The sequence below is a fragment of the Chryseobacterium sp. FG46 genome, assembly GCF_057809135.1.
This window is the reverse complement of sequence record NZ_JBMDJJ010000029.1, coordinates 1-48,818: the sequence shown is the minus strand read 5'-3', so window position 1 is coordinate 48,818 and position 48,818 is coordinate 1. Positions and strand designations below refer to the sequence as shown.

The window sequence follows — 48,818 nt, the reverse complement described above, 5'->3', positions numbered from 1 at the left end:
TTTGCGAACAAAATATAAAACGTTATCCAACAAACCTTGCGAACCTTAGCGTTAATTATGATTGACTATTGACTTAACAATCTTTCAAATCTTTTTTACAAAAAAATATATTGCGTCAAGTTTTGTCGCATTACGGATATAGCTTTGTCATATCAAAATTACAGAGCTATGGAATTGCCATTTTACTTAAACTTTAACGACTTTGAAAGTAACTATTATGATAACCTTGAAAAATGGTTTGAAGAATATCATAATACCAGTGAAACAGATTATCTGGAAGCGCTTGCTGAGCTTTACAGGCCCTATGTGTATTACAACTTTGCAGATGACATGCTAAAGCCGGATGCCTCCATTGAAGTGAAAGACTGCTTTTTCCCCTATCATGAAAAAATCGGGATCTCTTTCTGTATTGATAGTGAAAACGGAATTTCCCCATCCAAAGGAATGAATCAGGTATTTGAATTTAAAAATATTTCCATGATGGAGTATGCCCAGCATATTCTGGATAAGATCAATAAATTTTGTTCAAAAAATGCCAAGGCTCTGGATGGGCACAAAAATATTCAGGATTATATTAATAATTATAACATTATTACTTCAATGGAAGGTGTAGGGTATTGTATCAGCTACAACCGCCATCAGAAAGCCATTCCTTTTTTGAAGGCATATCTTCCATACTATGGTCAGACCGTGAATATGGCGGTATACAGAGACTTTCTTTTTTCTGTTGTTCAGATTGCAGAATTTATAGACCAGAAACTGAAAACAGTACATGCTTTTAAACAGACTATTTATGCACGCTCAAGAGCGGAAGCGAAATTCAACGTACAGTTGAGCCGTCAGTTTCTGACTTTGTGCAACTAAAATTTTACACCAAACATTCATACTTAATTATATTGCGGAAAACGTATGTTTTTCAACCCAAAATCCCGGTCAGTAATGAACGGGATTTTGTATTACAACTTTATGAATACTTGCTTAAGTGTAGTTACTTGTCTTTTCTATAAGGAATATTCCATATCAGGTCGGCCGCCAGATAATGAACTCCTCCATGATGGATGCTTCTGCTGCCTCTGATCAGATCATCCATATATCCTACATCTACGGTAAAAGGAGAGTTGGGAATCGTAAACATATAATAAGCGGTAACACGCATTTCACGATATCCAAACGAACTCCACTCAGCATCCGGCTCATTGAGATGACTTATAGAAAACAGGGCTTCTGCACTTAAGGCCAGTTTCTGATTATTTTTAGGAGATAAATTATAGGTCAGCTGGCTTTTGATACGTGTTCTGAATTGAAAATCTTCCTCTACTTGATGAAAGTCTGCATCAAAAAACTTCCTGAATTCCTGCCGTATAGTACTTTTAAGTTTCCATTTCCGGGTAAGATCAAAAGTATAGGCATATCTTCCATACATTCTGAATTCCTGTTCCGTATTTTCCTTATCATAAGGAGCTGTACTTTCATACTGTGGCTGACAGCGGTAACTTAATGCATAGCTGTACTGTTGGTGTGGAGCAAAGGAATGATAAACTTCATGATTTAAAACAATAATAGCCTGCTTCGAAAACGGGTTATGATCATCAGGACTGCTTTTTCTCCCGATTGCGACGTAGCTTAAAGCCTTTTTTTTACCTAGAGAATCAAGTTGCTGTTTCACTCCGAAGGCTCCCCAGAACGCGTTGTTGGCATCTCCCAATCCAGGTGGGCTGATCTGTGCTTTTACAAATGTTCCGATACATCCCAATAAAAATAATGCTGCAAAAAATTTCTTCCTGCTCAATAGTATGGATAGCTGTTTTACTGTTAATGTTAAATGACTGCGAAACCATGAGACGGATGAGAATGCTGTTGATACGCAGAGAGAATATTTTGTGATAGCAAAATTAGAGGCTTTGTTCATAGAATGTTTATTCAAAATCTTGTAATACTGTTTAAAAACAAGACAAAGTAAAGCCCTGATTTGGGATAGAATTAGGAATAAAATTTTCTATAGGAAAAAATGAAGGGTTGCAATAATATATTAATTGTGGATAAAGTGTGAATAACTTATTAGTAATTTGTGGAAAAGTACTTTTATAGTTGTGGGGTTGTTTTTGTAATTATTTGATTTTCTATGGTATAGGTACGAAAAATAAATTGCCACAATATAAATACTGTGGCAAAATGGTTTATGGACTTGGTTTATTTACCTGTTAATTCTGTCTTACTCCACACATGGCATCCCATGTTGTCCAGAAGTGAGCATTGATAGCTCCGATAGGAGGATTTGTACTGTCTGCAACAATTCCTACCATAGAAGCACAGTTGGCATTACAGCCAATTTCATTGTGACTTCCGGCCTGAGGTGGTATCTGGCGCCATGTACCGGTAGAACCGCTTAATAATTCTACTTTAATTTCAAAGATACCCGAAAGATTGGGAGTCTGAATCTGTTTGGTAGGATTTTCACTTGAGATGAAATCACTCCAGTCTCCCTGTGAAAAAGTTACACGCCATGTAGAAATCATTTTAGAAGTATCGTTTTGTGGGGAAAGATACACCCAGAATTGCGCTCCGTTTCCTAGAACCAACTGGCCTGAAGAATTTGCATTTACACTTGTTGATGTCATATTGATTTGTTTTTTAGGTGATTAGATTGTATTTCAAAGTAACGAAGAACAAATAATATACTGTAGCGTATAAATGACCAATTATGAAACTGGGTATAAATACTTATAGAATTGAATGTAGAATAAACCGGGAATCTTAATCACAAAAAAAGCCTGTGCTAATCATTAGCACAGGCTTTACTTTTTTGCAGAGAGGAAGGGATTCGAACCCTCGATACAGTTACCCGTATACTACCTTTCCAGGGTAGTAAATGGATTGTATAATCAATTGATTGATAATATTTTGTATGTTTCTATTTGAAATATCGTGTAAATAGTTTGTAAAAACAATGTCTGTTGTAAATTGCTGAAAAAAAATATTGATAAAAATTTATTTGTTGCATTGTTTTACACACGAATTATCGTAACTTTACTGTGCTACAAAACATGTGAGGCTAACTGTTTTTATACTATATTAATAAAATATGCATAAGCCTAATACCTACTATCAAATGCTACGATCTAAGAAGTGGCAATATATCCGGAAATTAGTTTTACAAAGAGATAGTTATACTTGTCAAAATTGCGATTCAAGCGAAAATTTAAATGTACATCATTTACATTATATTCATGGCGTAAAACCAATAAATCAAGGGATTGATACAATGATAACTCTATGCGATAATTGTCATGAGCTAGAACACTCTAAAAAGCCCATATCTCTATTTTTCATTAACAAGAGTGAAGCTATTCAAATATATGGTAATATTTACTTCAGTAAGGATATTGATAAAACACACAATTGTTCAAAAACGAATCCTAGCTTTAATTCTAAAAATAAAAAAAGATTGTCTAAATTAATGTCCAAGGTTAGTAAGCAGGACAAAGCATTACAACAACGATATGACAACTTAAAAAATTAAGTGGTATCAAAGTGGTTAATTTTTGCTAGTAAAATGCAATGAAATACTTTGCTGATCGGTGCTGTGCTAATGCTATCAACTTAAATGTATTCTCATTAAAAATGCCCCGGTTGGGGCTTTATTTTTACCAATTATCGTTTTCTGTTTCATTTGGAGTAGTTATGAGACTGGAGCAAATTCCAAATAAAGTATTTTTGTACTCATCCAGGAACTCTCTTAATTTCATCCAATTTTTATCCATTGTTTTCTTAAACATTTTTTTATCATTATATGGATAGGAATCAGTATTTAGGATTATCCCAAAACTTGTGTTTCCGTAGTGCTTAAAGTCTGTTAAATCAACTTTAGATTTTCCATCTTTAAATAAAAATGTTATATTAAAGTCAATATCTCCGGCGACATTACTAAAAGATTCACCTTTGTGATATGGTTTGGTAAATTTTACTTTAATTATTCCTTGTGATTTGTCAGATAAAATTACATCTCTTTCATACTTGAAATTAGAGCCAAATATGGCTGAAAGTTTATTGCTAACCCTATTAAATAGAATATCTTTAGAAATAGTAGAATCTACCTTTATAATTTTTGAATAGCTTAATTGCTCTTGGCTAAATACCAATGAGTTTACTAATAAAAAGAAAACTGTAAATAATTTGTTCATGATTCAATTTTTTACAAATATAAAAATTAAAAAATATTTACATTTTACGGAAACCCGTAATGTAGTATCAAGAATAATGATTTTATTTGAAAATATTTATAACACTATGATTGGTGTGTTAAATAAAATATTATATTAGCATTTCATGAAAAAGTGATATAGTTTAGTAGTTGTCGTTTTATAATTGTTATTTTTGCAAAGAATTAAAATACAGTTATCTATGAAAACGAAACTAATTATTTTGACTGCAGTTGCTGCAGTAATTCTTTATTCATGTTCAAATGACCGAGACGAAGAAGTGAAAAATGATGCGATTGAAAAGGTCAAAAAGAGTAACCAAGAAAAAATTAAGTTAAACAAATCTGGAGCTGAAAGCCGTGAAGGCGATCCGCAATCAATAAGTGATACTATTATCATTAAAGGCGGGAATATTTTATTAAATGAAGGCCCAGATACAAATCTAGATCCGATAGATGGAGGAGATCCAAAAGACGTTCCGCCAAGGAAGTAAAATTAGAAAATCAAAGTTAACTTATATAGGGTCGATACTACTTATAGTGTCGGCCTTTCTACCAAGTTTAGACGTTTTGTCAAAATGGCTTATTCCAGGAATGGCAGAGGCTAGAGATTCTCGTGGAGTATTAATGACTGTAAATGTATGGTTAGCCACGCTATATATTGCTCCGGTTGTAATTATAGTTGCTAATTACTTTAAACCAAATCCTTGGTTAAATTTCTTTCCGTTATTAATGTTTTTTTATGCTGGCGCTGTCTATTTCTCACCAGTTATTGGTTATGAAGTAAATTATTTAGCACAAAATAGTTGGCTGTTTTTCGTTATATCTTTTTTAGGTGCATTAAGCTTTATGTATATGTTGAAGTATGTTAGGAGAATAACACTGCTTGAAGAAGAAGAAACCTTACTAAACGGTGAGGTACAAGAAGAATTTAATAGGCTTACGGCTGAATTAAATGATCTTAAAAACAAACTAAACCAAGAAACAAAATAATATGAAGGATCATGAGTATTTGCTTTTAAAGAAGATGCTTGATAAAAACAGGCGACATTATAAAAAGGGAATTATACAATTTCCAGAATACATTGAAAATCATTTGCTAATTATTAATAAATTAAAGTTATCAATTATAAGGATGGAAAAGGTTGATGTTGATTACCTTATTGCAATAGATTTAGATGAAAGTTTGGAAAAATTTAGAAAAGGAATTTTAATTGTAAAATACAACTTAAATTAAAAAAAGGATTACGCTTTGTTATCCTTTTTTTTTGTTTTCATACTTTCTGTCATAAAGTCAAATACAGGTTTTAAATACTCTTCAACAAAATCAATTATTTTTTCAGTATTCCTAGTGTTTTCCTCTCTTACCTTTTTTAGTTCGATTTTTAAATCAGTAATTTCCTGATGAAGTAAATTTAACTGGTCTCCAATTGGAAGATCTTTAAAATAATCAGAAGTTTTATTTGTTAACTTTTCTTCATTTACCCCCAATATCATTTCTCCCTCACCATACAAAAGCCACATTTTATTTAAATCAGGAAAAGCAGGTGCTATATTATTATCGAAAGTAGATGGTTTAATACTTTGTCTCATATTGCTGATATAGGTTTTTGACAACCCTGACATTTCAAGAAATTGATTTGAGTTCAAGTGTTTACTTTCAATGTATTTCAATAACCTTTCTTTGGTTGAGCTTTGTTCATTATTTGTTGTAATTTTTCTATCAGGCATAGTGTGTTTTAATTGTTGTTAAAGCAAAATTCAAAAAATATAACCTATTAAAAAATAGGGTTTTCACTATTGTTTATTTCAAATAAAATTAATCTAATTGAAAATCAATTAGTTATAGCATTGTTGTAAAAATGTTATAAAAATATTTTGTTTTTATACAACAATGCTGTACATTTGCTATATCAAAATGATATAACAAAATGAAAAGTCAAGCAAATATACTAAAACCTCGAAAAATAAAAGGTGAAGTATTTAGAATGATTCTAGATGATTATACTTTATTAAAGAAAATCGCAGAGGAAACAGGCAACAGGGAATCAACAGTTACAAACTGGGCTTACAGGGAATCAGAAAAAGTTTCAAACTACTTCGCAGTTAATGCAATTAAAAAGCATACAGGCTGGAAGGATAAGCAAATATTTCAATCATGAATACATCATTAATTCCAGAAGGGTATGTATTAGTACCTGTGGCGTGGGCTGAGCGATACTTCAATAAGTCTTTTTGGTCCGAAATTCAAGAACCCACGATAAAGGAGATTTCAGAATACTTGGGAATCAGTGTTGAGAAAATCAAGAAGGACTTAAGAAATATTGATTGTCCGCTTAGAAGATCGCAGAAAGGTAAATCCGGGAGAGGTAACCAGAGTAAGTTTCACAAGTTCTCCGTAGAGGAATACAAAAACTGGATTAGAAAATAAAAGTCGCCTGTGGGGCAGACGACTTAAGCAAAAACGAAATAGCAATTAAAATTACTACATCATGGCAAATTTAACGATTAATTCTGTAACGGACCAAATAAAAGCTCAAAACATGCTTTTGTTTATTGAGTCAGACGAAAGGTTTATTGATGAAGACTTTTCATTATTTGATGATGAAGAAATTAATGTAGATGCAAATATTGAAATGGAGATTGAAAACCATAGATATTATGGTAAATCAGTAAAGAGGCTAAAAGTAAGCTTTATTAATGCTTATGATAACAGAGAATGTGAAGATCTAATTCTAAATGATATTGAGAAAAGGCAAATCGAAAATTACTTGAAAGAAAATTTAATCATAAAAATTCAATAATATGAAAATGGCACTTAACATAATTCTATTTCTGAATACTATCTATGTATTTATTTGTTCAGAAGATCAGAATCCGGTAACATTCGTATTTCCTCTTTTTATCTACGTATTCTTTGGCTTCTTCAGATACTATCACAAAGAATTTGTTCACTACTTAAAAACTCCGATAAACCATGAAAAAGAATCATAAGATACGGAGTTATAAGAAGTGGCTAATTGAGAACCGGAAAGACACCTTACAACGACAAAGAACAATTTACGAACAATCAAAAAATAAACAATAATCATGAACGAATTTAAAGGAACAAAAGGTGAATGGAATATAGACTTCAATCCATATTCATCAATTAGCCCAAATGGACAATTTAACGTAAAAGCTGGAAAAATAGGGACTCCTGTGTGTGTGCTTCCAATGCCTATAGGAGGTAGAAATCCAAAAGATAGAATTAATGCAAATGCATTGTTAATCTCCAAATCCCCAGACATGCTTGAAATGTTAAGTAAGGTTTCTAAAAAATTAGAAGGTAATGGATTTCCAACATTAAAAAATGAAGTTGACAAACTAATCGAAGAAGCCACGGAGATATGAAGCTAACAGAAATACTAAGTCACGATTTCTTGATGAATAACGGCTTTGCAATGAAGATCTCTGATGAGGTTTATTATGAGTCTCAAATATCAAGTTCAGAACCTTCAGTAATAGTATATGTCTACAATAATTCTGCTTCGATATGTATTGGTACAGGTATGGAAAAAGACATTAAGATTGAAAGTGAGACTCAGTTCTCACAGTTTTTAGAAACCATTCAAAACACTTTATCATGAAAAGACTAATCGCAAAAATATTCGGTGAAAAAGTAACATTTCTAAATGTCAACACCCGAAAGTATCACACTCAGTACTGGTATAAAAATAAATTCTACTAACATAAAAACTATAAATCATGGTATCATTAATTGAAAAAATAAGTGCCTTCAAAAACAAATATTTCACAAATAATTTCTACTGGATTACTGCCGAAAACCACGAACAACTACAGCTTATAGGAATTGAATTTGGGTGTATGAATCCAAATGGCGAACCATCAATAATTAAATGGCATGATGGATTCAAAAACCTTGGTTTCAGAACATATGAAAGAAACAAGGGTATCACAAAGTTTCAAAAGGAGGCATTCTTAGTTCATAATGAAGAAGCAACAAATTATAATGAAATGTTGAAAGAATATGAAGCCTTAAACAAGTTCATCAAAGAGTTTAAACAAAAAAATCCTACTACATGGATATTTTAAAAATAAAAGTTAAACAATCAAATCAATAATCATGGAAAATTTAAAATTTAGAATATGGGACGAGGACAATGAAGGTTTCGATTTTATAGACCTTTTTGAAATAGAAAAAACAATAGAAACATTGGATTCAATACGAGACTATTTCCACTCAGATTATCTAAAAACGAACAAAGATTTTATTCAAAAACATACCGGGCTTAATGATAAAAACGGGGTAGGAATATATGAAGGGGATATTGTTAGAATATTATATACAGATTGGTTCAGTAAGCCAGAATCAGATCCTAGAGCTTTACATGACTACCTAAATGATATTGCGAATGTTGCTAAAGTGGTTTTTGAAAATAACTCATGGAATGTTTCAATCTATGGAAAGAAATACAATGAATGGTATTTAAATGATATTAAGCCCGGTAAACATGGATTTATTGAAGTAATCGGAAATATTCATGAAAACCCTGAATTACTAAAATAACCAAAGCAAAAATGAAGATATGGATATTCAAGACTACAGCCGTGGGCGGAATAACACTAATTCCAAACTGGCATTTCAACAAGTAAAGGTGACAATTCCGAAAATGCAGGATAGGGTTTTAAATGAAGTAGACGGAATTAAATCAACATTAGACATAGCTACGATACTGGGAGTTCCGATACACACAATATCCGGACGGTTCTCAGAGCTAAGATCTAAACAAAAAATCTATCAAATTTCATCAAAAAAACACGGACGTACTTCATATGCCGTGTACACTAAAACAATTAATTAAAATGGAAAAACTATCACTCTACCAAAAACTGCATAAAATTCAAAAAGAGCTTATAGGCTTAAAAAAAGATAAGAAATCATTTAACTATGAATATACTTCTGGGGAAAAAGTTATTAACCATTTGAAACCATTAATGAATGATTATTGCCTGCTTTTGAAACAGGAAATACTTTCCATAGAAAACGAGCGCCAAGACTATTCAACCACAGGAAAAAGATGGGAAAAAGTTGATGGAAAAAATAAACAGGTTGAATTTGAAAAGAGTAATTCTGAAATACTTTCTAAAGTTGAAATGAGATTCACCTGGATTGATGTGGAAACCGGAGAAAAGGATGAAAATTTATTTGGAGCTAATGGACAAAACGGATGGGACAAAGGAGTAGGTTCAGCGCTTACTTATGGCGAAAGGTACTTTCTTCTAAAATACTTCCATATTGACACTTCTAAAGATGATGTAGATGCAAAAAGCAATATAACACCTGAACAACAGGATGAAATAGTAAAAGACATTTTAGAAAGTATAAGCAAGAGCCAGACAAAGGATGAATTAATGGAGGTTTGGGAAAGTATTTCTGAGGAACAGCAGATTAGAACCAAAAGTGAATTTTCTAAAAAGCACAATCTACTTTCAAAAAAATAATAATGGATTTTTCAAATTATATATTCAGGTCTCATATGGTGGGAAATATAATCAACGTTCCTAAGCCATTGACACAAGATCAAAACGCAACCTTAGCAAATTATAGAGAAAGAAATTCTGGCATTGGGAGATCGCTTACTGAAAAGCAAAAAGATGTTCTGAAGGACTTGGAATACAAAGAAATGAAAAGCCGAGTATATGAGCTTTCCGACTTTAACAAAGCTGAACTCACAAAAATAGTTTGCTACGAAAAATCAGGAAGATCTAAAATACTTGAGAATGCATACTTGGAAAAAGGCTTGAAAGTAGAAAAGTCAGCCAGAGATTTAATATCCAAAGTTCTAGGTATATTATTGACTTCAGACGATGAGCGAAAGTCTAATAAATGGGTAACTGGCAAACGTGATATATTTTCGAAAAGCGTTATTCCTGACATAAAAGCTACTTATAGCTATGAAACATTCATTAAACATTTATTAGAATCAGCCAGCTCACTATACTTAAGGCAGTTAGATAGCTATATGGATTTGTGGAAAATTTATCAATCACTTCTATGCTTTGTGCTTATTGACACTCCTTCAAATTTAGTAGACAAGGAAATAATAAAAGCTTCTTACTCTAAAGAAATTCTTTCGTTAGATGGCGACATCAAAGAAACAGGCATAGAAGAAGTAAAGAGAATCATTACAAATCATATTTACACTAGATCCGGATTAGAAAAATACTGTAGCGAATCTTCATACGCTTACATTGAATGGTTTGATGATTTTGTAGAAATACCAGATAATGAAAGAATACATATGATTCCTCATTCATTTGATAAGGCACGAATTGAACAACGCAATGAGTGTATAATTCTAGGTAGAGAATTTATGAACACAGTAAAACCAATAAATAATATAATTCAAATAACAGCATAACATGGAACTACAAGGAACAATAAAAAAGATCGGGAACACTGAAACATTTTCATCAGGATTTCAAAAAAGAGAATTCATTCTACTGACTCAGGAACAATACCCACAACCAATCAATATTGAAATTATGGGTGATAAGATTGATATTCTGGACCCATATAAGGAAGGCGATAATGTGAGTGTTGGAATAAATATCAGAGGAAGGGAATGGACTTCTCCATTAGGCGAAACTAAATACTTCAACTCAATAGTTGCTTGGAAAATTCAAAAACTTCCCTGATGAAAGAAAAAGACGGAATGTGGATTGGCCGTGACAGCAACGGTCTATTCAAATGGAACGAAAAGAGACTAATCCGAATCGAAAACGACAAAAAGAAAAACAATGAAAAACCCAAAAACAAACCCAGAAATTGAAGCTATAAAAGCTAGTCTATGTAAAGAATTAGGTTATATACCAGGTGATAAAGTGCCGAATAGTAGAGTATCAAAAGCATTAGGAATGCTAGATGCCACCGCAACATTAATTTATGCTAAAACGCTAAAGCGTCCAGCAAGATTTGCGAGGCCCGGAGAATGCCAGTACACAATGGAGTTGGAAAAAGAACGAAGACCAAAAGTATCAAAACCTGAAGATGTATTGCTATCAACTACGGCAGCGGCTAAATTATTAGAAGTTCACAAAGCAAGCCTTAACACTATGCGAAATGCCGGAAAGGTAGAAGCTGAAAAGATAAAGGGAAGGTATTTCTTCAAACCGGAAGAAGTTGAAAGGCTAAGAATAAAAAGAGCAGTTGATAAGCTTTAAAAAAACTACCATGCATTAGTGATGTTTTAGCATGGGTAAAACCAAATTGAATTAACTTAATTTTTAATTAAATGATATGGCACAATTAGGATTTACATTTTATCCTAAAGATTGGTGGACCAGCGATTCATTCTATACTTTGAATCCCTTTGAAAGATATATTTACTTGGAATTGTTGTTTATGATGTATGACAATTCAGGCTACGTATTAAACGAAAAGATTAAAGTTGAGCGTCGTTTATCCACAACTATTAGGGAAGATGTCTGGTTAAAAATTACCGATTTAATGGTCAAAGAAGGTGACCAATTAACCTGCGACAGTGTTAATAAGAGATTAAAAAAAGCAACAGCAAATAGGGAAAACGGGAAAAAAGGAGGCGCTCCTAAAGGCAATAATAATGCTAAGAAAAATGATACTGAAGATGAAAAACAACCCAAACAACCCAAAAAAACAACCCAAAACAACCCACCTTATAAAGAGAAAGAGAATAATAATATAATTACTACTAACTGTATTAATAATCTTTATAATTATTCTTTTGTGAAAATCGATGATTTCCACGAGCTCTATAAAAAATTTGAATTTGAGAGAAAGTATTTGTTTCTGGCTTACAAGTTTTGGGAAATGTGGAACAAGGAAAACCCAAATCAAAAAACTTTGACAGATGCCAAAATATCAAAATGGTACGAAGCCATTAGGCTGATTGTAGAAGTCGATAAGCAAAAACCAGATAAGCTGATAGGTATTTACTGCTACTTTCAGAAATGCGCAAGTAAAGAATCTGGATTTGATGATTTCTGGTTCAAAACTGTAAAATCGGTTTCAGCATTCAGGAAGAAGGACAAAGACGAAGTTTACTACCTAGATAAAATAATCAGTCACGTAAACAACAAAATAGCAAAAGATCAAGATTTTTCAAGACTCGTACAGGATACAATTAAAAAATTCAACAAATGAAAGCTATTAGACACCTCAAAAATCGATTTGAATATGCCTTGAATGGTTCTGGTTCAATTAAGGTAAACCAGAACGATATTGACGCCTTAAATACGTTGATAAAAGAAGAGAATACAAAATGTAGGAATACCGAACTAGAAGACTCCTTGATTTTATTCTACCTTTTGTCTGTTTACAAGGTCCAAAATATTAAAAACAAAGCTTTTCTTCAAGAGAAAAACGAAGATGAAATTAGATTTCCGTTAGGCATGCCGGAAGCAAGTGTAATACTAAACAATCTATCCAGTAGAATAAACCCTAAAAAGCATATTATTCAGATGATTGCTAATGAACTTTGGATTTATCAGGAATACGAAAGAATACCGAAAGATAGGGATTTGTACATGAAGGAAGTATATTCCGAACAGGAGTGGGAGCAAAAAGATCATATTTCGCATCTTAAGGTAACTAAGCAGGAAATGATCCCTATCAAAAAAGAACATAGAATCACTTTTGAGCAGGTAGAAGAGTTGGTAAATAAAGCCATTGCTCATGCAAAAGATAATTTTCCAATGTTTAAAAAGCTTGATCAAGGATTCGCTAAATTACTGAAAATTGAACCGTTAAGCAGTAGGTTATGATAGAGGAATTAAAGCCAATAGGACAGGTTGAAAAACCAGCAGAAATTATCAATTTGAATGATTACTTGGTGAGTCCTGATGAAGATATTCCAGAACCAACGCCGATATTGTCAGTTAAAGAGTTCGGGCGGAAAATACCAATATTCACTGAAGATAATGTTTCAATGATTTTCGGACCTGCAAAATCTAGGAAGTCAGCATTAATAAGATCTATTTGTCAAACTGTTTTATCCGGAGAAAACGATAAGATGTTTTCAGATTATTATAGCAAAAATATAGCTGTTTTTGACACCGAACAATCAAGATTCCATTGTCTAAGATCAACTAGAATAATATGGAATATGACACAACAAGCGATTAATTATTTCTGCATTTCAACATTAAATAAAGATCAGAAAAAGAAAATAGTTGAAGATTTTTTAATACAGAATCCAGATTGCGGATTGGTAATACTAGATAACATTGTTCACTTCGTTGGAGATTTTAACAGTGCGCAGGAAAGTTCAGAAGTTACCGAATGGGTGTTAAATATGAAAAGCAAGTATAAAACCCATATTCTAGTTGTCCTTCATGAGAACGCATCATCAGGATTTATTAAGCCAAGGGGGCATTTAGGAACAAACTTGATGAACCTTTGCGAAACAGCGATTAGAATACAGAAAGATCCAAATGATAAATTTCAAAGCATTGTTTCTGCAGCATTGACAAGAGGTAGGAGTTTTGAAGATTTTGCATTAACAATGGATGATCAAATGATTCCTTACCTAAGCGATTTAACTCCATATGAAAAAGAAAATTTTAAATTATGAGTGATCTTGAACAGTTCAAAAAGAACTACCCGCAACGAATTGAAAATTTATCCAAGTCAAAAACAGAATGGATTAAAGACTTTGTTGACTCCCAAAAGCCAAAGAAGCCTGTTAAGACTGTGGGTGAAATGTACAAGGAGTTGAAAAGAAAATCACTTCTTTAAAACTCCTCGCCATTCGCCATTCTCATTGTAAGAATGTTCAGCGTACTGATCTGAAGCGATAAGCTCAAAAACAGAACATTCGAGAGCGTCAGCTATTTTTTGAACTCGATCAGATTTGAAATTCCCTTTAATACTTAAATCTAAAGCCTGTCTTGAAATGCCTAACATGTCCGCAAGCTCTTGTAGGGTTATACCCTTCTTTTTACAAATTTCTTTAACTCTTAATTCCATACTGCAAATGTAATGTAAAATAAATCTTTTACAAATATAATAAAATGTAAATAAAAAACTTTACAAAATATTTTGTAATGTAAAAGAAAAGCTTTACATTTGTAACAGCAAAAACGATAACAATTAAAATTACAACGCTATGATGGAAGATTTGTTTAAATCAGTTAATCCGTATAAGAATATATTATGGGATTATGATAAAATTAAGAAAGCGTATCAGGATTTTTATTTTGGAAATATAGAAAATATCGTCGAAGGTCTAGAAGAAAGTATAATTAAGTACAGCAATATTTGCCCTAAAAATTTATATGCAAAAGAAGAACAGCAAAATAGATTGAATATTCTAAAAAGCCTATTAATTTATTTTAAGAATGAATAGTTTTGATAATTCACATGGTTAGTTTTCCCCGGCTTTCGGGTCGGGGTTTTATTTCAAACAAAAATTATAAACAAATGAAAAATTCAAAATACATTAGAATCCCAATCACTGAAAAGCATGTAGGCAAGAGTCTTACATGTGTTAATAAAAGCGGAATTATTTCAATTGGCACAATACATCAAAGTCGTTTAGATTATTCATTTACATGCATTTCAGCAATCCACGGAGAAAAAGAATATTCTTACGATGTAAAGCATTTTTTGCAGGAAGTCCCCGACTATGAGGAGGAGATGAAGGAGATGCTGGAAGAATTAACAACGCATCATTTTAATTTCATGGGGTGCGACGAAATAAACGATTTGAAATCAAGAGCTGAAGATTTACTTACCAAAATAAAACAACAATCATGAGAGAAATTAAATTCAGAGCTTTAAATGTAAAAGGTGAGTGGCATTATGGTTTATTATGTCATGATAAAACAAAAGACACCGATTACGAATGGTTCATTTCTAATTCATCCGGAAAACCATATGCTTTTGGAGCAATTGAAAAAACTATTGGCCAGTACACCGGACTCAAAGACAAAAACTTCGCAGACATATATGAGGGTGATATTGATAAGTCAGGAAATGTTATAAAATGGAATTCAGAGAAAGCCATGTTTGCACTATACAGTAAAGAAAACCGTCTTATGTCTTGGCCGTTGTTTGGGAAAGAAATTGAAGTCATCGGCAACATTCACTCCAATCCGGAGCTTTTAAAATAAACGGTTCTCCTTCCGTATTCTAAAGGGGAAAACAACAACAATTTAAAGTAAAGTCAAAGTTCGCAAAACATAGCGAACGCGCCAGACTTATGTCAAATTTAAAAAATATAACAATGGAAAACACACTAGAAAATAAATCAAAGTTCTTTGCTCAGTATTATGGACAAGAAGTAGCAAACATTCAACATCCTTTTGATGAAGATTACATGGGCGCAGTTGAAGGGCTGTTTATTGACGGGATTAATTATTTAGAACTCAAACCTCTTTCATCAATTACAGAGGAAGATGCAGAAGGCGTTGCTAAAATTATTTCTGAAACCATTCATAATTCAACTACAAAAAAATTGGTAACATATTATGCCGATGATATAAAAAGAGATCCAGAAGTTTTATCGTTAGCATCTTTTGATACAGTTGACTATCTGCGTTCAAAAGGCTACGCATTACCATGGATGGGGTTATCAGTTGAAAAGCTTGTAGAATACGGTTGGATTAAATTTAAAGAAAACTAGCCATGGAAAAGCACCAAGAGAAACAAGAGATCTTTGATCAGTATGCAAGAAGCCAAAGGTATTTAGATTGGGATCAATTACATAGAGTGTATTCTGTTCAACAAGACGAGTTGCTAGATCATATTTTCGCTGCCTGCGATCTCATACAGGAGGAACAGCAGAAGAGAATAGCGGAGAATGCAAGAATGCGCTATCCATATAAAAATGATTGGATTGACAAAACATCAATAATTAACCCCGAAAACAAAATACAATGAAAATAATTAATCTGTGTGCCGGAGTTGGAGGTAATGCAAAAAAGTGGGAAGGACACGAAGTAACGGCTGTTGAAAATGACGCAAAAATAGCAGCGGTATATCAAAAGGTAAATCCTAGTCATAAGGTTATAGTTGCTGATGCTTACGAATATCTTAAAGAACATTATGAAGAATTTGACTTTGTTTGGATTTCTCCACCATGCCAGAAGCACTCAAGAATGATGAAGGCAACCAGGCACAAGGTTGCTGATTATCCCGACTTCAAACTATACGAAGTGATTGTTTTCCTTACTCACTTTTTTAAAGGTAAATGGGTGGTTGAAAATGTTGTTCCATACTATAAACCTCTTATAGAGCCAACTAAGCGAATTGGAAGGCATCTTTTCTGGTCTAATTTCGAGATCACAGCAGACGAAATAAAGCAACCTAAAGGGTTTATTACAAAGGCAAATCTCCAAGGTAAAAAAGAAATGATGGACTGGCTAGGAATTCATTTTGATGAAGTCGTTTACTACAAAAAAAATCATTGTCCGGTTCAAATTCTTAGAAATTGTGTGCATCCTGATTTAGGAAAACAAATACTCGATTGCGCGATATGAAAGCACTAGAAGAACTAACAGCGGATATTAGGGAGAAGATTTCGAGGTTGATGGAGTTAACTGAAGGGCAAAGATTACTAACCTTGATTAGTGATGAATCAAATGATATTTATGAAGGCGCATATGAGAGGATAGGAATTGGAGCGGAACTTTTAGAAAATGGAAATATAGAAATTGGAGGTTATCAATATGAGATAGGAAAAGACTTTGAAATTGTAGGCAAAGAACCCATGATTAACGATGTACTGGAATGGTTACAGGTAAAAAGTAAAACAGACTTTGAGCCAGCAGATAAAAGATATTTAACCCACTTTTTAGCCTTTAAATTATCTGAATGGGATTTATCAAAACCCTATTTAAAAGACCAATCCCCTGAACTAATAAACTTCCTTCACTCACTTATAAAAACAAAACAATGAATAAAGACGAACTTTTAAAAATTTACTCGGCTTATCTGCAGTACAACCTGCAATTTAAAGATTATGGAACTCTAAAAGGCATAAGAGACTGGCTTGGATGGAGCTTGGTTTTTGATGACAAAACGGGATCAGTACATGTGCCAATAGGAACGGTTAGGCCCTACCTCTACGATCTCTGCTATCTAACAAAGCCAATAGAGCATGAGGGGGAAATGTTTATACCAACAGAAAGATTGATGAATTATGCTTCAAATTTCGGCGTACACAGAGGCATTTTTGAGCATATGTTAAGTAGCATATTAGATGGTAAGACTTACATAACGGAATTGCCTTACTACTTAATCATAAAACTCTTAGAATGGCACTTCAATATTTTTTCACTTCCGGAATCCGAATACATCAACAAAGCAACTTTAACCAATAAATAATAAAGCAATGGAAAAAATTAAATGCTACACAATGTCAATGGGAGAAGATAGTAAACTCATTGATCCGGATATTCAAAATATCATAGATACAATTCAGGTAGAATTAGAAGAAAATTGCACCGAATCAGATCCTTTAAGCTTTGACTTTGGCGTGGTCTATATGACTCAGAATGAAATTGATGATTTGCCGGAATTTGATGGATTTTAAAAAAAATGTAAATGAGCCAGACCAATACAAAGGAATTATCCGAGATAATAGTAAAAGCAATCAATGATGAACCATTTTTAAATAAAGAAACTTTAATACCAAAGATACAGGCAATAATTAAAGGTTTTAGATTGACTTTAGATATAACGAATTATAAAAAAGCTCCAAAAGATAATGCATACATCAATCTAGTTAAATCCAACCGAATAAAAGAAATGGAAACTAATTTTTGGAAACATAGGCTTCAAAATACGATTGGAAAACAAAATATGCAGCCATACTATGATGAGCTAGATTTAAAGAGATCAGAATATGGAGAATAATAAAATTTAACCCAGTGCCATCTTAGGGTGGCACTTAAAACAAGAATTATGAAACAGATATTATATGTTATTATTGCTTCAGATAATAAATACTGGGCTGGATTATCAAAGGGTGTCGAATGGTGGTCTACTTATTTCACTGAAGCAAAAGTTTTTACCAACCATGAATTAGCTCAAAAAGAGCTTAAGAACAAAGGTATTCGAGCAAAAGTTTATAAGATAATAATTAATCCAATACTAATAGAATTATGATTGAATCAAAAGAACTTAGAATAGGGAATTATCTCAGAATAGAAAAAGACGTGTTAATAGTTAGTGAAATTCATGAAAAAGGATTTTACGCATGGAATGAAGTTAAGGGAAATTTAAAAGGAAACGTATGGGAAATAAAGCCCATAGAGCTAACAGAAGAGTGGCTTTTGAAGTTTGGGTTTGAGAAAAAAGCTGAGCATAATTTAAAATTAGACGTATTAACAAGGAGCATAATTCATGCTTATACTCATGGGAAAGTAGAAATAGAACTAGGAAATAGGAGTGGTTATTCTTTCGGCTATCCAGAAGTACAATTCGTTCACCAGCTTCAAAACCTTTATTTCGCCCTTACTGGGGAAGAACTAACAATAAAAGAACAGCCATGATTCCAAACAAATTATACTTTGGTACTGCATTAAAAGCTTTAGAAAACGATCAAAACTTTCTTGTTTGGTTTTTTCCATGGAATGGGATGATCCGGAATAATGATGGTGAAGAAGTTGGTGTAATTTCCACTAAGATAATGGATAGATTAATTGGTGATGACAGAATTGAATCCATAGGAAGAGGCTCTGAATTGCTAGATCACGAAAAATACTACAAATTAAAAAAATAAGCCATGAAGCAGTTACAATTAGAATTAAACAAAAGACTCCTTATTGTGGAGCTCCCAGAAGATAAAATATTTTCAGCCGAAAAACAGATAAAAGCCTTTATTGACAGTCAAAAGTATATTAATGATCAATTGGGTCTTAAAATAGACTTAAGTATTCTCTGCAAAGGCGATGAGCTTACTGAGGATATTGCGAAGGGATTTACACATAGTATGAATTTTGGAACAGATGAAAATCCTGATATTGGTTATCACCATTCCATTAAATATAATTATTGTTGTGGATCTGCTTTGGAATCATTCATTTCTACCATAGAATCAAAAGGCTACCATTGGGGAGAGAATCCGGTGAAATTCAAAGACAATGAAATGAATTGGGAAAAACGTCGTAAAAACCGGATAGATTGGGAAACAGCCGAGTCCAGGACCTTCAGACCTGAGAAATGTAGAATATTTGAAATACTGTAAAGATGATAAACGATAATGGCGTAATTACAGATTATGTTGTTACTTATTCTTACGATGATGGCAAATGTATGTATGAGATCAGGAAGGGAGAACATGAGAATAAATCTTATTATTCAAGTTCAATGTGTATAAGCGGATTTGGAATAATTACAGGAGCTTCAAGCGCGCTGCTTGCCAGTTCCTCAACATCATTTTGCATTTGAGTTTCAGAAATTTTAGCATTTACATATACTATAAGAATATCATCAACACCTTCATTGTTTTCTTCAATATTATAATATTTTGAGCTATGATCAGCAAATCTAACCAACTTATTGCCCTGACGATGGTAAAAAGACTTGCCTAACAAATTAGAAGAGTTACCAAAAGTGTAATTGTAAATGTCGTGAATGAAAGTCATAACTGTTTGTTTTGTTATACACAATGTAATAATAATATTACATATATGCAATACTTAAGTAATAATAATATTACAATTTCTTTCAATTCTAAATAAGTTAGATTAGTCGAAAAAAAATATTAGAAATTTCTATAAAAAAAGTTAGAAAATACTTTTTTTACTACACGAATCTTTGTAACTTTACTGTAAAGCAAGTGATTATGAGTGTAGTATATAGTAAGCAGTATCAAAATAGAAATAAGTATAAGGCGGTAAAGCAAAAGGTTGATGGATATACTTTCGATTCTAAAAGAGAGGCTTCTTACTATATGGAATTACAATGGAGATTGAAGGCTGGGGATATAAAAGAAATCATAAAACAAAAATCATTAGAGCTTTATTGTAATGAAAAACTTATATGTAAGTATAAGGTTGATTTCTGTGTGATAACGAAAGAAGATGAGGTAGAACTACACGAGGTTAAAGGCTTTGAAACAAGGGATTGGATGTTGAAATGGAAGATGGCTGAGGCACAGCTTGAAGATATTGGAAATAGGCAGTTTGGAGGAGTTGTGCCGAAACTTGTTTTAGTTAAATAAGATATGATTAATTGTTGTTGAATTACCAAGCACAGATGATGAGTGCAGAGGGGGAGGAGAGTTGGTTGATGAAGGAGGGTGCTTGGTGTTTTTTTAAAAGTAAATTTATGTTAACGGGAAAAGCAAAAGAAGATTTAAAAGTTTGGTTTGAAAAGAATTATAATGATAATTTTGAATACTACCATTCCGATAAAATGTATCGAGTTTTAATGACAATTGTTGTTGATTGGTTCCATTCAATTGGAGCAAAAGAAATCGGAGGACATTCTATTTCAGATATGATTTGCACAAGTTTGCAGACAAATGTTCCAATTTTTATGGCTATGAAGCACTCTATTTTAAAAGCAAACGAATATTACAATGATATTCATGAAAATGAAATTAAAAAATGCGATCATGAGTTTATTCCCACTAATTCAAAATGGCAATCGCAAGGACAAAGAAAGTGCATTGATTGTGGGTTTGTGATTGATTAATAAGTATAATATGATGTACGGAGGTTATCAGTAGGGCGGGGGTTCGATGCCTTCCTTTTCCACAAGAAAGAACATCCGGTGTCAGGTCCGGGGAATATTGCTCCTGAAAGTTGATGCATAGGCTTTCGGACTTCCATATTGTTCTTTTAGATTGATTTAATGCAGTAGGAATTTTTCATATTAATATTTTGTGATTTGGTGTCCCGCTGCTGTAATAGGTAGCGGTTTTTTTTGAATTGTTTATGAAGATAGAATTATATAATGAAGATAATCTGGAATTAATGAAAAGACTTCCAGATGAAAGTATAGATGTGATCTGTATAGATCCGCCGTATTTATATTTGAAAAATCAGAAGCTTGATAGGCCGTTTGATGAGCATAAGTTCTTTTCTGAGTGTAGAAGGCTTTTAACAAAAAAAGGATTCATTGTAATGTTTGGCAGGGGCGAAAGCTTTTACCGTTGGAATACAATTCTTTCAGATCTAAAGTTTACATTCAAAGAAGAAATTATTTGGGATAAAAAGTATATATCTTCACCAGTACTTCCGATAAGTAGGTGTCATGAAACAATATCAATATTCACAAAAGGCTTCGGGTCTATTAATGAGGTTAAAATACGATATAACGAATTCAGAACAATTCATGATGTAGATAAAGTAATCAATGATGTTAATAGGCTTAAAAGTGTGTTCAATAACGAAAAGTCATTTTCTTATGTGCTAAACTATTTAAATGAAAATAGGACTGATATAAAAGAGCAAAGAAATGCAAAATATGGTATATCATGCCAAACTAAATCAATTGGAAGTCAAGTTGTGAGTCCTATGAAGTCAATTAAAGAGGGGATGAAAATCAAATCTATAATTTCTTTAAATAGAGATCATTTTACATCAATTCACCCTACGCAAAAGCCAGTAAGTCTTTTAGAGCGTCTTTTAAAATTGGTAATTCCCATGAATAATAAAAAGATTGTTATTGCTGACTTCTTCAGCGGATCTGCATCATGTGGAGAAGCTGTATTTAATCTACAGTCTGAATTTCCGGAAATGGAGTTTGAATTCATTGGCTGCGAGATTGATCAGGAGTATTTTGAAAAGGGAAAAGAAAGGATAGAAAAACTACAGCCGCTGCAGCCTGAATTATTTAGGTAGCGGGGTTTTTAATTTAGGGAGTATGAGTAAATTTTATGAAGTAACAACTGATGACGGAATGGGAGGGTCTAAATTCCTTGGTTATGCAAGTGGGGCTAAAGAGGACATATTGAAATATTACCAGCATAAAAAAGTGTGCCCCGTCTATGACATCTATTTTAGAGAATTGTCTTTGGTAGTTGTCAGTTCTGAAATGGCTGAAGAAAATGAAAAGATATTTCTTCAAAAAATGGAATTGCAAAAACAGCTTAATGATCTTAATCAAAAACTAAGATAAACTAATTTTCTATGGGAAAAAAATTAAGTAAAATAAAATGTTGGTTATTTGGACATAAGTACAGGCTTGAAAAAAAATACAGTAATAATATTCAGAAATTAAACTGTAAAAGATGCGGGAGAAAGTTTGGAATCAATCATGATGTAAGAGCTGTATTGCCTTGGGATCAAGAATTGGGAGATTTAATGAAAATAATTTATCCTGATAAACTAAACTAATTTTCTATGGCAGAGGGAGTGACAGGGAGTGCGGTGAAAGCAAAATACTCAATGAGTAGAATTAAGGAGGATCTACCTGGCGAAGAATGGAAGGAATTAAAAAATTATCCGGACAGATATATGGTCTCGAATTACGGCAGGATCAAAAGTATTATTAAAAGGACACCAGTCGTATTAAAGAAGTCTTTTATCAACAAAAGGTTTCATGTTGTACTAACAGATAGGAGAGGAAGGCAAAGAATAGAACTTTGCGGGAGATTAGTTGCATCAGAATTTATCCGACTGCCTGAAGAGAATGAAGTGCTATGGTATAAGAATGGAGACAAAAAACTAGATGTACTTGATAACCTCGATTGGACAACTAAAAGAGAAAGTATAATTGCTGCAGTAAATAGGGGTTGCTATCCAAAAAATCTTAATAAAAACGAAAATAACGCTATGGCAATTCTTTCAAGAGAAGATGTGAAGAACATTAGAAGGATGAAGGCTAGCGGTGTTAAAAGTATAGATCTAAAAAATAACTACAATGTTTCAATAGGATGCATTCAAAAAATAGTAAGTAATAAAACTTGGAAAGATATTTAATATGGGAAATAAAATATACACAGAAAAAGAGTTAATATCATTCGGAGAATATTTGCTTTCAAAAGAAAGAGAAAAGCGGATTCAAGGAGACGACGCAGGGAAAAGAAAATATCAGCCAATAGATATTAAAAGAGGAGTTTATCACGCTGATTTAGAAAATTGGAAGAATAAAAAAGATGGGAGCGCCTAAAGGGAATCAGTTTTGGAAACTAAGAGCTAAACATGGAAGAGATACCTTGTTTGAATCACCTGAATTATTATGGAATGCTGCCACTGAGTATTTTGAATGGTGTGATAATAATCCGCTGATTGAAATAGATTTTAAAGGAAAAGACGCAGATAGAGTTGAACTGCCCAAAATGAGACCGTATACACTACATGGACTATGTTTATACTTGGATTGTTCAACATCTTACTTCCGAGAATTTAAGAATTCAGAAAGGAAAAATAAAAAAGATTTTATGTCAGTCATTACGCGTATAGAAGAAACAATATATAATCAAAAATTTACAGGTGCAGCTTCAGGGTTCTTGAATCCAAATATTATTGCCCGTGACTTAGGTCTAGTTGATAAAAAAGAAGTGGAAAACCGAGATTTGATATTAACACCAGAAGAAAGGGAGCAGAAAATAAAAGAATTGCTGGAAAAAGCAAATAAGTGATGGCATTAAGTGATTCAGAAATATTATTACTAGAACGGCTTCTCCATGAAAGGGAAGTCGATTGTCTGTATAATAAATTGACCACTATAGATGAAAATACTAACCCAAATTATAAAGTGCTTTATGAAGCTATTAATAATCAGCAATGGGGTTTTATTAATGGCAAACCTGCTTTAATTTCAGGCTACGCTGGCGCGGCACTTGAAGGTAGTTCTAGGTCAGGAAAAACATGGTCAGGAGTTGACATAATTATTTATCTAGCTACTATTAAGCATAAAAAGGAGGGATGCACTATCAATATATACAGGGAAACCTACAACGAATTCAAAACAACGGTTTATGAGGATTTTAAGAGAAGATTAGATGATTATGGTTTGCCAAATCCATTTCATAATGCAAGAGAGGTCCCAAGTTTCCGGATAGGAAAATCAACAATAAATTTACTAGGTGACGGAAAACACGGGGGGGGCTGTGATTATGCGTTTTTTAATGAAGCAATGATGATTAGTAAATCAATATTTGATCAGGTTAAAATGCGCTGTCGAAAATTCTGGTGGATGGATTATAATCCGTCATTCACTGATCATTGGGTTTTTGATAATGTTTTGCACAGATCAGACGTAATATTTTTACGTACAACATTTCAAGATAATCCATATATATCGCCTAATGAGCTAAAAGAAATATTAGGATATGAACCGTGGCTTCCTGGTAGTTATGAAGTAACTGTGGACGGAGTGTATTACAATGGATTGCCAGTGACAGAAAAAAACCAGCCTCCGCCACACCCGACAAACATTAAAGAAGGAACTGCAAATGAATTTATGTGGAAAGTATACGGGCTAGGATTGCGTGGAGCAATGCAAGGTGTTATATTTGACAATATATTATGGATAGATGAATTTCCAGAGTATCTCGGATATATTGGGGTTAATGACTTTGGATTCACCTCTGATCCTAACTCGTTTAATAAATTTTCAGAGACAGAAGACTGCATATTTGTAGAACCATTAATTTATGAACCTATAGAAACTGCCGATGTTTTAAGCGCAGCAATTGAAGTTCATGATTTCGATAAAGAAGCCGCTGTAGTTTGTGATTCATCAGATAAGCGAGTTTCTGAAAAAAACGGAACTGTGCAAATGGTTGCAGATCTAAAAGAGCTTGGATGGGATGCTATAAAGATTTCTAAAGTTAAATCTATAACGTACTGGATTCTTTCTATGAAAAAGAAAAAGATATGTATTGTTAAAAATGCACTATATACTAAGATTAAAAAAGAAGCTGAAAATTATAAATGGATGGAAATTAACGGAATATTGATCAACCAGCCAATAGACAAGTTCAACCACTTCTGGGATGCTGTGCGATATGGACACATGGCTTGGAATCAATCGTATACGGTTGAATCTGAAAGAAATTAATAAATTTGAATATGACAAATACAGAGGCAAAATTAATCCACGGATTGATAAAGAAAGAAAATAGAATCAAAGCCACAGAGATAGTAGGTTTCTTCAATATTATGCACGCTCAGGGAAAGTGTAATAAGAAACTTATTGAAGATATTAACGCATATGTTGATATACTAAGTATTTTATACAGAAAGAATGACGGTCTTCCGGTGTACAAAATCCAGAAGAAAGCAAATCCAATTGAACCAGCTGACTTCGCAGCATTCACCAAGTTCCATGTGGAAATAACAGAACTTATGAAAATGTACAAAGAGAAAATGAATTAAAAGTCAATATTATGAGTAATAAGAAGCGAATTAGCAAAAGAGTAAAGATTATCCAGTCTAAAGTTTATCCAAAAATTAAATTAAGAATGAGTTTGTCTTTAGGGTCTCTTACAATAGCCATAAACAATGCAATATTAGCATTCAAGAACCTGGCGTTGGCTTATGAATCCGGAAGGAGTACAGAACCGGAAAAGATCATTGATTCTCATGGTGATGAAATGGTTATTCCAAAGTTTGAAATAAAACGACATAAATATTTCTTAAACACACATACTCCAGAACAGTCTTAACAGGCTGTTTTTTTATTTCACACATACTCATCAAATCATAATTACAGCAGGGGTAAGTTTGTAATGTATTTAATTAAAACACATTACATTGATTCCGGTTGAGTTCATAAAAAAGAAAGTAAACCATGATAATCTCCTTAAGGCTAAACAACAGCATAAGGATATTTCGTATTTGGTCCAATCGGAACTACAGTCTGAGATAACAATAGAATATCTTACAGCATGGGCTAGCAGAAAGTATGCGACAGATAATAAATTTCTAAATTGGGTAAAATCCGTTTTCAAGACGGACAATTTCCTTTCATTTTATAAATACCTAAGACATCCACTTCCATCAGCAAAGATCGTGAACGAAGATGTAAAGCCTAAATTAAGAAGAGTTTTTCATGCTGAAGACTCTATTTTCAAATATACTTTACGTGGAAAGGTAGAAACTTGCCATTCTGATCTAAATTCAAAAGAATTTGACGAAGAATTATTTAATGCAATTCTTTTTGAGCATAATGGTATAGTTGCTCAGGACGTGAGTAGAACTGATGAAGAATATAGGGAAATTATACCTGTAAAATCTATAGTTTCTGTTGATTGTTATAAGGATAAAATAAACAGAATTGCATATAATTCGTATTTAGAATTAGAAGACAACAAAATACCCGGATATACATACCTTGACAAAGAACAATATATTTTTTTTGATAAGGATTTTAATCAGGTTAGTCAAAGCTTTCATGATCTTGGCGAATGCCCGGCCGACTGGATTTCAAGCGAAAATATGTTTACTACAAATAATGTAGTTAAAAAATCTATATTCTCATATGTCATTGCAGATCTTGAAGAATACGTTTTTCTTAAAACGTTGCAAAGAATGACAGAACCTAACGGAGCTATCCCGGTAGCTGTTCAATTAAACTCTAAAGAGACTAAAGCAGCCGGAGAGCTTAAGAAAGGTTTATCAAAAGAACCAATGTCGCCTACGATACTTGGATCAAATTCAGACAAAGATATTTATCCTGTTTCATCTTCCGAAAGTCAGTTACAAGCAGGAACAATCATAAAAGTAACGCCGCCTTCAGATGCTGATGGCAACATAAACATGGATGTAGTACAGAACTACTTCCAATTCCATTATATGCCAATTGAGGCACTGACTTATATTGATGACAGGATAAAAGATATTGAAAATCGAATTAATGCGTCATTAATAGGAGATTACAAAGAACAAAATGAAGCCGCTAAAAATGAATTGCAGGTAGAAAAAGGCTACAACGGGAAAGAGGATAGGTTAAGATGGCTTTCAAACGAATTAAGTAGAATTAAGCAGCTTTCTGACTTTAAAACATTAGCCTTATTACATGGCAAGGACAACGTAAATGTTGAAGTGTTTTTTGGTACTGATTTTTTCATTGAAACGTTAGATGAACTCTTTAATTCATTTAATAAGGCCCCAAATGCTATTGAGCGTAGAAAGATACTGAAAAGAATTTCTCAGAACCGAAATAAGCATAATCTGCAGCAGGCAAAAAGAGATGTTATTCTTTACACCCTTATCCCTTACACTTCTGATAAGGATTTCGATACTGCATTGAAAAGAGATATTGATCCTGTAACATTTGAATTTCAAACAAGATTTGATTACTGGATTTCGCTTTTTGAGGCTGAATATGGGCAGATAGAAGAATTCTACGAAGGCTTGGGCGAAATGAAGGATAGCGAAAAGATAATACGGATAAATAATTTAATCAAAAATATAATTCAAAATGAGAGTACAATTAAAGCTTAGGCTATACTATGGTAAGCAGATGTATGACTCTAAGGGAAATGTAGTGACAAGAAATGAAGGCATTTCTATTCAATATGATACATTGGAGTACATGAACTTTATGAAGCATCTAATTGCTAACGGCGTGTCATCCGTTAAGGTCGAAAAAGCTTACAATCTTGATGAAGTAAACGTCAAAGAATCTGTTCAATCGCCAAATAGATACAAAGAAATTGAAGATGTGTCAAAATACGAAAACGACATCAAACAGTATCTGGAAGCACCTGAAAAAGAGCTTACGCCTGAACAAAAAAGAATTAAAGATCTGGAAGAAAAACTAGAGTCATTATTACAGAATCAGCCAGAACCGAAAGAGCCTAAATCAGGTTTGTCTGTTGGAAGAAAGAAAACAATAGAATCACCAGAACCGAAAGAGGAAGAACAAAAGTAAAACATTTTAATTCATAAAAGATTATGGAAATATTATCAGATGATGTTATCAAAGAAACAGGTTTAACGCCTGAACAAGTATCAGCATTGACTCCAAGGCTAACAGACTATTTTTCAGATCAGAAAAAAGAATGGGATAAAAAAGCCAATGATAATGCGGAGGGAATCCTAACGGGTGCTGCTAATTACCTACAAGAAAAGACAGGAGTAAAGGTGGAACGCCAGCAAGGCGAAAAGTTTGGTGATTATGTCGCCAGAATTTCTACTACAGCCTTGGAGAATAAGTCTTCAGAGATAGAAAGATTAAAATCAGAGTATCAGCAAAAGATAAAAGAGTTTAAAGGCGATGATGCAACAAAATCAGAATTGGAAATTGCGAAGCAAAAACTTGATGATGCTCAAAAGCAGTTAGCTAACTATGAAGAGTTAACAGAAAAGGCAGGGAAATATGAAACCGTATCAAAAGAATTATCTGAATTCAAAGTTATGGCAGCGTTTGGCAATGTTAAACCAGTATTCTCTAAAGAAGCGAATCAGTATGAAGTTTCAGCTAAATGGAATGACTTTCAGAAAAGAACTCAGGAAAAATATAACATTGAAATTGTTGATGGAGAGTACATAGCTGTTGATAAGGAAAATCAATATAAAAGTGTAAAGCTTTCTGAATTAGTAAATAATGATGGCGAATTAAAGAGCATCACAGGAGAAAGGACTATTCCGGGTGTAGGATCTAAGTCTTTTAAAATTGAAGGACTTAATGAAGATGTTCCGGAGGAAGCCAAAAAAGACACCTCTAAAAGAGCAGCGTTTATTGAGGCTCAATTAGAAAAAGAAGGGTTAACAGTTACATCGCCCGAATATGCTAAGAGATTCGGAGAACTAAATAAGAAAATAAAAGAGAGTTAAACGCGAAAGACCGCAAAACGTATTAAATATTAATTAAAACAAAAAAAATGAATTTAGATGCTACAATGTGGCTGGATTATCAAGACGTCAATTCGACTAATGAGAAGCGTTTTGCGCAACTTGGCGTTTTAGATCTTGTTAAGGACAGTACACAATTTACAGATTACATCTCGCCGACTGCGAGACAAAGATTAAGTGAATCTTCTTCTCTAAGAAATGTTAAGATTCCGGTTATTAAAGATCAGCAAATCGAAGTTACATCAACACCTGGATTTGTTATTCCAGCGAACCAAGAAGTGTCTGATGAATACTCATTTGTTGCTTATGATGTTTTCTCAGGTTTTAGACATCATCCAGCATTGTATGGAAACAATACAGTAGATGCGGATTTTGCGCTTAGAGAAAAAATGAAGAACATCAGCTACGAAATGGGGAAGAGAGTTGAATCTATTCTTGTAACCAATTTGGAGGCAAGAAAGACGCAAAAACTTGATTACACTACTCAAGTAAGCCAAGGAGATGGGGTATTCAGCTTTAACACTACAACTGACACACTAGAAGTAAGTAAAGCGGCTCAAAAAGAAACAATGTTTTTCAATATTGATACGCTTATGGGAGCTAACGAAGTTGGAGGCGGTTATAGCTATGTAACATCAAGAGGAGGATTAGCGGTTCAGAAATCTGAATTAGCTAAATATGGAATGGCTAACCAGAAAAATCTTCAGGCTCTTAATTTCCCTACAATGGAAAGGCTTTATGAGACTGGAACAATACTTCCAAATAGCGCTGTATTCAACGGATTTGCCGTGAGAGATGGTGCAATGGGGATCATAGAGAATTATCCTTGGGATTTCAGAAATGGAACTGTCATTGATGGAAAGAAATGGTCTACTTCGGGCATTGAGCTTCCGTTCACAAGAATGGTTGCGAATGTATACGTTAACAACGCTGCTACAGATGCAACAGCAATGGTTAGCGCAGGTAAAGATTCAAATCTTATTATGACTCACTTCCAGGAGATGGCTATCTGGCATAGGTTCTATGTTGTATACAGATACAACAGTGATCTTGCTAATAGAGTTAACGACATTGTAAAAATTACAGGTTTAACCGCTTAAAAAAAAGATAATGGATTATAATTTTTCATATTCAAATGGTGAAGTAGGAGAAGCGGAGAAAGCTTATGCTGTTGTTGTAACAGACAATACAACTCTTACAGCGAATGATTCAGGTAAAATTATTTTGGTGGGGACAGACGCTAAAACTATTACGCTTCCAGCTTCTAAAGCTGGATTGACATTTACATTCGTGAATATTGGTGTTGCCGGAAATAATATACTGAAAGTTTCTCCCGTGTCTACTGAAGGAATATCCGGAACTATTACACTGGCCAGTTCGGTTGTTGTTCTTGATGGGACTGTAAACAAGGCAGCCATTAATACAAAAGCTACCTCTAAAACAGGAGATACCATCACGATTTTGGGAACTGGATTAGCAGGGGTGAACGCGTGGGTTGTCACATCATCAACAGGAATTTGGGCTAGAGAAGCTTAAAAAAATAAAGTATTATGAAGTTAGGATTTGCAGAGGAATACACGAACAACGTAAAATTAGATAAAGAACTAATACTGAATTCAAAAACAGGAATAGTTCTAAACAGTGGTATTCATCCATATATTACCGTAGATAATCTTCTGCATTTTCTGCCTTCAATTGATATTGAATTTAGTCAATACGAATCAGGGAAAACATATAACAATTATTCGGAAAGCAGGAACAGGGATGATGTAGTAATATTTAACGATAATCTATATCAATGTCTTGTAGATGGAACGACTGGAGTACAACCTGACACAGATTCAACCAAATGGTTGCCGACAAATAAAGAAAGTTTAGTCATTAAATCATGGATTGAAAAAGTTAAGGATAAGGCTATCTCTGATCTGTATCTATCTAAAAGACTTATTAATTCCCAATACATATATGAAAATGGAGAAAGTAACGTGACTTTACCAAATGATTATTCGGGATGGGTTTTTGAATCGAAAGGAAGCGATTATATAACCATTGCTCTGAATGAAATATCGGTACAGGCTACGACAACTAATCTGATAAACTTATATGTTATAAATCAAGGAAATTTAGTTGACACTTTGACTTTACATCCCAAAAACGGAGAGTTGTTTTTTGAAGAAATAAACTACTCTTTTTCAGGACCTGGAAGATGGATTTTTGCTATAGACAGCCGTGAGGTGAAATCAAATTTTGGATGGGTTGACGAGCTTAAATATGATGGGTTTATTTGTTATCCGGTTACCGGAACAGGAGATGCACCAGAAAGTTCAAAATTCACCTACAATAACGTTTCTAATGGCTTTGGATTTAATGTCTCTGTGTCATTAAATAGTGACAATTATATTAAGTATAATTTTCAAAATTTCACTTCTTATGTAAAAGCATGTTTTGAGTACATGACATTGTTAATGTTCTCAGCAAACTCACATCAACGTAGTAATCGTACAGAGAATGGGATAAACAAAGACATGCTACTTATGGAAACAAAAGATTTGGATGCCAATACTTCTGTAAAGAGATACTTTCATGAGTTTAAAGAGGCTAAAAAGGTTATTCAAAAAACTTTTGATACCCAGATAGGATATGAAGGAGGATTTGATGTTGAAGTAATATCTGTTTAAAAAATGATACACGATAGAACAAACCCTATAGGACTGGATTTACTAATTGGAAAAGCACAAAAAAAGATTTACGCTGCTTTGAATAGTAAATGGGGCATTGACATTGAGGCGTATCCAAGGTGTTATGTAATTGAAGACGACCAAGAGAAAAGAACAGTCGAGCATTACACTTCCAAAAACGAATATAGTGGCAATTTAATAGTATCAGAAAACGATAAGTTTTTCTTTACTGCAGAGGATGACCAGGAGCGAATTAATAACGTTCAATTCGAAACGAAAGTAAAACTTTATTTCATTCTTGATTTGAAATTCATTTACCCAGATGATCCTGGAAGATGTGATTCAAGAGTATTAGCGGATGTCGTTAATGCTGTTGACAGGAGTGGAGGCTTTACAAACGAATACACAGTAGTAACAGATTACCAGAGTGTATTTGAATCATTTGATTACAACTTCGACAATATGCAGCCTTATTACTGTTTTCGCATTGACCTGAAAACGATTCCATATTCAATTGATTCAATATGTTAAAAAAATAAAATAAAAAAATATAAAATGGCATTAACAATTAAAAAATGTAGCATATCAGATATGGTAGCCAGATTAGGGGGACTATATTGTGATGAAGAGCAGGTTTCTGGAATTATTTTAGCAGACCGTTCAGTTGCCTTTGATCCGGCAACTTTTACAAAGACAATACTTGACGGATTTATCCAGCAAGATAAAATCATAGGTACACTTAAATACTTTTCTGCAGAAGATGCGGATGTAGATCCAACTTATACAGATTCTTCTACTGGTGAAAGCACTAAGCAGACGCTGGGTATTAAGAAGTGGAACTTTATGTTTAATAAAGGAAACTGCTTTCAAAACGAAATAAACAAGCTTGATAAGAGCGAAAGATATTCAATTTTCATTGTTTACCAGGATGGCTCTATTCTAGGACAATTAATGAAAGATGGGAGAGTAAAAGGATTCAATGTTAAAACATTTGCTGGTATTAAAAAAGTAAAAACAGCTGCAGAAGGTGGCGGTTCAACTTTAAGAGTAGATCTTCTTCCGGATGCAATGAAATACTGGCAGGGGCAATCCGCACTTGTTGAAAGTGATGAAATTGATTTCACGGAATTGAATCCGGTTGCGGGAGCTTCAATTGATATTACATCTGCATTGGCTGCGGCAGCTACTTCAACAAAAGTAGTAGTTACAAACCAATGTGCAAATAGTAGAATAAACGGATTAACTACTGCTTCAAAATGGAAAATGAGAAGAAATGGAGTATTGGAGTCGGTAACTGCTGTTTCTGAAGTTAACGGAGAATATACTTTCACTCATGCGGCATTAGTTGCTACAAATAAAATTTCATTTGAACTTAACGATGCAGGATACCCGGTTTATGTTCTTGACACGGCATATTATGCGGGAGCATCAGACACTGAAACAGTTGCATAATGTACAAGGTTGGATTATATGCTATTTCACCTGAAGAACCTTTCTCTTCATTAGAACAGGCGGTGGAATATATACAGAAACTTTATCCTGAATTGGATAAAGAAAGCATTGAAAATTATTTAACACCTAAAATTGAAACCAATGGCAAGGATAAATCCGGAGACGTTTCTGAAGAGAATTCAGTTAGCAACAAAGATGACTCCGAAGCTGGTACAACAGGCGTTAAAAGAATCAAATCTACCTCAAATAAACCAGGATAACCTTCTGCGAGGAAAAACGAGTGATGGGGGGCGTATGCCTCCTTACTCTCGTAGATACAGAAGAGGTAATTTATTCTATGCTGATTATAAAAACAGGATGAATCCTTTGAACAATCGAAGATGGGACTTAAAGCACTGGTGGAATAAAGAATATGATGGATTATTTTATAAAAGCATAAAAGTAAAGGTTAATCTTAAAGATATACAATTTACTACAAATTATAGTCCGCTATACATGCGTGGAATTTACAAGATTATAAGCAAGTCAAAAATAATTGGTATTACCAAGAACCAAATGACTGATGTTCAGATCAAAAATAAGCCAAAGTTAAAACGGCAAATTTCAAGCATTATTAATGAAGGAAAGTTAAAAAAATAATGTGCAATTGTAGCAAGCCAATAACCAAAACAGAATGTTACCGTCTTAAGAAGTATGCCGAAGATGCCGAAGGTAGATTTTTTATATATCACATATTTGATGATGAAAGAGGGTTAGATATAGCACTAGTTCCTAAAGGAGAAATTCCAAACATAATTGCCTTAGGAAGAGGATTTATTGGAGAAGATGGATTGCCGGAGTGGTTTAATGTAAGAGAACATCCATGTTTATATGAAGAAACAATTAGAACATAAAATTAGATTTTATCAAGATAGTAAAGATCTCCCATTTTGTAATTATAAAAGAATAGTTCAGACGGGAGATTTTTATTTTATGGTTAAAGGCTATGAGCCTGGTGATGTTGTGAGCCTGGATGCAAATTTACTTAAAGAAAAATTTGATGCTATTGAAGAAGACTATGCAACTTCTCTCAATGTTAAAAATCATGATGTGATTATTTACGGACAGCACGCAATTGCCACTAATGAATTCAATAAATACAATATAATTCTTCATCTAATAGAATTGACTATTAGAAGCACCGAGATAAGAGCGTATCATGATCTTCCCGTATCTGAAGATTTAAACATAAACACAATAAAGGATTTGCTTCAAAACTTTAAAATCCAAAAGAGCGAAGACTTATATAAGCAAAGAGAATTTGTCCAAAATAAAATAGAAAAAATAAAAAATGAGCTTTTAAAACTTGATAGCCAGATAAAAAAAGAAGATGCTGAAAGAAAAGATTCAGATTTTGATATAGAGGAGCAGTTTGTTAGTGTTTGTATTGGTTTAGAAATACCGGTAGATGATACTAAAATATCTCTTTATCAATACGGATTAATGGTTAAGGCACTGATGAATAGAGTTGAGGAAATAAATAAGATGAATAGCCATGCCAGATAAATTAGCGGTAATACAGGCTCAAGAGACAATAAATGAGCTAAAACAAATAGAAGCGGCCGGGAAGGATGTCAATAAGATGTTCAAGGAAATGGTCACAAGCACCAATAAAATTAATCAGGCTTTTAATTCCGGTAGGGTTAGAGAGTATTCTGCAGCAATACGTGAGCTAAGTCAGTATACATCACAGTATACAGCAATGGAAAGACAGCTGGCTGATGCTTTAGCGAGAACTGCCAGACTTGAACAGCAACAAGCGAGGCTTCAAACCGAACAAGCAAGAACCAGAAGGGAGTTAGCAGAAGCACGAAGAGCAGAAAGCAGGGAAAGACAGCAATCGGCAAGAGAATCTCAGGCGGAGGCTCGTCAGGCTAGAGAAAGCAATAGCGCTCATGCTCAACTCACAAAGCAAGTAAGGGATGCGAGAAATGCCGCAAGGGATTATGGAGCTCAAATGTTCCAGTTAAGAGAAAGGCTGAGACAGGGTACGATCTCAGAAAGAGAATTTAATACCCAAAATCGACAGCTTTCAACAAACCTTAACAACTCCACCAGGGAGGCTATAAGGCTTCAGCAAGCATTGAATAGGATTAACCAACAAACTTTACCATCCAGTCAAAGATACGGAGCTTTACAGGGGCGTGTTACTGATATTTTAAAGAGTTTGACAGCATTTACGGCAATTGACAATATTGCGTCTTATTTCATGAAAATAGGAGCGAGTTATAAAGATACTGCTATTAAATTGGAGACCTTAAGAATGTCTCAAAAGTCAGTATTTAAAACAAATGAAGAAGTAGCAAGACAGAACGTCTTTTTAACTGATACCGCGCAGAAATATGGTATTGAGTTGTTAGAATTAAGTAAGGCTTATAATAATTTCAGTGCATCGGCTCAGGGTACAACCTTGGAAGGTGAAAAATCCAAGACAATTTTTGATGCGGTAACAAAATCAAGTGCTATGCTTGGTGTTACAACGGAAGATACAAATGGTATTCTTCGTGCATTAGGACAGATGATGTCTAAAGGTAAAGTTCAAGCTGAAGAATTACGTGGACAGTTGGGTGACCGTATGGCAGGTGCTTTCAGATTGTTTGCGGATGGAATGGGAGTTTCAACAGCTCAATTAGACGCAATGCTTAAGAAAGGAGAAGTTATTGCGGAAGATGTCCTTCCTAAATTTGCAGAACAGCTAAACAAAAAATATAAACTCGGAATTGGCGAAGAAGTAGAGACATCACAGGCGGCATTGAACAGGCTAACAAACTCATGGACACTTTTTGTTGATGCCGTGGAAAACAAGTCAAATATAGTTGGTTCAAGTATTTCTTCAATTACATCTATTATTGCCGGAATGTTAAAGGAAATTACTCCTAGCGAAGCTATTACAAATATTCAGAAAGAGCAATTAGAGTTTAATAAACTGGGAATCATTTTACGTCAGAATTTTGATGACGTAAAAAGAAGAAAAGAAATTATTGACCAGATGATTGCTATCAATCCATTCTGGCTGGATGGATTAGACAAGGAAAAAGTAACCTTAGAACAAATATCTGAACGCCTTAAAGCTACAAATCAGCAATATGTTCAAAAAATAATCCTTCAAAAATATGAAGATGAAATTAATGAAGTATTAGAAGAGCAAGCCGAGAGGATAGGAATAATTGCGGAGGCATACGGGAAATATTCACAAAGTCTTAATGAATTAACATTAGAGCAACAAAAGGTAATACAGTCTTACACAGATGGATCAATAACATATGAAGAGGCATATCAAACCTTAAAAAAGCTGGGAGGCAATTGGCATAAATCTACCGGATTACTTTGGGCGATGCGGGACGCTGTTGATGAAAATACTATTACATCAAAGGGATTCATTAGCACAATGAAAAACCTAAACAGACAAGGTCAGGAGTTGACTGACAAGTATAATTTGCAAATTAAAACTATTCAGAAATTAACAGGAACAAATGGAAATTTATTAGGGATTAATACCTCCTTGATTGGTTCAAATTATTCTTTAGGAAATTCTTATGATTTCCTCAAACAGAAGCAAGATTTAGCAGCTAGACAACAAAATCAGGATTATCAAAAAGCGATCAAAACAGCCAGAGAAATGAAGCAAGCTTATACTGCTTTTAATGGATTCTTCTTTGATGCGAAAACAGCTAAGAATACTGGCAAAAAAGTGGGTGAATGGGATATAGTAGATAATAAACTTGTAAAAAGAATGCCTGCTACTCTTCCGCCAAAAGAAGAAAAAACCAAGAAACCTAAAGCATCTTCATTGTCTGCTACTCAAAAAGATTTCATAATGACAGCTCAGGGAGAGAGAGATACCGAGCTTGCAAATCTGGAAAAAAACAGATTAGATTTAAAAATTGGGTATGAAGAATATCTTCAAGAAAAATTCAATATTGCTGTAAGATATAATGACAAAATTCAAAAATTGCTTAAAGGTGCTAACGCAAAAGAAAAACAGGTTGAAGGCGCTGCATATAAAAAAGCAATTGAAGCCGCTGTGCAGTCTAATAAAGAAATTTATGATGAAAGGTCCAAAAACTTAAAAGCTTCCTTTGAAAAGCAACAAAACATTATAGAAAGGGAATCAAAGAGTTTAGATCAAGATCAAACACTTAGCGATGTTGAACGTATCAATAAGCAGATTGAACTAGATGGCAAACTTATCCAAGAGATTACCGACTATTATGAGAAGCAGGTAGACCTGGCGGCAAAATCTGGTCAAAGAGTTATTGAACTTGAAAATGCCAGAGATGAAGAAATAGGCAAAATTGAAGACAGAAGAATTGAGCGGATGAACTCTCTTCCTGAAGCTGTTTTCAACGAAATAGATAGGCAATCTGCAATTACTCAAAGTAAAGTAGAATCTAATTTTGAAGATCAACGATCTTTAATACTTAAAGATAAAAGTCTTTCAGCTGATCAGCGGGCGTATAAACTTTCCCAGCTTGAGAAGTCTCTTCAAATTGAAAAAAACAAAGAGGAAATAAAACGCCTGGAGTTATTGCAAGCTCAGATTTTAGCACAACAGGTAATAAGACAGATGAAAGGACAGTCTGTTATTATTACACCAGAAGAAGAGAAAGCTCTTAAAGAGTACGAATCGACTATAAAGAATCTCCAAAATACCAATGTTGGACTTGGTATGGATAAAAATTCTGAGGTTGCTCCAGAATGGTTGAAAACTAAGGATATTCTTGTGAAAGGATTCCAAGATATGGGGCTTGGAAATTTTGCGGCTGCTATCGGTGATCAGTTTGATGATCTTTATAAAAAAATTATTGAAGGATCATTAACGGCTAAAGATGCAGTTATTCTTGCAGGTTCTGCAATAGCTGACGGGCTATCATCAATGGTTAATAGTCAGAAAGAAAAAACTATTGCTGCCTTAGATGAACAACTTAAATATTCGCAGGAATCAACAGAGCAAGAACTTGGATTTATCAACAGCCGTTTAGAGGCTTTAAATAGCCTTGAAGATCTTACTGCTGAACAAACTGCTGAAAGAAACAGACTTGAAGACGAATCTAGAACATTACAAGAACAACAAAGGCAGAAGGAAAAATTGATTGAAACACAAAAAGCAAGGGCCGAACAAAAGGCTGCGGCTCAACAAGCTCTAATTAATGGTGCTTTGGCTGCAACTATGACACTCGCTCAGATGGGATTCATCGCCGGGGCAATTCCGGCCGCCCTTGCCCTTGGTTTTGGTATCGCTCAATCAATCGCAATCATGTCTAAAGATCCAGTTCCGAAATACTGGAAAGGTAGAACTGGAGGTAAAGCAGAATATGCAATTACACAGGATAGAGGGCGAGAGATCATTGCAGGAGAAGATGGGCGTATTAAATCTTTAGGATCTGATTCTGGCGATAAAATGACATGGCTTGACAAAGGCGATACTGTCTACACAGCAGATGAAACGAAACAAATTTTAAAAACTATGGGACCATCTGCTAAAATTGGGAATAAAGTCTTCCAAAAAATTGCAAGAGAAAGCATGATTGCTCCGCAAATTTCAATTATTAATAATTACCGAGATAATTCAGATGAGCTTTCAAGAAAGATCGGAGTATGGCTTGATAGAAAACTTGAAAAATATGTAGCTCCATCTACTGAGAGGGTTTTTGGACAGATTTTTAGGCATAGAGGAGCTAATAATGCTGAGCTAGTTGGTGAATACGATTTAAAGACATTAGAAGAAAAATATTACAGATGATACCAATTAACCATATAATAAACGAAAACGGAGTTAAAAATATTTTCAAATTCATAGTACCCTATGGACTTTACCAGGGGGAATATGTCATTAATAAACCTGACGGCTGGGATGATGTGGACTCTATAGTTAATATTGATGATAAATTATTGTATGTGAAAGATTTCATAATTGGTGATAATACTAAATTGAAATTCTATAAATACAGCAATGGAACTGCTTATGATGTACTTTTTAATGTTAACCAAGAGCAAGGGGGTGACGGCCGTATCATTTTTAAATGGCTGGATGTTAAAGACGGTGTAGAACATGATTTACTCAAAGATAACTTTGAAGTGAATATGAATAAGTATAATTGCACTCTTGAAAACAACACTTTCATTATTGATGTTGAGCTTATCAAGAGTGAAGCACAAAACAAGCTTTTCAATCGTGATGATGTTACTATTGATTTATTTGGAACTAAAGATCTTGACGAAAATACAATCACTCCAGTAGGCACTTTTCAGATTGGTTACAAAAAGGGGGATAAAAAGCTTAGTAATGTTTATACATACGACACTTCTCAGCTGCCTTTACCTGCTGGATTTAAGAATATTCATTTTCCCGCATTTATAAGGTCAGAAGGCTATGAGTTTGGAGATAATTCAAATGATGTTTGCGGGTTTCAAGACTATATTGTTCAGATAGACTTAGGACCTTTTGTTTCATCATTAATATCACTAAAAGGACTTCAGGTTGATATTAGTAATATGCATGTTAAATTTAAAAATTCAGCTCCTTTGGTTAAGCTATATGCTGTAATTAATGGAAGGAGAACTTTAATAAAAGAGTCGGAAGTTAAAACAGAGGGCGGGGAGACGTTTTCAGAAATAAAGATTGATTATTTACAAAAAAAGATTGGTGATAATATAAACGCAGGCGAAAGTTTATCATTTATATTTTATTCAGATACTACTTTTTATTATGAAGTAATCAAAACCAATACCGGCATAGAAGTGAGTGTAAATATGGAGTCTCCTATAGTGAAAACAACCGGGATAAGGATTTTAGAAGCTGTAAAACAGGTGGTTAAAAATTACACTTCATCAGGCTTAGGGGTAGTAAGTAATTATCTTTGGATAGGAGGTATTTACTACGATACTTCTATTTCAACAGGTGTATTTTTAAGAGGACTTCCAAGTATATACACAGCAGGGCAAAAAATTAAAACATCTTTTAAATCATTAATAACCGAAGGGGCGGCAAAGTTATTAGTACTTGGCTATGATATTTTAAACTCTAATGTAGTAATAGAAGATATATCATATTTTTTTAAAGACCAGAAGGTGTTTGATCTTTCAAATAAAATTTATTTACAAGAAGGGTTTAAGATTGAAAACGATAAGGATGTTAGCTTTAATACTTTGATATTTGGTTCAAAAAAATACTCAAAAAACGTAAAGGATGATATTCAAAATTTCGTTACTTCATCTGAATTTTCAACGCCTATAATAAGTACTAAAAATAAGTTTGACAAACAAACAGATCTTATTATTGATGAATATAAAATACAAGAACTGATCGAAGATAAAAGTTCATCAACAAATGACAATGATGATGATTTAGTTTTAATTGACATGGTTAATGAATCTAACTATTGGGATTCGGGAGTTTTCGAAAACTGTATTCATCAAAATAGAGACAATAAACTTGTATTAATTTGTACACAATTAGCATTTGATACTACATTTATGGAAGCTGGATCAAGTGTTCAAATAACTGAAGGACTAAATTCTGGAAGCTGGACTATTTTAAATATAAACAAGGCTGAAATGACGTTGAGTAAAACTTCTGGAATACAAGAGGGGACTACAGATACCCCAATACGATATTTGATCCCGTCTTTAACTAAAAACAGATCTATCCGGGATGGGTTCACAGAAGATTCTGAAATTAGAAATCCTGAAACTTCTACAAACTCACGACACAATCCTAAATATCACATGGCAAGATGGTTTCAATGGTTTGGTAGTGGATTGAGAAAAAAACCGGGTTCAGCACTTATAAAAGTGACGAATTACAAGAATAATGACAAAGCTCAAATGAAAGTAAATTCACCAGATCTTTTAAATGAATTGCCTGGTTTAATTACCGTGGGAGCTGATGAAAATCTGGCAAGAATGAGATCTTATAAGCAGCCTTTCTTTTCCGGAGAGAAAATTGAAATTTCTTACACGAATGTAACGTTTCAGGAATTTATTTCATTATATGAAAATTGGCGTTATGGAATTTCTGGCGATAGATTAAATAGCCGTGGATATGTAACCCTAAATACTCCTTTAGGTATTTATGACGCATACCCATTTGGTGATGGCGCGTTTTCACATGATCGAAAAACAAATATTCTTAGTTTCAAAGGTAAATTAAAAGGAAAATCCGTGGCTAATCCAGTTCTTGTATCTGTTGTGCAGGACAACAAAAATACAGTCACCTTACATTGGGATTATGCAGAAGAATATGTAAATACTATTATTAATGTTCAATATTCACTTGATGGTATCAATTGGATTACAATTCGTCAATATGGAAGTACAAAAGAAGGAATTATTATAGATGATATTTTTACTAGTATAATTTCAGGGACAGATGTTTATTTCAGAATAATTGTTAATACCGATGATTTTTATAATAAAATATCGAATACATTAACTGTAAACTGGCAATTTAATCCATACATCATAATCGTCAACAATAAAGCGGAAAATGCTGATTGCGGGTATAGTCGATTAGTCATAGACGTAAGAGGTACGGCTAATTTTGAAATAGAATATACTTACGAATTTTCGCCAGGAGGTGGAAAATTTTACGTAACAAATTTAGATGGTACGGGTGGGAATGTGATTATAGAAACCGGATATGGACTTCCAGTTTCAGGAACGGAGACTACAACATTAAATATTAGTGGCAATACAGGGCGTTTATTTATGGAGCTATTAAATTCAGACAAAACAGAAACCTTACAACCTTTGAATTGCAAATTTGGAAATGATATTTATACAGTGTTTGCCAGCTTACTTGTAAAATTTACAGACACAATAACAAATACAACGAAAGAATTTGATTTAATGACTATAACAGATAAAAAATATACTAATTTTTCTGAATTAGAATAAATTTTACTGCAATCTTCAAATCAATATACCCATCAAGTCATAATATGCTCATTAATAGATTTGTATCATGCATAAATTCTGGTATCATAGTCCCGTAAGATTCTACAGAACTCAGGAAGAGTTGGAAGATATGACTAATCCGCAAAACACTCAGTATTACGGACATGTAAAACCTTATCCTTTAGAAGTAAACTCATATCACAGATACCTTATACCAAATTATCAGAATGAAATTTCAGATCAGGCGTTAAGTTTGTTTTTAGTCGGTGATGATGAGTTTCAAATTCCTTGTGAGTTTGGCATAAGTGATGGAAAGCTTTTCCGCATAACCTTCATTTCCTTTGATGAAATTCAGGGACATTTTGAAATAAGAGATTCTTCAGGTGTTGCACTTTTTTATTCCAATTGTGTGAGGTTTGTTGACAGTGAAGATTACGAAGGTAGAAAATTCATAAGAATCGCAACACAATGCAATTATAATAGAAATCTATTCTCATATGCAGACAGTCAGCATGACTGGATGATTACAAACTTACCAGCGTATTGCATGGGAGAATTTGATATAGATGAAGATTTAAAATCAGCCAGAACAGGAAGTTTAGGATCTACGACAATAAATTCTGCATGGACTGAAGAAAATGTTTCCTATAAAATTAAATCTGAAGGAGATAATAATATTCTTTCATTTATAGCTGTCCATTCTACAAATCAGGATTTTTACATAGATGGAACTAAAAGAACCCGAAAAGAAAAACCTGAAACTACAGATTTTACAAATGAGATTACCATGAAGTTTGCCAATGTTAAAGATGAAAATGGTTTGAATGTCATTTTTGATGAAGATGCTGTATTCTCAGATGCATTTAAACAAGCTTTATCTAATGGAGACATGTCAGCTGTTTATGTATATAATTCAAACTATATAATACCAATAGAAAATGCCTGATACAATTATACCTGCACCATTTGTAAAACAGGTGCCAACTACGGAAATACCAATAACGCAAGATCCTTTAGAAGGACACATTGCAAACTATAACTCACAGGGAAAATTAACATTTACCCCAATTAATTCTTTTAGGAAATTAATTTCCACGGGAATTGTTGGTGTAGCAACTACTTCAAGTTCGCCAACTCCTTATGATCCGGTAACCTATCCTGATGGATTGTACGAAAAATGGGACGTTAATACATCGGGGACCTATACTAATTTTAAAGATTCACTAAATCAACCTATTGTCATAACAGCAGATCCTGATTTAAAGAATCATTTTGTTCAGATATGGGTTAGTAATGGTGTTTCTCAGAAGGTATTGGCTGATATAGGCGAAAAGGCTGAAACGCAATTTAACATTAATAGCAACAAGCCTATTGCAAATAGTGCAGTAACCCCTATTTACGAATGGTTTGAAAAAGAGGGCGTAACACCTGTGATAAATATAAATTTCGATTCCAATGATTCAGAAGTAGGATTAGTGAACAATAATGGGACTAATTTTGCCTCAGTAAGTACTGGTAGAAGAACTCCATTTATTCCAGTTAAGGAAGGAACAATCATAACGGGATTGTTTTTCCTTGGAAGTGCTTACAATGGAATATCTTTTTATTCTGCAGCAAGTATCGGATCATATGTTGAAGGAGTGCCTGGCATAGGTTCTGACAATAATACAGGTCATACATTAAACTACACAACCCCGGCTGATGGCTACATTAGAGTATCAGCATCTGAGGATTCAAGTAGAAATTCCTATGCAACTATCACAGAACCAAGCCAAGTAATAATTAAGTCTTTTGACGAAGTTTTACAAGAAAAAACAGATAAGGATTTTGATGTCAATAGCAACAAGCCTATTGCAAATAGTGCTGTCACTCCCATATATGAGTGGCTGCCTAAGGACATAGTATCTGATACAAACGTAACAGTAGGTTTTTTGACAAATGTAAATAGTGGTTATATTAATGACCAGGGAATTGCTGTCGCCCAAGCAGAGTCGGTCAACAATAGATACACAGGTTTTATTCCAGTAGTAAAAGGTGATTTAATAAGTGGGATTGCGTATTTATCATCTACACCGAACGCAATTTCTTTTTATACAGCAGCAAATGAAAGCACCTATGTTTCAGGAGTGAAGGGAACTGGTTCAAGCCAGTCATCACCGGGCACATATAGTTTTGTTGCTCCTGATAATGGATTTGTGCGGTTTACATGCAGCACATTAGGCGTGGGTTCATTCAATATTAGAACCATTGTTTATGGTGGATTCACTTCTTTGCAGGAATATGTAAAGGATGTTATGCAGGTTCCGGACACCAACCTGGTAGATTCAAAAAGAACGAAGGATTTGAGAATGAATCCTGATACGAAGGTATTTGAAGCTTACAGGGGCGGTTTTTCTCAATTCTGTAGATTAAGACCATTGGAAAAATGTTTCTACAAATCTTCGCATAATGCGTTTTTTATAAAAGACACAGGAGAACGTGTTGATATGCCTTTAGTTAATGGCTTATACATAGGAGAATATACGGCTGACGCTTCCGGTAATTTCTACACAGCAAATAGATTCAGCGGTGATTTCTACCTTAAAAAACAGGAATACGAACTGTTTAAAGGCAAAAGAATTTTAAAGGGTGGCAGCATAATCGATGATGAAAAGTGTAATGTTATTAAGTTCTTGTATGTGCCAGGAATGGACGTATTGAATATAAAAACAAAAAGACCTCTGGAATATCCTTTTATTGTACGTCAGGGTCAAACATGGGGATTTGAAGACAGTACAAGTGAAGAAGTTTCGTTCTTCTTTAATTATTCTTCCAGAGCTACGATATATGTAAATTGTTACGATTTGGATGTTTTTGAATTCAACAGAACTATTGTACCGCGGGAAACAAGGCAGATTAATAACGGTGATAATATGCTTATTGGTAGCGAATTATACTCATATAATTTTGGAGATGAATTTGCCGGGACAACATTAGACCTGAAAAAATGGAAATACCGAACAGGTGAGAAGTCAAACGGTAATAACGTTAAAGAGGCCATTACCTTCGCAGGTGGAAATCTAAAAATAAGAGTTTGGGCGAACACCCCAGGAAATACAACTTTCATTCAAGATGAAAACGGAAACAATACTGGAACTTTAACGGCCAAAGCTTTCAATGGTGGTGGTATCATAAGTCTAGTTGATGATATTCAGTACGGGTATTTTGAAGCCTCAATTAAGATGCCTTCATCATACTACATGCACAGCTCATTCTGGACAACACAATCATTCTTGAACTCAGGAGAATCTTCGCTTACAAAGAATGAAATTGATATTGTTGAGTTCGACATGAAGAGTAACACTGTAGCAAGCGGATTCAACATGCTGAGTGCTATCCACAGATGGACCCCGAATCATGCAAGTTTGGGATATGGTGCAAAGGTTGACTACTTCAATACTACAATGAATGATTATACACAGAATTTTAACCGATTCGGGTGTTTAGTTACAAAGGATTTTATTGCAATGTATTTTAACGGTGTTCTGGTAAATACCATTACGTACAAAGAGCTGATCGGCTTTTCTGTAAATCCTTGCGAAATAATATTGAGCTGTCTGCCATACACTACTCCTGACTTACTGGGGAAACCCGAGGATTTTATGGAAGTAGAATATGTAAGATATTACAAATCAAATTAATTGTTTAAAAATCGTCTCTCAACTAAATGGTAAAATAATGCGGATGCTGGCAATATAAATACTATAACAAAAACAAACAAAATTATCTGCCTAACATCATTCGTTAAATCGAAATTATTAAGTAAAATCAAATTTGCTAGTGCTAAAAATGGACCATGTATTAAATAAAGACTATAAGAAATATTTCCTAAAAACTCCATTGGTTTTGACTCTAATAAAAATAGTGTCTTGTTGTGAGTTTTTTTATATACAAAACAAGAATATAAAAAATAGGAAAAGAAAAGCCCCAGTGTAACATTTGCAATAAGTGGACTTGTATTCCTGAAAATTAGAAATGCAAAAAAAACACACAATAAAACAGCAGATAAAGGTAGATTAATTTTATTAATTGTTTTTGCTCGAAAAGCAAAGTAACAGCAAACTACTCCCATAAAAAATAATATCAAAAACTGAGGGGCAGCAAAAGGAACAATTTTATAAAGAATAAGGGCTAAGATGGTAATTATAGAAAAGGAAACTAATAGATTATACTTCTTCCAAAAGAATAAGATTAGTGGAAAAAACCAGTAAATATGCCATTCTGTAGCTATTGACCAATGAGCGCCATTTATTTTGTAGATCCAAGAATTATTAAGATTATGAAATAAACCAATATGACTTACAACAGAACCTATAGTTACTGGCAACTTATTATCCCAAGCAGTATTATGAGGCTCTTGTAAAATTGGAAAAAGGAAAATTAGTAATCCAGAAAGTAATAATGCGATGTAATAAGGAGGAATTAATCTTTTTGCTCTTCTGGAGATATATCTTTTGAAGCCACCTTTTAAATTAAGATCATTGTTAACAATAGGTATAGCTAAACAAAAACCAGATAATACAATGAAAATTGCAACAGCGATATGACCGATAGAAAGTGGTTTCTGCAAAATATTTAAAAATATATTTTCAGACCATTTAATTTTTTCTGTAGCATAACCATTAAACAGCATAGAATGAAAAAGTACTACCCAAAGAGCAGCCAACCCCCTAATCCCATCTAAAAAATCAAACCTCATTTTTACCATAAAAAAAAATTTAGACAAGCAAAAGTAATAAAATAAAAACATTTAAAATGAAATGGGGAATCAATTATAAATTAATAAACTAATATGCCAACACCACCAGCAGAGAGCATAGGCGGAAGATTAGTAAGCCAGCTTGCAGATACGATAAAAGATAGAAGAAAATGCTTAGACTTCATGATGGCATCAGTGATATTCATTGCTGCAGTATTGGAGTTAATAAGTTGGAGACTTTCGCAGGGAGACCAGGCGGTAATTACCAATGCAGGTAACAACTATCTGATATACTGGTTTCCGCTCATGAGCAGCTTAACAGTTTGGGTATTTTCAATCTTCTTTTTGTTGAAGATATTCAGATATAAAGCATGTGTTTACACGAAGCTGATAAGTATTATTTACTTTTCAATTCAAACATTCAATATAAGTGCTTATGTTTTAAAGTTTGGAAGTAGTTTTTATAACAATGTAATATATCCGGTATTCCTATTCAGCATTTTAGGATTAACATTTTTAAAAGTATTAAGATGGCTTTTACAAAAACCGCAATAGCTTTCATATGGAAGATGATAACATATAAGAACGGGGCAAATGCTTTATTTAGCTTTTGCGCTTCTTCCGGGCTAACGACTGGATTGTGGCTATCGGGAAATCTGGAAAGGTTCAATACTATTTTCATTAAAGATGCAGATCCAAAATCAATATTTTTCCCATTCTTGGTAGAATCGGTAATGATTATAATTTACCTTCCATTAACCGGACTTGATTTCATTTTAGGTCATAGAGTAGCCAGGAGTATCAGAAAGGAGAAATTTAAGCCTGAGAGATTCTTTGACACAATGATAAAGACCACCGCTATTATATTAGTGACATCTGTATTAATGTTTTTAGCATTTGGAGTAGGGTCGATGACTAAGGGTGAAACTTGGTGGGGCGGATCTATTTGGGGAATTCTAATGGTTGCCTTAAGTTTTTTCTGGGTATTGGCTATAGGATTCGAGTTTTCAAGTGTAGGCAGGAACTTTGAGCTATTGAACGGAGACAAGTCAGCTATATTTAAGTTTTTTGATAAAATATTGGTAGTCCTTCAGGATAAAGCTATCAAAAAAGTAGAGAGTTCATTTAATTTAGAAATTGACAATGAAAAAGACAGCGATAATACTAATTAGTTTGCTGTTATTGTTGCTTGGGTGTAAGGTCAAGAAAGTATCAAAAACAGCGCAAAGTTCTGTAAGTGAAACAGAGTACAGTAAGAAAGAAATTAAGATTCAAAACGAGGTTTTAAAGTCTGAAATATCTGAATTAAAAGTAGACAGTCAAAAACTGAAAACAAAGCAGGAAAATTCAAACGTTGAGATCCGGGGGAAGGTTACAGATAAAGTTCCTTTAACATTTTTCAATGTTGTAGATGGCGATACTATTAATCTGTTAAAAGTTTCCGGCAACGCAGATGTGTTTTTCAGCTCAAATAAAAGCATTTTAGAACAAAACAGTTCAAAAGTCAATGAGAATAACAGGAATGAATCAAAGAAGGCTGAAAAGAAAGATGAAGGCTTTGTTTCCGGTTTGGCAAAAACAGCAGAGAAAATTCAAACTAAAACTGTTGATGTAGTGAAGAGAGATTTCCAGGTTGGAGTTTACATCACTGGATTTCTAATACTGGCACTCATCATCATTGTAACAGCAATAATTTTATACTTTAAAAGAAAATGAGAACAATCAATTACATCGTTATACATTGTACGGCAACGCAGCCAGATGTTAAAATAGAGAGTATTAAAAGGTATTGGAAGGAAAACCTGAAATGGAAAAGCCCAGGGTATCACTATATGATAAAAGCTGATGGAGAAATAGTCAACACGTTAACAATAGATCAGGTGTCAAATGGAGTTGCCGGATGGAATTCACAAATTATCAATATCTCATATATCGGTGGTATTGATAAAAACGGAAATCCAAAAGACACACGAACCAAAGATCAGAAAGCGTCTATTTTGAAACTTTTAAAAGAATTAAAATCAAAATTTCCTAAAGCTAAAATTCAAGGACATAGGGATTTTCCCAATGT

70 protein-coding genes and 1 pseudogene are annotated in these 48,818 nt (G+C 33.7%); 64 read left to right on the top strand and 7 right to left on the bottom strand.

What is annotated here, in order from left to right; translation table 11 throughout:
• Positions 1 to 168: 168 nt before the first annotated feature.
• On the top strand, positions 169 to 864 hold the full coding sequence (locus ACODR7_RS18180) for a hypothetical protein (protein WP_488841264.1): 696 nt from the start codon (positions 169 to 171) through the stop codon (positions 862 to 864).
• 124 nt (positions 865 to 988) lie between these two features.
• Here ACODR7_RS18180 and ACODR7_RS18175 read toward each other — a convergent pair whose 3' ends face one another.
• The 3 genes from ACODR7_RS18175 to ACODR7_RS18165 all read right to left on the bottom strand — a co-directional run bounded on the left by ACODR7_RS18175 (position 989) and on the right by ACODR7_RS18165 (position 4,181).
• The gene (locus ACODR7_RS18175) at positions 989 to 1,909 is read right to left on the bottom strand and encodes a hypothetical protein (protein ID WP_488841262.1); all 921 of its coding nucleotides are present in this window, start codon (positions 1,907 to 1,909) and stop codon (positions 989 to 991) included.
• A 292-nt stretch (positions 1,910 to 2,201) separates the two neighbouring features.
• Positions 2,202 to 2,618, bottom strand: a complete 417-nt coding sequence (locus tag ACODR7_RS18170; RefSeq protein WP_277115203.1) for a hypothetical protein — start codon at positions 2,616 to 2,618, stop codon at positions 2,202 to 2,204.
• Positions 2,619 to 3,644: 1,026 nt separating this feature from the next.
• Positions 3,645 to 4,181: a DUF4468 domain-containing protein gene (locus ACODR7_RS18165; protein ID WP_488841259.1), complete on the bottom strand. Its 537-nt coding sequence runs from the start codon at positions 4,179 to 4,181 to the stop codon at positions 3,645 to 3,647.
• 220 nt (positions 4,182 to 4,401) lie between these two features.
• On the opposite strand from ACODR7_RS18165, the gene ACODR7_RS18160 reads away from it, so the two are divergent.
• The 3 genes from ACODR7_RS18160 (at position 4,402) to ACODR7_RS18150 (ending at position 5,435) form a co-directional block, all read left to right on the top strand.
• On the top strand, positions 4,402 to 4,692 hold the full coding sequence (locus ACODR7_RS18160; protein WP_488841258.1) for a hypothetical protein: 291 nt from the start codon (positions 4,402 to 4,404) through the stop codon (positions 4,690 to 4,692).
• Positions 4,693 to 4,792: 100 nt separating this feature from the next.
• Positions 4,793 to 5,191, top strand: coding sequence for a hypothetical protein (locus tag ACODR7_RS18155; RefSeq protein WP_488841256.1), 399 nt, complete (start codon positions 4,793 to 4,795; stop codon positions 5,189 to 5,191).
• Position 5,192: 1 nt separating this feature from the next.
• Positions 5,193 to 5,435: a hypothetical protein gene (locus ACODR7_RS18150; RefSeq protein WP_488841254.1), complete on the top strand. Its 243-nt coding sequence runs from the start codon at positions 5,193 to 5,195 to the stop codon at positions 5,433 to 5,435.
• A gap of 8 nt (positions 5,436 to 5,443) precedes the next feature.
• On the opposite strand, the gene ACODR7_RS18145 is transcribed toward ACODR7_RS18150, so the two are convergent.
• Positions 5,444 to 5,929: a hypothetical protein gene (locus ACODR7_RS18145; protein ID WP_488841252.1), complete on the bottom strand. Its 486-nt coding sequence runs from the start codon at positions 5,927 to 5,929 to the stop codon at positions 5,444 to 5,446.
• 200 nt (positions 5,930 to 6,129) lie between these two features.
• On the opposite strand from ACODR7_RS18145, the gene ACODR7_RS18140 reads away from it, so the two are divergent.
• From ACODR7_RS18140 to ACODR7_RS18065, 16 genes and pseudogenes are all read left to right on the top strand, one after another.
• Positions 6,130 to 6,360: a hypothetical protein gene (locus ACODR7_RS18140; protein WP_488841250.1), complete on the top strand. Its 231-nt coding sequence runs from the start codon at positions 6,130 to 6,132 to the stop codon at positions 6,358 to 6,360.
• A complete protein-coding gene (locus tag ACODR7_RS18135) occupies positions 6,357 to 6,629 on the top strand; it encodes a hypothetical protein (protein WP_488841248.1) in 273 nt (90 codons plus the stop codon). Before ACODR7_RS18140 ends, ACODR7_RS18135 begins: the two co-directional genes overlap by 4 nt.
• Positions 6,630 to 6,690: 61 nt before the next feature.
• Positions 6,691 to 7,002 carry a hypothetical protein gene (locus tag ACODR7_RS18130; RefSeq protein WP_488841246.1) on the top strand — a complete coding sequence of 104 codons (312 nt, stop codon included), beginning with the start codon at positions 6,691 to 6,693 and terminating at the stop codon, positions 7,000 to 7,002.
• 286 nt (positions 7,003 to 7,288) lie between these two features.
• Positions 7,289 to 7,591, top strand: coding sequence for a hypothetical protein (locus tag ACODR7_RS18125; RefSeq protein ID WP_488841244.1), 303 nt, complete (start codon positions 7,289 to 7,291; stop codon positions 7,589 to 7,591).
• Positions 7,592 to 7,623: 32 nt separating this feature from the next.
• Positions 7,624 to 7,827, top strand: coding sequence for a hypothetical protein (locus tag ACODR7_RS18120; protein ID WP_488841242.1), 204 nt, complete (start codon positions 7,624 to 7,626; stop codon positions 7,825 to 7,827).
• Between the two features lie 118 nt (positions 7,828 to 7,945).
• Positions 7,946 to 8,293 carry a hypothetical protein gene (locus ACODR7_RS18115; RefSeq protein ID WP_488841240.1) on the top strand — a complete coding sequence of 116 codons (348 nt, stop codon included), beginning with the start codon at positions 7,946 to 7,948 and terminating at the stop codon, positions 8,291 to 8,293.
• Between the two features lie 31 nt (positions 8,294 to 8,324).
• Entirely contained in the window at positions 8,325 to 8,768 is a 444-nt protein-coding gene (locus tag ACODR7_RS18110; protein WP_488841238.1) for a YopX family protein, read from the top strand.
• Positions 8,769 to 9,064: 296 nt separating this feature from the next.
• Positions 9,065 to 9,703 (top strand): ERF family protein, encoded by a 639-nt coding sequence (locus tag ACODR7_RS18105; protein ID WP_488841236.1) that lies wholly within the window; start codon positions 9,065 to 9,067, stop codon positions 9,701 to 9,703.
• A gap of 2 nt (positions 9,704 to 9,705) precedes the next feature.
• The gene (locus ACODR7_RS18100) at positions 9,706 to 10,623 is read left to right on the top strand and encodes a hypothetical protein (protein ID WP_488841234.1); all 918 of its coding nucleotides are present in this window, start codon (positions 9,706 to 9,708) and stop codon (positions 10,621 to 10,623) included.
• A 1-nt stretch (position 10,624) separates the two neighbouring features.
• Positions 10,625 to 10,891: pseudogene (locus tag ACODR7_RS18095) on the top strand (DUF3127 domain-containing protein); the annotation flags it as partial.
• 8 nt (positions 10,892 to 10,899) lie between these two features.
• A complete protein-coding gene (locus tag ACODR7_RS18090) occupies positions 10,900 to 11,034 on the top strand; it encodes a hypothetical protein (protein ID WP_488841232.1) in 135 nt (44 codons plus the stop codon).
• Entirely contained in the window at positions 11,003 to 11,425 is a 423-nt protein-coding gene (locus ACODR7_RS18085) for a helix-turn-helix domain-containing protein (RefSeq protein ID WP_488841230.1), read from the top strand. The genes ACODR7_RS18090 and ACODR7_RS18085 overlap by 32 nt, the downstream gene beginning before the upstream one ends.
• Before the next feature lie 181 nt (positions 11,426 to 11,606).
• A complete protein-coding gene (locus tag ACODR7_RS18080; protein ID WP_488841228.1) occupies positions 11,607 to 12,383 on the top strand; it encodes a hypothetical protein in 777 nt (258 codons plus the stop codon).
• The gene (locus tag ACODR7_RS18075; RefSeq protein WP_488841226.1) at positions 12,380 to 13,003 is read left to right on the top strand and encodes a hypothetical protein; all 624 of its coding nucleotides are present in this window, start codon (positions 12,380 to 12,382) and stop codon (positions 13,001 to 13,003) included. Before ACODR7_RS18080 ends, ACODR7_RS18075 begins: the two co-directional genes overlap by 4 nt.
• Positions 13,000 to 13,812, top strand: coding sequence for a hypothetical protein (locus ACODR7_RS18070; RefSeq protein ID WP_488841224.1), 813 nt, complete (start codon positions 13,000 to 13,002; stop codon positions 13,810 to 13,812). The genes ACODR7_RS18075 and ACODR7_RS18070 overlap by 4 nt, the downstream gene beginning before the upstream one ends.
• The gene (locus ACODR7_RS18065; RefSeq protein WP_488841222.1) at positions 13,809 to 13,976 is read left to right on the top strand and encodes a hypothetical protein; all 168 of its coding nucleotides are present in this window, start codon (positions 13,809 to 13,811) and stop codon (positions 13,974 to 13,976) included. Before ACODR7_RS18070 ends, ACODR7_RS18065 begins: the two co-directional genes overlap by 4 nt.
• Here ACODR7_RS18065 and ACODR7_RS18060 read toward each other — a convergent pair.
• Positions 13,965 to 14,207, bottom strand: coding sequence for a helix-turn-helix transcriptional regulator (locus ACODR7_RS18060; RefSeq protein WP_488841220.1), 243 nt, complete (start codon positions 14,205 to 14,207; stop codon positions 13,965 to 13,967). The two genes, ACODR7_RS18065 and ACODR7_RS18060, sit on opposite strands and share 12 nt — an antisense overlap.
• A gap of 139 nt (positions 14,208 to 14,346) precedes the next feature.
• Between ACODR7_RS18060 and ACODR7_RS18055 the strand changes: the two genes are divergently transcribed.
• From ACODR7_RS18055 to ACODR7_RS17990, 14 genes are all read left to right on the top strand, one after another.
• Entirely contained in the window at positions 14,347 to 14,586 is a 240-nt protein-coding gene (locus tag ACODR7_RS18055) for a hypothetical protein (RefSeq protein ID WP_488841218.1), read from the top strand.
• 74 nt (positions 14,587 to 14,660) lie between these two features.
• The gene (locus tag ACODR7_RS18050; RefSeq protein ID WP_488841216.1) at positions 14,661 to 14,996 is read left to right on the top strand and encodes a hypothetical protein; all 336 of its coding nucleotides are present in this window, start codon (positions 14,661 to 14,663) and stop codon (positions 14,994 to 14,996) included.
• A complete protein-coding gene (locus ACODR7_RS18045; protein WP_488841214.1) occupies positions 14,993 to 15,352 on the top strand; it encodes a YopX family protein in 360 nt (119 codons plus the stop codon). Before ACODR7_RS18050 ends, ACODR7_RS18045 begins: the two co-directional genes overlap by 4 nt.
• Before the next feature lie 113 nt (positions 15,353 to 15,465).
• Positions 15,466 to 15,864, top strand: coding sequence for a hypothetical protein (locus ACODR7_RS18040; protein ID WP_488841212.1), 399 nt, complete (start codon positions 15,466 to 15,468; stop codon positions 15,862 to 15,864).
• Between the two features lie 2 nt (positions 15,865 to 15,866).
• Positions 15,867 to 16,121 (top strand): hypothetical protein, encoded by a 255-nt coding sequence (locus tag ACODR7_RS18035; protein ID WP_488841210.1) that lies wholly within the window; start codon positions 15,867 to 15,869, stop codon positions 16,119 to 16,121.
• The gene (locus ACODR7_RS18030) at positions 16,118 to 16,720 is read left to right on the top strand and encodes a DNA cytosine methyltransferase (RefSeq protein WP_488841208.1); all 603 of its coding nucleotides are present in this window, start codon (positions 16,118 to 16,120) and stop codon (positions 16,718 to 16,720) included. The genes ACODR7_RS18035 and ACODR7_RS18030 overlap by 4 nt, the downstream gene beginning before the upstream one ends.
• A complete protein-coding gene (locus ACODR7_RS18025; RefSeq protein WP_488841206.1) occupies positions 16,717 to 17,139 on the top strand; it encodes a hypothetical protein in 423 nt (140 codons plus the stop codon). Before ACODR7_RS18030 ends, ACODR7_RS18025 begins: the two co-directional genes overlap by 4 nt.
• On the top strand, positions 17,136 to 17,567 hold the full coding sequence (locus ACODR7_RS18020) for a hypothetical protein (RefSeq protein ID WP_488841204.1): 432 nt from the start codon (positions 17,136 to 17,138) through the stop codon (positions 17,565 to 17,567). The genes ACODR7_RS18025 and ACODR7_RS18020 overlap by 4 nt, the downstream gene beginning before the upstream one ends.
• A 7-nt stretch (positions 17,568 to 17,574) precedes the next feature.
• Positions 17,575 to 17,775, top strand: a complete 201-nt coding sequence (locus ACODR7_RS18015; RefSeq protein WP_488841202.1) for a hypothetical protein — start codon at positions 17,575 to 17,577, stop codon at positions 17,773 to 17,775.
• Positions 17,776 to 17,786: 11 nt separating this feature from the next.
• Positions 17,787 to 18,098, top strand: coding sequence for a hypothetical protein (locus ACODR7_RS18010; protein ID WP_488841200.1), 312 nt, complete (start codon positions 17,787 to 17,789; stop codon positions 18,096 to 18,098).
• 48 nt (positions 18,099 to 18,146) lie between these two features.
• Positions 18,147 to 18,350 carry a hypothetical protein gene (locus tag ACODR7_RS18005; protein WP_488841198.1) on the top strand — a complete coding sequence of 68 codons (204 nt, stop codon included), beginning with the start codon at positions 18,147 to 18,149 and terminating at the stop codon, positions 18,348 to 18,350.
• Positions 18,347 to 18,736, top strand: coding sequence for a hypothetical protein (locus tag ACODR7_RS18000; RefSeq protein WP_488841196.1), 390 nt, complete (start codon positions 18,347 to 18,349; stop codon positions 18,734 to 18,736). Before ACODR7_RS18005 ends, ACODR7_RS18000 begins: the two co-directional genes overlap by 4 nt.
• On the top strand, positions 18,733 to 18,966 hold the full coding sequence (locus ACODR7_RS17995) for a hypothetical protein (RefSeq protein WP_488841194.1): 234 nt from the start codon (positions 18,733 to 18,735) through the stop codon (positions 18,964 to 18,966). The genes ACODR7_RS18000 and ACODR7_RS17995 overlap by 4 nt, the downstream gene beginning before the upstream one ends.
• A gap of 3 nt (positions 18,967 to 18,969) precedes the next feature.
• Positions 18,970 to 19,431 carry a hypothetical protein gene (locus ACODR7_RS17990; RefSeq protein WP_488841192.1) on the top strand — a complete coding sequence of 154 codons (462 nt, stop codon included), beginning with the start codon at positions 18,970 to 18,972 and terminating at the stop codon, positions 19,429 to 19,431.
• 109 nt (positions 19,432 to 19,540) lie between these two features.
• Here the strand turns inward: ACODR7_RS17990 and ACODR7_RS17985 are convergent, their stop codons facing one another.
• Entirely contained in the window at positions 19,541 to 19,831 is a 291-nt protein-coding gene (locus ACODR7_RS17985) for a hypothetical protein (protein WP_488841190.1), read from the bottom strand.
• A 200-nt stretch (positions 19,832 to 20,031) separates the two neighbouring features.
• Here ACODR7_RS17985 and ACODR7_RS17980 point away from each other — a divergent pair, with 200 nt between their 5' ends.
• From ACODR7_RS17980 to ACODR7_RS17855, 26 genes are all read left to right on the top strand, one after another.
• Positions 20,032 to 20,409, top strand: a complete 378-nt coding sequence (locus ACODR7_RS17980; RefSeq protein ID WP_488841188.1) for a DUF1064 domain-containing protein — start codon at positions 20,032 to 20,034, stop codon at positions 20,407 to 20,409.
• A gap of 35 nt (positions 20,410 to 20,444) precedes the next feature.
• On the top strand, positions 20,445 to 20,885 hold the full coding sequence (locus ACODR7_RS17975) for a hypothetical protein (protein ID WP_488841187.1): 441 nt from the start codon (positions 20,445 to 20,447) through the stop codon (positions 20,883 to 20,885).
• A 242-nt stretch (positions 20,886 to 21,127) separates the two neighbouring features.
• The gene (locus ACODR7_RS17970; RefSeq protein ID WP_488841185.1) at positions 21,128 to 22,036 is read left to right on the top strand and encodes a DNA-methyltransferase; all 909 of its coding nucleotides are present in this window, start codon (positions 21,128 to 21,130) and stop codon (positions 22,034 to 22,036) included.
• A gap of 22 nt (positions 22,037 to 22,058) precedes the next feature.
• Entirely contained in the window at positions 22,059 to 22,313 is a 255-nt protein-coding gene (locus tag ACODR7_RS17965; protein WP_488841183.1) for a hypothetical protein, read from the top strand.
• An 11-nt stretch (positions 22,314 to 22,324) separates the two neighbouring features.
• Positions 22,325 to 22,531 carry a DUF1660 family phage protein gene (locus tag ACODR7_RS17960; RefSeq protein ID WP_488841181.1) on the top strand — a complete coding sequence of 69 codons (207 nt, stop codon included), beginning with the start codon at positions 22,325 to 22,327 and terminating at the stop codon, positions 22,529 to 22,531.
• Positions 22,532 to 22,537: 6 nt separating this feature from the next.
• A complete protein-coding gene (locus tag ACODR7_RS17955) occupies positions 22,538 to 23,116 on the top strand; it encodes an NUMOD4 domain-containing protein (protein ID WP_488841179.1) in 579 nt (192 codons plus the stop codon).
• A 1-nt stretch (position 23,117) separates the two neighbouring features.
• Positions 23,118 to 23,306, top strand: a complete 189-nt coding sequence (locus tag ACODR7_RS17950; protein ID WP_488841177.1) for a hypothetical protein — start codon at positions 23,118 to 23,120, stop codon at positions 23,304 to 23,306.
• The gene (locus tag ACODR7_RS17945) at positions 23,293 to 23,778 is read left to right on the top strand and encodes a DNA-packaging protein (protein ID WP_488841175.1); all 486 of its coding nucleotides are present in this window, start codon (positions 23,293 to 23,295) and stop codon (positions 23,776 to 23,778) included. The genes ACODR7_RS17950 and ACODR7_RS17945 overlap by 14 nt, the downstream gene beginning before the upstream one ends.
• The gene (locus ACODR7_RS17940; protein WP_488841266.1) at positions 23,778 to 25,202 is read left to right on the top strand and encodes a phage terminase large subunit; all 1,425 of its coding nucleotides are present in this window, start codon (positions 23,778 to 23,780) and stop codon (positions 25,200 to 25,202) included. The genes ACODR7_RS17945 and ACODR7_RS17940 overlap by 1 nt, the downstream gene beginning before the upstream one ends.
• Positions 25,203 to 25,213: 11 nt before the next feature.
• Entirely contained in the window at positions 25,214 to 25,519 is a 306-nt protein-coding gene (locus ACODR7_RS17935) for a hypothetical protein (RefSeq protein ID WP_488841173.1), read from the top strand.
• An 11-nt stretch (positions 25,520 to 25,530) separates the two neighbouring features.
• The gene (locus tag ACODR7_RS17930; RefSeq protein WP_488841171.1) at positions 25,531 to 25,809 is read left to right on the top strand and encodes a hypothetical protein; all 279 of its coding nucleotides are present in this window, start codon (positions 25,531 to 25,533) and stop codon (positions 25,807 to 25,809) included.
• Positions 25,810 to 25,897: 88 nt separating this feature from the next.
• The gene (locus ACODR7_RS17925) at positions 25,898 to 27,589 is read left to right on the top strand and encodes a hypothetical protein (protein ID WP_488841170.1); all 1,692 of its coding nucleotides are present in this window, start codon (positions 25,898 to 25,900) and stop codon (positions 27,587 to 27,589) included.
• Positions 27,567 to 28,019: a hypothetical protein gene (locus ACODR7_RS17920; protein WP_488841168.1), complete on the top strand. Its 453-nt coding sequence runs from the start codon at positions 27,567 to 27,569 to the stop codon at positions 28,017 to 28,019. The genes ACODR7_RS17925 and ACODR7_RS17920 overlap by 23 nt, the downstream gene beginning before the upstream one ends.
• 23 nt (positions 28,020 to 28,042) lie before the next feature.
• A complete protein-coding gene (locus ACODR7_RS17915) occupies positions 28,043 to 28,924 on the top strand; it encodes a hypothetical protein (protein WP_488841166.1) in 882 nt (293 codons plus the stop codon).
• A gap of 47 nt (positions 28,925 to 28,971) precedes the next feature.
• A complete protein-coding gene (locus tag ACODR7_RS17910) occupies positions 28,972 to 30,042 on the top strand; it encodes a hypothetical protein (protein WP_488841164.1) in 1,071 nt (356 codons plus the stop codon).
• Between the two features lie 10 nt (positions 30,043 to 30,052).
• Complete coding sequence (locus ACODR7_RS17905) at positions 30,053 to 30,478, top strand: hypothetical protein (protein ID WP_488841162.1); 426 nt, start codon at positions 30,053 to 30,055, stop codon at positions 30,476 to 30,478.
• A gap of 14 nt (positions 30,479 to 30,492) precedes the next feature.
• Entirely contained in the window at positions 30,493 to 31,620 is a 1,128-nt protein-coding gene (locus tag ACODR7_RS17900; RefSeq protein WP_488841160.1) for a hypothetical protein, read from the top strand.
• 3 nt (positions 31,621 to 31,623) lie between these two features.
• Positions 31,624 to 32,151 carry a hypothetical protein gene (locus ACODR7_RS17895; protein ID WP_488841158.1) on the top strand — a complete coding sequence of 176 codons (528 nt, stop codon included), beginning with the start codon at positions 31,624 to 31,626 and terminating at the stop codon, positions 32,149 to 32,151.
• Positions 32,152 to 32,175: 24 nt separating this feature from the next.
• On the top strand, positions 32,176 to 33,072 hold the full coding sequence (locus tag ACODR7_RS17890; protein ID WP_488841156.1) for a hypothetical protein: 897 nt from the start codon (positions 32,176 to 32,178) through the stop codon (positions 33,070 to 33,072).
• Positions 33,072 to 33,332, top strand: coding sequence for a hypothetical protein (locus ACODR7_RS17885; RefSeq protein WP_488841154.1), 261 nt, complete (start codon positions 33,072 to 33,074; stop codon positions 33,330 to 33,332). The genes ACODR7_RS17890 and ACODR7_RS17885 overlap by 1 nt, the downstream gene beginning before the upstream one ends.
• A 378-nt stretch (positions 33,333 to 33,710) precedes the next feature.
• A complete protein-coding gene (locus ACODR7_RS17880; protein WP_488841152.1) occupies positions 33,711 to 33,965 on the top strand; it encodes a hypothetical protein in 255 nt (84 codons plus the stop codon).
• Positions 33,943 to 34,617: a hypothetical protein gene (locus tag ACODR7_RS17875; protein ID WP_488841150.1), complete on the top strand. Its 675-nt coding sequence runs from the start codon at positions 33,943 to 33,945 to the stop codon at positions 34,615 to 34,617. Before ACODR7_RS17880 ends, ACODR7_RS17875 begins: the two co-directional genes overlap by 23 nt.
• Positions 34,607 to 38,854, top strand: a complete 4,248-nt coding sequence (locus ACODR7_RS17870) for a tape measure protein (RefSeq protein WP_488841148.1) — start codon at positions 34,607 to 34,609, stop codon at positions 38,852 to 38,854. Before ACODR7_RS17875 ends, ACODR7_RS17870 begins: the two co-directional genes overlap by 11 nt.
• Positions 38,851 to 42,009, top strand: a complete 3,159-nt coding sequence (locus ACODR7_RS17865) for a hypothetical protein (protein ID WP_488841146.1) — start codon at positions 38,851 to 38,853, stop codon at positions 42,007 to 42,009. Before ACODR7_RS17870 ends, ACODR7_RS17865 begins: the two co-directional genes overlap by 4 nt.
• A gap of 67 nt (positions 42,010 to 42,076) precedes the next feature.
• Positions 42,077 to 42,955 carry a hypothetical protein gene (locus ACODR7_RS17860; RefSeq protein WP_488841144.1) on the top strand — a complete coding sequence of 293 codons (879 nt, stop codon included), beginning with the start codon at positions 42,077 to 42,079 and terminating at the stop codon, positions 42,953 to 42,955.
• Positions 42,948 to 45,689 carry a glycoside hydrolase family 16 protein gene (locus ACODR7_RS17855; RefSeq protein ID WP_488841142.1) on the top strand — a complete coding sequence of 914 codons (2,742 nt, stop codon included), beginning with the start codon at positions 42,948 to 42,950 and terminating at the stop codon, positions 45,687 to 45,689. Before ACODR7_RS17860 ends, ACODR7_RS17855 begins: the two co-directional genes overlap by 8 nt.
• Here the strand turns inward: ACODR7_RS17855 and ACODR7_RS17850 are convergent.
• Positions 45,686 to 46,756 (bottom strand): acyltransferase family protein, encoded by a 1,071-nt coding sequence (locus tag ACODR7_RS17850; RefSeq protein WP_488841140.1) that lies wholly within the window; start codon positions 46,754 to 46,756, stop codon positions 45,686 to 45,688. The genes ACODR7_RS17855 and ACODR7_RS17850 overlap by 4 nt on opposite strands.
• A gap of 84 nt (positions 46,757 to 46,840) precedes the next feature.
• On the opposite strand from ACODR7_RS17850, the gene ACODR7_RS17845 reads away from it, so the two are divergent.
• From ACODR7_RS17845 to ACODR7_RS17830, 4 genes are all read left to right on the top strand, one after another.
• Entirely contained in the window at positions 46,841 to 47,302 is a 462-nt protein-coding gene (locus ACODR7_RS17845) for a hypothetical protein (protein WP_488841138.1), read from the top strand.
• Positions 47,278 to 47,919: a hypothetical protein gene (locus ACODR7_RS17840; protein ID WP_488841136.1), complete on the top strand. Its 642-nt coding sequence runs from the start codon at positions 47,278 to 47,280 to the stop codon at positions 47,917 to 47,919. Before ACODR7_RS17845 ends, ACODR7_RS17840 begins: the two co-directional genes overlap by 25 nt.
• Positions 47,891 to 48,463 carry a hypothetical protein gene (locus ACODR7_RS17835; protein WP_488841134.1) on the top strand — a complete coding sequence of 191 codons (573 nt, stop codon included), beginning with the start codon at positions 47,891 to 47,893 and terminating at the stop codon, positions 48,461 to 48,463. Before ACODR7_RS17840 ends, ACODR7_RS17835 begins: the two co-directional genes overlap by 29 nt.
• A partial coding sequence (locus ACODR7_RS17830) for an N-acetylmuramoyl-L-alanine amidase (protein WP_488841132.1) occupies positions 48,460 to 48,818 on the top strand: 359 nt, incomplete at its 3' end. The genes ACODR7_RS17835 and ACODR7_RS17830, both read left to right, overlap by 4 nt.

Excerpts from the sequence above, each read along its gene's own strand:
- ACODR7_RS17875 (WP_488841150.1), top strand. The coding sequence starts at position 33,943 with ATGAAGAAACAATTAGAACATAAAATTAGATTTTATCAAGATAGTAAA.
- ACODR7_RS17945 (WP_488841175.1), top strand. The coding sequence starts at position 23,293 with ATGGGAGCGCCTAAAGGGAATCAGTTTTGGAAACTAAGAGCTAAACAT.
- ACODR7_RS18105 (WP_488841236.1), top strand. The coding sequence starts at position 9,065 with ATGGAAAAACTATCACTCTACCAAAAACTGCATAAAATTCAAAAAGAG.
- ACODR7_RS17920 (WP_488841168.1), top strand. The coding sequence starts at position 27,567 with ATGAGAGTACAATTAAAGCTTAGGCTATACTATGGTAAGCAGATGTAT.
- ACODR7_RS17900 (WP_488841160.1), top strand. The coding sequence starts at position 30,493 with ATGAAGTTAGGATTTGCAGAGGAATACACGAACAACGTAAAATTAGAT.
- ACODR7_RS17885 (WP_488841154.1), top strand. The coding sequence starts at position 33,072 with ATGTACAAGGTTGGATTATATGCTATTTCACCTGAAGAACCTTTCTCT.
- ACODR7_RS18070 (WP_488841224.1), top strand. The coding sequence starts at position 13,000 with ATGATAGAGGAATTAAAGCCAATAGGACAGGTTGAAAAACCAGCAGAA.
- ACODR7_RS17950 (WP_488841177.1), top strand. The coding sequence starts at position 23,118 with ATGGGAAATAAAATATACACAGAAAAAGAGTTAATATCATTCGGAGAA.
- ACODR7_RS17855 (WP_488841142.1), top strand. The coding sequence starts at position 42,948 with ATGCCTGATACAATTATACCTGCACCATTTGTAAAACAGGTGCCAACT.
- ACODR7_RS18040 (WP_488841212.1), top strand. The coding sequence starts at position 15,466 with ATGGAAAACACACTAGAAAATAAATCAAAGTTCTTTGCTCAGTATTAT.
- ACODR7_RS18050 (WP_488841216.1), top strand. The coding sequence starts at position 14,661 with ATGAAAAATTCAAAATACATTAGAATCCCAATCACTGAAAAGCATGTA.
- ACODR7_RS17910 (WP_488841164.1), top strand. The coding sequence starts at position 28,972 with ATGAATTTAGATGCTACAATGTGGCTGGATTATCAAGACGTCAATTCG.
- ACODR7_RS18030 (WP_488841208.1), top strand. The coding sequence starts at position 16,118 with ATGAAAATAATTAATCTGTGTGCCGGAGTTGGAGGTAATGCAAAAAAG.
- ACODR7_RS18045 (WP_488841214.1), top strand. The coding sequence starts at position 14,993 with ATGAGAGAAATTAAATTCAGAGCTTTAAATGTAAAAGGTGAGTGGCAT.
- ACODR7_RS18020 (WP_488841204.1), top strand. The coding sequence starts at position 17,136 with ATGAATAAAGACGAACTTTTAAAAATTTACTCGGCTTATCTGCAGTAC.
- ACODR7_RS18025 (WP_488841206.1), top strand. The coding sequence starts at position 16,717 with ATGAAAGCACTAGAAGAACTAACAGCGGATATTAGGGAGAAGATTTCG.
- ACODR7_RS17985 (WP_488841190.1), bottom strand. The coding sequence starts at position 19,831 with ATGACTTTCATTCACGACATTTACAATTACACTTTTGGTAACTCTTCT.
- ACODR7_RS18140 (WP_488841250.1), top strand. The coding sequence starts at position 6,130 with ATGAAAAGTCAAGCAAATATACTAAAACCTCGAAAAATAAAAGGTGAA.
- ACODR7_RS17975 (WP_488841187.1), top strand. The coding sequence starts at position 20,445 with ATGATGAGTGCAGAGGGGGAGGAGAGTTGGTTGATGAAGGAGGGTGCT.
- ACODR7_RS18130 (WP_488841246.1), top strand. The coding sequence starts at position 6,691 with ATGGCAAATTTAACGATTAATTCTGTAACGGACCAAATAAAAGCTCAA.
- ACODR7_RS17940 (WP_488841266.1), top strand. The coding sequence starts at position 23,778 with ATGGCATTAAGTGATTCAGAAATATTATTACTAGAACGGCTTCTCCAT.
- ACODR7_RS18155 (WP_488841256.1), top strand. The coding sequence starts at position 4,793 with ATGGCAGAGGCTAGAGATTCTCGTGGAGTATTAATGACTGTAAATGTA.
- ACODR7_RS18080 (WP_488841228.1), top strand. The coding sequence starts at position 11,607 with ATGATGTATGACAATTCAGGCTACGTATTAAACGAAAAGATTAAAGTT.
- ACODR7_RS17870 (WP_488841148.1), top strand. The coding sequence starts at position 34,607 with ATGCCAGATAAATTAGCGGTAATACAGGCTCAAGAGACAATAAATGAG.
- ACODR7_RS17895 (WP_488841158.1), top strand. The coding sequence starts at position 31,624 with ATGATACACGATAGAACAAACCCTATAGGACTGGATTTACTAATTGGA.
- ACODR7_RS18160 (WP_488841258.1), top strand. The coding sequence starts at position 4,402 with ATGAAAACGAAACTAATTATTTTGACTGCAGTTGCTGCAGTAATTCTT.
- ACODR7_RS18165 (WP_488841259.1), bottom strand. The coding sequence starts at position 4,181 with ATGAACAAATTATTTACAGTTTTCTTTTTATTAGTAAACTCATTGGTA.
- ACODR7_RS18060 (WP_488841220.1), bottom strand. The coding sequence starts at position 14,207 with ATGGAATTAAGAGTTAAAGAAATTTGTAAAAAGAAGGGTATAACCCTA.
- ACODR7_RS17890 (WP_488841156.1), top strand. The coding sequence starts at position 32,176 with ATGGCATTAACAATTAAAAAATGTAGCATATCAGATATGGTAGCCAGA.
- ACODR7_RS17915 (WP_488841166.1), top strand. The coding sequence starts at position 28,043 with ATGGAAATATTATCAGATGATGTTATCAAAGAAACAGGTTTAACGCCT.
- ACODR7_RS17965 (WP_488841183.1), top strand. The coding sequence starts at position 22,059 with ATGAGTAAATTTTATGAAGTAACAACTGATGACGGAATGGGAGGGTCT.
- ACODR7_RS18120 (WP_488841242.1), top strand. The coding sequence starts at position 7,624 with ATGAATAACGGCTTTGCAATGAAGATCTCTGATGAGGTTTATTATGAG.
- ACODR7_RS18010 (WP_488841200.1), top strand. The coding sequence starts at position 17,787 with ATGAGCCAGACCAATACAAAGGAATTATCCGAGATAATAGTAAAAGCA.
- ACODR7_RS18085 (WP_488841230.1), top strand. The coding sequence starts at position 11,003 with ATGAAAAACCCAAAAACAAACCCAGAAATTGAAGCTATAAAAGCTAGT.
- ACODR7_RS18115 (WP_488841240.1), top strand. The coding sequence starts at position 7,946 with ATGGTATCATTAATTGAAAAAATAAGTGCCTTCAAAAACAAATATTTC.
- ACODR7_RS17835 (WP_488841134.1), top strand. The coding sequence starts at position 47,891 with ATGAAAAAGACAGCGATAATACTAATTAGTTTGCTGTTATTGTTGCTT.
- ACODR7_RS18175 (WP_488841262.1), bottom strand. The coding sequence starts at position 1,909 with ATGAACAAAGCCTCTAATTTTGCTATCACAAAATATTCTCTCTGCGTA.
- ACODR7_RS17905 (WP_488841162.1), top strand. The coding sequence starts at position 30,053 with ATGGATTATAATTTTTCATATTCAAATGGTGAAGTAGGAGAAGCGGAG.
- ACODR7_RS18145 (WP_488841252.1), bottom strand. The coding sequence starts at position 5,929 with ATGCCTGATAGAAAAATTACAACAAATAATGAACAAAGCTCAACCAAA.
- ACODR7_RS18180 (WP_488841264.1), top strand. The coding sequence starts at position 169 with ATGGAATTGCCATTTTACTTAAACTTTAACGACTTTGAAAGTAACTAT.
- ACODR7_RS18090 (WP_488841232.1), top strand. The coding sequence starts at position 10,900 with ATGAAAGAAAAAGACGGAATGTGGATTGGCCGTGACAGCAACGGTCTA.
- ACODR7_RS17960 (WP_488841181.1), top strand. The coding sequence starts at position 22,325 with ATGGGAAAAAAATTAAGTAAAATAAAATGTTGGTTATTTGGACATAAG.
- ACODR7_RS17980 (WP_488841188.1), top strand. The coding sequence starts at position 20,032 with ATGAGTGTAGTATATAGTAAGCAGTATCAAAATAGAAATAAGTATAAG.
- ACODR7_RS17845 (WP_488841138.1), top strand. The coding sequence starts at position 46,841 with ATGCCAACACCACCAGCAGAGAGCATAGGCGGAAGATTAGTAAGCCAG.
- ACODR7_RS17935 (WP_488841173.1), top strand. The coding sequence starts at position 25,214 with ATGACAAATACAGAGGCAAAATTAATCCACGGATTGATAAAGAAAGAA.
- ACODR7_RS17840 (WP_488841136.1), top strand. The coding sequence starts at position 47,278 with ATGGCTTTTACAAAAACCGCAATAGCTTTCATATGGAAGATGATAACA.
- ACODR7_RS18000 (WP_488841196.1), top strand. The coding sequence starts at position 18,347 with ATGATTGAATCAAAAGAACTTAGAATAGGGAATTATCTCAGAATAGAA.
- ACODR7_RS17955 (WP_488841179.1), top strand. The coding sequence starts at position 22,538 with ATGGCAGAGGGAGTGACAGGGAGTGCGGTGAAAGCAAAATACTCAATG.
- ACODR7_RS18110 (WP_488841238.1), top strand. The coding sequence starts at position 8,325 with ATGGAAAATTTAAAATTTAGAATATGGGACGAGGACAATGAAGGTTTC.
- ACODR7_RS18035 (WP_488841210.1), top strand. The coding sequence starts at position 15,867 with ATGGAAAAGCACCAAGAGAAACAAGAGATCTTTGATCAGTATGCAAGA.
- ACODR7_RS18170 (WP_277115203.1), bottom strand. The coding sequence starts at position 2,618 with ATGACATCAACAAGTGTAAATGCAAATTCTTCAGGCCAGTTGGTTCTA.
- ACODR7_RS18135 (WP_488841248.1), top strand. The coding sequence starts at position 6,357 with ATGAATACATCATTAATTCCAGAAGGGTATGTATTAGTACCTGTGGCG.
- ACODR7_RS18150 (WP_488841254.1), top strand. The coding sequence starts at position 5,193 with ATGAAGGATCATGAGTATTTGCTTTTAAAGAAGATGCTTGATAAAAAC.
- ACODR7_RS18065 (WP_488841222.1), top strand. The coding sequence starts at position 13,809 with ATGAGTGATCTTGAACAGTTCAAAAAGAACTACCCGCAACGAATTGAA.
- ACODR7_RS17865 (WP_488841146.1), top strand. The coding sequence starts at position 38,851 with ATGATACCAATTAACCATATAATAAACGAAAACGGAGTTAAAAATATT.
- ACODR7_RS17880 (WP_488841152.1), top strand. The coding sequence starts at position 33,711 with ATGTGCAATTGTAGCAAGCCAATAACCAAAACAGAATGTTACCGTCTT.
- ACODR7_RS18055 (WP_488841218.1), top strand. The coding sequence starts at position 14,347 with ATGATGGAAGATTTGTTTAAATCAGTTAATCCGTATAAGAATATATTA.
- ACODR7_RS17860 (WP_488841144.1), top strand. The coding sequence starts at position 42,077 with ATGCATAAATTCTGGTATCATAGTCCCGTAAGATTCTACAGAACTCAG.
- ACODR7_RS17990 (WP_488841192.1), top strand. The coding sequence starts at position 18,970 with ATGAAGCAGTTACAATTAGAATTAAACAAAAGACTCCTTATTGTGGAG.
- ACODR7_RS18005 (WP_488841198.1), top strand. The coding sequence starts at position 18,147 with ATGAAACAGATATTATATGTTATTATTGCTTCAGATAATAAATACTGG.
- ACODR7_RS18015 (WP_488841202.1), top strand. The coding sequence starts at position 17,575 with ATGGAAAAAATTAAATGCTACACAATGTCAATGGGAGAAGATAGTAAA.
- ACODR7_RS18075 (WP_488841226.1), top strand. The coding sequence starts at position 12,380 with ATGAAAGCTATTAGACACCTCAAAAATCGATTTGAATATGCCTTGAAT.
- ACODR7_RS17930 (WP_488841171.1), top strand. The coding sequence starts at position 25,531 with ATGAGTAATAAGAAGCGAATTAGCAAAAGAGTAAAGATTATCCAGTCT.
- ACODR7_RS18100 (WP_488841234.1), top strand. The coding sequence starts at position 9,706 with ATGGATTTTTCAAATTATATATTCAGGTCTCATATGGTGGGAAATATA.
- ACODR7_RS17850 (WP_488841140.1), bottom strand. The coding sequence starts at position 46,756 with ATGGTAAAAATGAGGTTTGATTTTTTAGATGGGATTAGGGGGTTGGCT.
- ACODR7_RS17995 (WP_488841194.1), top strand. The coding sequence starts at position 18,733 with ATGATTCCAAACAAATTATACTTTGGTACTGCATTAAAAGCTTTAGAA.
- ACODR7_RS18125 (WP_488841244.1), top strand. The coding sequence starts at position 7,289 with ATGAACGAATTTAAAGGAACAAAAGGTGAATGGAATATAGACTTCAAT.
- ACODR7_RS17970 (WP_488841185.1), top strand. The coding sequence starts at position 21,128 with ATGAAGATAGAATTATATAATGAAGATAATCTGGAATTAATGAAAAGA.